At 68.7% G+C, this 54,111-nt stretch carries 64 protein-coding genes and 1 pseudogene (2 of these 65 only partly in view); 37 read left to right on the top strand and 28 right to left on the bottom strand.

Annotated elements, in window-relative coordinates; translation table 11 throughout:
- The 5 genes from AB0L64_RS31690 to AB0L64_RS31670 all read right to left on the bottom strand — a co-directional run.
- Window positions 1-515 carry the 5' portion of an SDR family oxidoreductase gene (locus tag AB0L64_RS31690; protein ID WP_363716079.1) on the bottom strand. 247 nt of this gene lie to the left of the window's left edge, so only the first 515 of its 762 coding nucleotides appear in the window; it begins with the start codon at window positions 513-515; its stop codon lies off the left edge, out of view.
- A 69-nt stretch (window positions 516-584) separates the two neighbouring features.
- Entirely contained in the window at window positions 585-1,457 is an 873-nt protein-coding gene (locus tag AB0L64_RS31685; protein ID WP_363716458.1) for an AraC family transcriptional regulator, read from the bottom strand.
- Between the two features lie 5 nt (window positions 1,458-1,462).
- The gene (locus tag AB0L64_RS31680) at window positions 1,463-2,254 is read right to left on the bottom strand and encodes an alpha/beta hydrolase (protein ID WP_363716077.1); all 792 of its coding nucleotides are present in this window, start codon (window positions 2,252-2,254) and stop codon (window positions 1,463-1,465) included.
- Window positions 2,251-2,679 (bottom strand): VOC family protein, encoded by a 429-nt coding sequence (locus AB0L64_RS31675; RefSeq protein WP_363716075.1) that lies wholly within the window; start codon window positions 2,677-2,679, stop codon window positions 2,251-2,253. Before AB0L64_RS31675 ends, AB0L64_RS31680 begins: the two co-directional genes overlap by 4 nt.
- Window positions 2,680-2,690: 11 nt before the next feature.
- Window positions 2,691-3,626: a helix-turn-helix domain-containing protein gene (locus AB0L64_RS31670; protein WP_363716073.1), complete on the bottom strand. Its 936-nt coding sequence runs from the start codon at window positions 3,624-3,626 to the stop codon at window positions 2,691-2,693.
- Between the two features lie 72 nt (window positions 3,627-3,698).
- Here AB0L64_RS31670 and AB0L64_RS31665 point away from each other — a divergent pair, with 72 nt between their 5' ends.
- From AB0L64_RS31665 to AB0L64_RS31625, 9 genes are all read left to right on the top strand, one after another.
- Window positions 3,699-4,685 (top strand): saccharopine dehydrogenase NADP-binding domain-containing protein, encoded by a 987-nt coding sequence (locus AB0L64_RS31665; RefSeq protein WP_363716071.1) that lies wholly within the window; start codon window positions 3,699-3,701, stop codon window positions 4,683-4,685.
- A 62-nt stretch (window positions 4,686-4,747) separates the two neighbouring features.
- On the top strand, window positions 4,748-6,319 hold the full coding sequence (locus AB0L64_RS31660) for a hypothetical protein (RefSeq protein ID WP_363716069.1): 1,572 nt from the start codon (window positions 4,748-4,750) through the stop codon (window positions 6,317-6,319).
- Between the two features lie 86 nt (window positions 6,320-6,405).
- Window positions 6,406-7,170 carry a hypothetical protein gene (locus AB0L64_RS31655; protein ID WP_363716067.1) on the top strand — a complete coding sequence of 255 codons (765 nt, stop codon included), beginning with the start codon at window positions 6,406-6,408 and terminating at the stop codon, window positions 7,168-7,170.
- Window positions 7,171-7,202: 32 nt separating this feature from the next.
- Entirely contained in the window at window positions 7,203-7,646 is a 444-nt protein-coding gene (locus AB0L64_RS31650) for an AraC family transcriptional regulator (protein WP_359928145.1), read from the top strand.
- A 9-nt stretch (window positions 7,647-7,655) separates the two neighbouring features.
- Window positions 7,656-8,066 carry a VOC family protein gene (locus tag AB0L64_RS31645; RefSeq protein WP_363716064.1) on the top strand — a complete coding sequence of 137 codons (411 nt, stop codon included), beginning with the start codon at window positions 7,656-7,658 and terminating at the stop codon, window positions 8,064-8,066.
- 28 nt (window positions 8,067-8,094) lie between these two features.
- Window positions 8,095-10,461 carry an excinuclease ABC subunit UvrA gene (locus AB0L64_RS31640; protein WP_363716062.1) on the top strand — a complete coding sequence of 789 codons (2,367 nt, stop codon included), beginning with the start codon at window positions 8,095-8,097 and terminating at the stop codon, window positions 10,459-10,461.
- Between the two features lie 91 nt (window positions 10,462-10,552).
- Window positions 10,553-10,897 (top strand): VOC family protein, encoded by a 345-nt coding sequence (locus AB0L64_RS31635; RefSeq protein WP_363716060.1) that lies wholly within the window; start codon window positions 10,553-10,555, stop codon window positions 10,895-10,897.
- Between the two features lie 2 nt (window positions 10,898-10,899).
- A complete protein-coding gene (locus AB0L64_RS31630) occupies window positions 10,900-11,031 on the top strand; it encodes a hypothetical protein (protein WP_363716058.1) in 132 nt (43 codons plus the stop codon).
- On the top strand, window positions 11,024-11,650 hold the full coding sequence (locus tag AB0L64_RS31625) for an HAD-IA family hydrolase (RefSeq protein WP_363716056.1): 627 nt from the start codon (window positions 11,024-11,026) through the stop codon (window positions 11,648-11,650). The genes AB0L64_RS31630 and AB0L64_RS31625 overlap by 8 nt, the downstream gene beginning before the upstream one ends.
- Window positions 11,651-11,654: 4 nt before the next feature.
- Here AB0L64_RS31625 and AB0L64_RS31620 read toward each other — a convergent pair whose 3' ends face one another.
- Window positions 11,655-12,080, bottom strand: a complete 426-nt coding sequence (locus AB0L64_RS31620) for an Ohr family peroxiredoxin (protein ID WP_363716054.1) — start codon at window positions 12,078-12,080, stop codon at window positions 11,655-11,657.
- 134 nt (window positions 12,081-12,214) lie between these two features.
- On the opposite strand from AB0L64_RS31620, the gene AB0L64_RS31615 reads away from it, so the two are divergent.
- Both AB0L64_RS31615 and AB0L64_RS31610 read left to right on the top strand, forming a co-directional pair.
- Window positions 12,215-13,000, top strand: a complete 786-nt coding sequence (locus AB0L64_RS31615) for a helix-turn-helix domain-containing protein (RefSeq protein WP_363716052.1) — start codon at window positions 12,215-12,217, stop codon at window positions 12,998-13,000.
- A gap of 228 nt (window positions 13,001-13,228) precedes the next feature.
- Complete coding sequence (locus tag AB0L64_RS31610) at window positions 13,229-14,209, top strand: helix-turn-helix domain-containing protein (protein ID WP_363716050.1); 981 nt, start codon at window positions 13,229-13,231, stop codon at window positions 14,207-14,209.
- Here AB0L64_RS31610 and AB0L64_RS31605 read toward each other — a convergent pair.
- Genes AB0L64_RS31605 through AB0L64_RS31595 form a run of 3 tightly spaced genes read right to left on the bottom strand, consistent with a single transcriptional unit; the run spans window position 14,206 to window position 16,695 of the window.
- Window positions 14,206-14,667 carry a GNAT family N-acetyltransferase gene (locus AB0L64_RS31605; RefSeq protein WP_363716048.1) on the bottom strand — a complete coding sequence of 154 codons (462 nt, stop codon included), beginning with the start codon at window positions 14,665-14,667 and terminating at the stop codon, window positions 14,206-14,208. The two genes, AB0L64_RS31610 and AB0L64_RS31605, sit on opposite strands and share 4 nt — an antisense overlap.
- A 20-nt stretch (window positions 14,668-14,687) precedes the next feature.
- Window positions 14,688-16,133: an NAD(P)/FAD-dependent oxidoreductase gene (locus AB0L64_RS31600; RefSeq protein ID WP_363716046.1), complete on the bottom strand. Its 1,446-nt coding sequence runs from the start codon at window positions 16,131-16,133 to the stop codon at window positions 14,688-14,690.
- A 1-nt stretch (window position 16,134) separates the two neighbouring features.
- Window positions 16,135-16,695: a hypothetical protein gene (locus tag AB0L64_RS31595; RefSeq protein ID WP_363716044.1), complete on the bottom strand. Its 561-nt coding sequence runs from the start codon at window positions 16,693-16,695 to the stop codon at window positions 16,135-16,137.
- A gap of 131 nt (window positions 16,696-16,826) precedes the next feature.
- On the opposite strand from AB0L64_RS31595, the gene AB0L64_RS31590 reads away from it, so the two are divergent.
- The 8 genes and pseudogenes from AB0L64_RS31590 to AB0L64_RS31555 all read left to right on the top strand — a co-directional run bounded on the left by AB0L64_RS31590 (window position 16,827) and on the right by AB0L64_RS31555 (window position 23,083).
- The gene (locus AB0L64_RS31590; protein ID WP_363716042.1) at window positions 16,827-17,402 is read left to right on the top strand and encodes a TetR/AcrR family transcriptional regulator; all 576 of its coding nucleotides are present in this window, start codon (window positions 16,827-16,829) and stop codon (window positions 17,400-17,402) included.
- A complete protein-coding gene (locus tag AB0L64_RS31585; protein ID WP_363716040.1) occupies window positions 17,399-18,223 on the top strand; it encodes a phosphotransferase in 825 nt (274 codons plus the stop codon). The genes AB0L64_RS31590 and AB0L64_RS31585 overlap by 4 nt, the downstream gene beginning before the upstream one ends.
- A gap of 44 nt (window positions 18,224-18,267) precedes the next feature.
- Window positions 18,268-18,966 carry a class I SAM-dependent methyltransferase gene (locus AB0L64_RS31580; protein WP_363716038.1) on the top strand — a complete coding sequence of 233 codons (699 nt, stop codon included), beginning with the start codon at window positions 18,268-18,270 and terminating at the stop codon, window positions 18,964-18,966.
- 78 nt (window positions 18,967-19,044) lie between these two features.
- Complete coding sequence (locus tag AB0L64_RS31575; RefSeq protein ID WP_363716036.1) at window positions 19,045-19,626, top strand: nucleotidyltransferase domain-containing protein; 582 nt, start codon at window positions 19,045-19,047, stop codon at window positions 19,624-19,626.
- A 92-nt stretch (window positions 19,627-19,718) separates the two neighbouring features.
- On the top strand, window positions 19,719-20,354 hold the full coding sequence (locus AB0L64_RS31570; RefSeq protein ID WP_363716034.1) for a TRIC cation channel family protein: 636 nt from the start codon (window positions 19,719-19,721) through the stop codon (window positions 20,352-20,354).
- 7 nt (window positions 20,355-20,361) lie between these two features.
- Window positions 20,362-21,639, top strand: a complete 1,278-nt coding sequence (locus AB0L64_RS31565; protein WP_363716032.1) for an amidohydrolase — start codon at window positions 20,362-20,364, stop codon at window positions 21,637-21,639.
- A gap of 430 nt (window positions 21,640-22,069) precedes the next feature.
- On the top strand, window positions 22,070-22,585 hold the full coding sequence (locus AB0L64_RS31560) for a hypothetical protein (RefSeq protein WP_363716030.1): 516 nt from the start codon (window positions 22,070-22,072) through the stop codon (window positions 22,583-22,585).
- Between the two features lie 5 nt (window positions 22,586-22,590).
- Window positions 22,591-23,083 (top strand): annotated as a pseudogene (locus AB0L64_RS31555) (DinB family protein).
- A gap of 434 nt (window positions 23,084-23,517) precedes the next feature.
- On the opposite strand, the gene AB0L64_RS31550 reads toward AB0L64_RS31555, so the two are convergent.
- Together AB0L64_RS31550 and AB0L64_RS31545 are read right to left on the bottom strand one after the other, a co-directional pair.
- A complete protein-coding gene (locus tag AB0L64_RS31550; protein ID WP_363716028.1) occupies window positions 23,518-24,546 on the bottom strand; it encodes a hypothetical protein in 1,029 nt (342 codons plus the stop codon).
- Between the two features lie 466 nt (window positions 24,547-25,012).
- On the bottom strand, window positions 25,013-26,044 hold the full coding sequence (locus tag AB0L64_RS31545; protein ID WP_363716026.1) for an aminoglycoside phosphotransferase family protein: 1,032 nt from the start codon (window positions 26,042-26,044) through the stop codon (window positions 25,013-25,015).
- 376 nt (window positions 26,045-26,420) lie between these two features.
- Here AB0L64_RS31545 and AB0L64_RS31540 point away from each other — a divergent pair, with 376 nt between their 5' ends.
- The 3 genes from AB0L64_RS31540 (at window position 26,421) to AB0L64_RS31530 (ending at window position 28,481) form a co-directional block, all read left to right on the top strand.
- Window positions 26,421-26,945 (top strand): hypothetical protein, encoded by a 525-nt coding sequence (locus AB0L64_RS31540; RefSeq protein WP_363716024.1) that lies wholly within the window; start codon window positions 26,421-26,423, stop codon window positions 26,943-26,945.
- Between the two features lie 357 nt (window positions 26,946-27,302).
- On the top strand, window positions 27,303-27,830 hold the full coding sequence (locus tag AB0L64_RS31535; RefSeq protein ID WP_363716022.1) for a hypothetical protein: 528 nt from the start codon (window positions 27,303-27,305) through the stop codon (window positions 27,828-27,830).
- Between the two features lie 162 nt (window positions 27,831-27,992).
- A complete protein-coding gene (locus AB0L64_RS31530) occupies window positions 27,993-28,481 on the top strand; it encodes a GNAT family N-acetyltransferase (RefSeq protein ID WP_363716020.1) in 489 nt (162 codons plus the stop codon).
- A gap of 29 nt (window positions 28,482-28,510) precedes the next feature.
- Here AB0L64_RS31530 and AB0L64_RS31525 read toward each other — a convergent pair whose 3' ends face one another.
- Complete coding sequence (locus tag AB0L64_RS31525; RefSeq protein ID WP_363716018.1) at window positions 28,511-28,927, bottom strand: hypothetical protein; 417 nt, start codon at window positions 28,925-28,927, stop codon at window positions 28,511-28,513.
- Between AB0L64_RS31525 and AB0L64_RS31520 the strand changes: the two genes are divergently transcribed.
- Window positions 28,904-29,098, top strand: a complete 195-nt coding sequence (locus AB0L64_RS31520; protein ID WP_363716016.1) for a hypothetical protein — start codon at window positions 28,904-28,906, stop codon at window positions 29,096-29,098. The genes AB0L64_RS31525 and AB0L64_RS31520 overlap by 24 nt on opposite strands.
- Before the next feature lie 166 nt (window positions 29,099-29,264).
- Here the strand turns inward: AB0L64_RS31520 and AB0L64_RS31515 are convergent, their stop codons facing one another.
- From AB0L64_RS31515 to AB0L64_RS31505, 3 genes are all read right to left on the bottom strand, one after another.
- Complete coding sequence (locus AB0L64_RS31515; protein WP_363716014.1) at window positions 29,265-29,999, bottom strand: class I SAM-dependent methyltransferase; 735 nt, start codon at window positions 29,997-29,999, stop codon at window positions 29,265-29,267.
- A gap of 40 nt (window positions 30,000-30,039) precedes the next feature.
- The gene (locus tag AB0L64_RS31510) at window positions 30,040-30,813 is read right to left on the bottom strand and encodes a class I SAM-dependent methyltransferase (RefSeq protein ID WP_363716012.1); all 774 of its coding nucleotides are present in this window, start codon (window positions 30,811-30,813) and stop codon (window positions 30,040-30,042) included.
- A gap of 80 nt (window positions 30,814-30,893) precedes the next feature.
- A complete protein-coding gene (locus AB0L64_RS31505; RefSeq protein ID WP_363716010.1) occupies window positions 30,894-31,241 on the bottom strand; it encodes an HIT domain-containing protein in 348 nt (115 codons plus the stop codon).
- A 16-nt stretch (window positions 31,242-31,257) separates the two neighbouring features.
- Between AB0L64_RS31505 and AB0L64_RS31500 the strand changes: the two genes are divergently transcribed.
- The 6 genes from AB0L64_RS31500 (at window position 31,258) to AB0L64_RS31475 (ending at window position 38,777) form a co-directional block, all read left to right on the top strand.
- A complete protein-coding gene (locus tag AB0L64_RS31500; protein WP_363716008.1) occupies window positions 31,258-32,499 on the top strand; it encodes a serine hydrolase domain-containing protein in 1,242 nt (413 codons plus the stop codon).
- 41 nt (window positions 32,500-32,540) lie between these two features.
- Complete coding sequence (locus AB0L64_RS31495; RefSeq protein WP_363716006.1) at window positions 32,541-33,566, top strand: FAD-binding oxidoreductase; 1,026 nt, start codon at window positions 32,541-32,543, stop codon at window positions 33,564-33,566.
- Between the two features lie 74 nt (window positions 33,567-33,640).
- Entirely contained in the window at window positions 33,641-35,392 is a 1,752-nt protein-coding gene (locus AB0L64_RS31490; RefSeq protein ID WP_363716004.1) for an ABC transporter ATP-binding protein, read from the top strand.
- Window positions 35,385-37,145, top strand: coding sequence for an ABC transporter ATP-binding protein (locus AB0L64_RS31485; protein WP_363716002.1), 1,761 nt, complete (start codon window positions 35,385-35,387; stop codon window positions 37,143-37,145). Before AB0L64_RS31490 ends, AB0L64_RS31485 begins: the two co-directional genes overlap by 8 nt.
- Before the next feature lie 85 nt (window positions 37,146-37,230).
- The gene (locus AB0L64_RS31480) at window positions 37,231-37,554 is read left to right on the top strand and encodes a YciI family protein (RefSeq protein WP_363716000.1); all 324 of its coding nucleotides are present in this window, start codon (window positions 37,231-37,233) and stop codon (window positions 37,552-37,554) included.
- Window positions 37,551-38,777 (top strand): DUF6596 domain-containing protein, encoded by a 1,227-nt coding sequence (locus tag AB0L64_RS31475; protein WP_363715998.1) that lies wholly within the window; start codon window positions 37,551-37,553, stop codon window positions 38,775-38,777. Before AB0L64_RS31480 ends, AB0L64_RS31475 begins: the two co-directional genes overlap by 4 nt.
- Here the strand turns inward: AB0L64_RS31475 and AB0L64_RS31470 are convergent.
- From AB0L64_RS31470 to AB0L64_RS31460, 3 genes are read right to left on the bottom strand one after another with little or no spacing between them, the layout of a single operon-like run.
- Window positions 38,762-39,508 carry a DUF3626 domain-containing protein gene (locus tag AB0L64_RS31470; RefSeq protein WP_363715996.1) on the bottom strand — a complete coding sequence of 249 codons (747 nt, stop codon included), beginning with the start codon at window positions 39,506-39,508 and terminating at the stop codon, window positions 38,762-38,764. The two genes, AB0L64_RS31475 and AB0L64_RS31470, sit on opposite strands and share 16 nt — an antisense overlap.
- The gene (locus tag AB0L64_RS31465) at window positions 39,508-39,993 is read right to left on the bottom strand and encodes an NUDIX domain-containing protein (protein ID WP_363715994.1); all 486 of its coding nucleotides are present in this window, start codon (window positions 39,991-39,993) and stop codon (window positions 39,508-39,510) included. Before AB0L64_RS31465 ends, AB0L64_RS31470 begins: the two co-directional genes overlap by 1 nt.
- A gap of 1 nt (window position 39,994) precedes the next feature.
- Window positions 39,995-40,390 (bottom strand): tautomerase family protein, encoded by a 396-nt coding sequence (locus AB0L64_RS31460; RefSeq protein WP_363715992.1) that lies wholly within the window; start codon window positions 40,388-40,390, stop codon window positions 39,995-39,997.
- A 110-nt stretch (window positions 40,391-40,500) separates the two neighbouring features.
- On the opposite strand from AB0L64_RS31460, the gene AB0L64_RS31455 reads away from it, so the two are divergent.
- Window positions 40,501-40,977: an NUDIX domain-containing protein gene (locus tag AB0L64_RS31455; RefSeq protein ID WP_363715990.1), complete on the top strand. Its 477-nt coding sequence runs from the start codon at window positions 40,501-40,503 to the stop codon at window positions 40,975-40,977.
- Here AB0L64_RS31455 and AB0L64_RS31450 read toward each other — a convergent pair.
- The 3 genes from AB0L64_RS31450 to AB0L64_RS31440 form a co-directional block, all read right to left on the bottom strand.
- Complete coding sequence (locus AB0L64_RS31450) at window positions 40,948-41,178, bottom strand: hypothetical protein (RefSeq protein ID WP_363715989.1); 231 nt, start codon at window positions 41,176-41,178, stop codon at window positions 40,948-40,950. The two genes, AB0L64_RS31455 and AB0L64_RS31450, sit on opposite strands and share 30 nt — an antisense overlap.
- Before the next feature lie 113 nt (window positions 41,179-41,291).
- Complete coding sequence (locus AB0L64_RS31445; RefSeq protein ID WP_363715987.1) at window positions 41,292-42,119, bottom strand: aminoglycoside phosphotransferase family protein; 828 nt, start codon at window positions 42,117-42,119, stop codon at window positions 41,292-41,294.
- A gap of 737 nt (window positions 42,120-42,856) precedes the next feature.
- Window positions 42,857-43,495, bottom strand: coding sequence for a potassium channel family protein (locus AB0L64_RS31440; RefSeq protein WP_363715985.1), 639 nt, complete (start codon window positions 43,493-43,495; stop codon window positions 42,857-42,859).
- Between the two features lie 427 nt (window positions 43,496-43,922).
- Here AB0L64_RS31440 and AB0L64_RS31435 point away from each other — a divergent pair, with 427 nt between their 5' ends.
- Window positions 43,923-44,849, top strand: a complete 927-nt coding sequence (locus AB0L64_RS31435; protein WP_363715983.1) for an aldo/keto reductase — start codon at window positions 43,923-43,925, stop codon at window positions 44,847-44,849.
- Window positions 44,850-44,866: 17 nt separating this feature from the next.
- On the opposite strand, the gene AB0L64_RS31430 is transcribed toward AB0L64_RS31435, so the two are convergent.
- A complete protein-coding gene (locus AB0L64_RS31430) occupies window positions 44,867-45,373 on the bottom strand; it encodes a cysteine dioxygenase family protein (RefSeq protein ID WP_363715981.1) in 507 nt (168 codons plus the stop codon).
- A 75-nt stretch (window positions 45,374-45,448) separates the two neighbouring features.
- Between AB0L64_RS31430 and AB0L64_RS31425 the strand changes: the two genes are divergently transcribed.
- Both AB0L64_RS31425 and AB0L64_RS31420 read left to right on the top strand, forming a co-directional pair.
- Window positions 45,449-46,312, top strand: coding sequence for a LysR family transcriptional regulator (locus tag AB0L64_RS31425; protein ID WP_363715980.1), 864 nt, complete (start codon window positions 45,449-45,451; stop codon window positions 46,310-46,312).
- A 38-nt stretch (window positions 46,313-46,350) separates the two neighbouring features.
- Complete coding sequence (locus AB0L64_RS31420) at window positions 46,351-47,022, top strand: HAD family hydrolase (protein WP_363715978.1); 672 nt, start codon at window positions 46,351-46,353, stop codon at window positions 47,020-47,022.
- On the opposite strand, the gene AB0L64_RS31415 is transcribed toward AB0L64_RS31420, so the two are convergent.
- Together AB0L64_RS31415 and AB0L64_RS31410 are read right to left on the bottom strand one after the other, a co-directional pair.
- Complete coding sequence (locus AB0L64_RS31415) at window positions 47,012-47,560, bottom strand: isochorismatase family protein (protein WP_363715976.1); 549 nt, start codon at window positions 47,558-47,560, stop codon at window positions 47,012-47,014. The two genes, AB0L64_RS31420 and AB0L64_RS31415, sit on opposite strands and share 11 nt — an antisense overlap.
- 59 nt (window positions 47,561-47,619) lie before the next feature.
- Window positions 47,620-48,573 carry a WYL domain-containing protein gene (locus AB0L64_RS31410; RefSeq protein WP_363715974.1) on the bottom strand — a complete coding sequence of 318 codons (954 nt, stop codon included), beginning with the start codon at window positions 48,571-48,573 and terminating at the stop codon, window positions 47,620-47,622.
- 92 nt (window positions 48,574-48,665) lie between these two features.
- Here AB0L64_RS31410 and AB0L64_RS31405 point away from each other — a divergent pair, with 92 nt between their 5' ends.
- Both AB0L64_RS31405 and AB0L64_RS31400 read left to right on the top strand, forming a co-directional pair.
- Window positions 48,666-49,625, top strand: coding sequence for a YafY family protein (locus AB0L64_RS31405; RefSeq protein ID WP_363715972.1), 960 nt, complete (start codon window positions 48,666-48,668; stop codon window positions 49,623-49,625).
- A gap of 45 nt (window positions 49,626-49,670) precedes the next feature.
- The gene (locus AB0L64_RS31400; RefSeq protein WP_363715970.1) at window positions 49,671-50,576 is read left to right on the top strand and encodes a toxin-antitoxin system, toxin component; all 906 of its coding nucleotides are present in this window, start codon (window positions 49,671-49,673) and stop codon (window positions 50,574-50,576) included.
- A gap of 32 nt (window positions 50,577-50,608) precedes the next feature.
- Here the strand turns inward: AB0L64_RS31400 and AB0L64_RS31395 are convergent, their stop codons facing one another.
- Window positions 50,609-51,034, bottom strand: coding sequence for a nucleoside deaminase (locus AB0L64_RS31395; RefSeq protein ID WP_363715968.1), 426 nt, complete (start codon window positions 51,032-51,034; stop codon window positions 50,609-50,611).
- Between the two features lie 23 nt (window positions 51,035-51,057).
- Window positions 51,058-51,891: an LLM class flavin-dependent oxidoreductase gene (locus AB0L64_RS31390; protein ID WP_363715966.1), complete on the bottom strand. Its 834-nt coding sequence runs from the start codon at window positions 51,889-51,891 to the stop codon at window positions 51,058-51,060.
- 93 nt (window positions 51,892-51,984) lie between these two features.
- Between AB0L64_RS31390 and AB0L64_RS31385 the strand changes: the two genes are divergently transcribed.
- A complete protein-coding gene (locus AB0L64_RS31385; protein ID WP_363715964.1) occupies window positions 51,985-52,446 on the top strand; it encodes an Lrp/AsnC family transcriptional regulator in 462 nt (153 codons plus the stop codon).
- Between the two features lie 52 nt (window positions 52,447-52,498).
- Window positions 52,499-53,293 carry a sugar nucleotide-binding protein gene (locus AB0L64_RS31380; protein ID WP_363715962.1) on the top strand — a complete coding sequence of 265 codons (795 nt, stop codon included), beginning with the start codon at window positions 52,499-52,501 and terminating at the stop codon, window positions 53,291-53,293.
- Here AB0L64_RS31380 and AB0L64_RS31375 read toward each other — a convergent pair.
- A complete protein-coding gene (locus AB0L64_RS31375; RefSeq protein WP_363715960.1) occupies window positions 53,283-53,690 on the bottom strand; it encodes an OsmC family protein in 408 nt (135 codons plus the stop codon). The two genes, AB0L64_RS31380 and AB0L64_RS31375, sit on opposite strands and share 11 nt — an antisense overlap.
- Before the next feature lie 60 nt (window positions 53,691-53,750).
- On the bottom strand, window positions 53,751-54,111 hold the 3' portion of the coding sequence (locus AB0L64_RS31370) for an SDR family oxidoreductase (RefSeq protein ID WP_363715958.1). It continues 290 nt past the right edge of the window; the window shows 361 of its 651 coding nt (coding positions 291-651); its start codon lies off the right edge, out of view — the gene reads right to left on this strand; it ends in the stop codon at window positions 53,751-53,753.

Raw genomic sequence — 54,111 nt, 5'->3', positions numbered from 1 at the left:
AGGTAGCGGGTCAGGACGATTTGCGCGCCCTTGACGCTGGCGTAGACCGAGTAGCCGGGCGTCGGGCGCGCCGACTCGAGGGCCGACGTACTGGTCGTGAAGACGATCGCGCCGTGGTCGGCGATCAACGGCAACAGCGTCTGGGTGAGGAAGTACGGGCCTTTGAGGTGGACGTTCACCATCTGGTCGAACAGCTCCTCGGTGGTGTCGTCGAACATGACCGGCGGCTGCCCGACACCGGCGTTGCTGACGAGTACGTCGAACGAGGTGCGGTCCCAGCCCCGCAGTACGTCGGTCAGCGCGGCGCGGAACGCGTCGAACGTTTCGGGGCGGGCGACGTCGAGCGGCAGCGCCACCGCCGTACCGCCGTCCTTCTCGATCCGCTCGACCGTCTCCAGGGCGCGTTCGCGGCCGCCGCGGTAGGTGACGACGACGGCCGTGCCGCGCTTCGCGAGCTCGAAGGCCGCGCCCTGGCCGATACCGGAACTTCCGCCGGTGATGACAGCTACATGCATGATCGTGCACAACTCCTAATGGTCAGGATCAGGTACCTGACCAGTACACGCGTCATACAAGGGAAGGTGTTAGACCAATGCTCGCGGCGACTTGCCTGATCCTGCTCGATCGCGACTCGGCGGCATCCCGAACTCCCGCCGGTACTCGCGGCTGAACTGGGACGGGCTGTCGTATCCGACGGCGTACCCGGCGCTGGTCACGTCCTCGCCGAGCCCGACCAGGCGCAGCCGGGCCTCCTGCAGCCGGATCTTCTTCTGGAACTGGATCGGGGTCAGCTCGGTCACGGTCCGGAAGTGCCGGTGGAAGGCCGACGTGCTCAGGCCGGCCATCGCGGCGAGGTCCTCGACGCGGAACGGCTCGGTGTAGTGGTCGCGGATCCACCGGATGACGCGCGCGACGTGCGACAGGCTGCTGTCGGCCAGGCCGATGTCGCGGACGGCGGCTCCCTGCGGGCTGCGGAGCAGGCGCCACAGGATCTCGCGCTGTACGAGCGGTGCGAGGACGGGCGCGTCGTCCGGCTCGTCGACCAGGCGGAGGAGACGAATCATCGCGTCGATCACTTCGGCCGATGCGCGGCTCACGGTCAGACCGCGGACCGGCCCAGGTTTGTCCGCCGCGTCGAGCAGAAGCGCAGCGATCGCCTCGGGTCGAAGCTCGAGCCCGACCCCGAGGCACGGCGCGTCCGGCGACGCCTCGACGAAGTGCCCGGTCACCGGCAGGTCGACGGAGACGACGAGGTAGTCACCGGCGCCGTACTCGAAGACCTGCTCGCCGAGCGCCAACCGCTTCCGTCCCTGCGCCACCAGCGCGAAAGTCGGCGTCGCCAGACTCGCCGCCGGCGGGGTGGTTGCCGTCACCACCGACACCAGCAGCCCTTCGACAACTTGTTCACGCCCAGACGCCCGGACGATCAGCTCACGTAACTCCGCCAGACCTGGCATGGCCGTCACGCATCGAGGAACGTGGTGACCGCGCCGAGGACGAGCGGCGTGCGGGCGAGGCCGGTGAAGTGGGTGGTGCCGGGAAAGATCGCGAGCTGGGAGGCGGGGACGCCGACGAAGTCCCCGTTGACGTCGCCGCCGCGGAGCTGGTGGAAGCGGACGACATGCTCGAGCTTCACCGCATCGGCATCGCCGAAGGTGAGCAACGTCGGGGCCTGGATGCCGCGGATGTCGTCGTCGGACCAGCCGGAGGTGCCGCGGTCGTACGCGCCGAGCTTGTCGAGCAGCGTCTGCAGGTGGTCGTGATCGGGGTGCGGCGACTTCGCCAGGTAGTCGGCCTCCATCGGCGTACCGGCGATCATCTCGACCTTCATCGAGCCGACCGCGGCCGCGTTCTCCTCGCGGTCGCCCGACGGGTTGAAGGAGACCGACGAGATGACGGCCTTGCGCACCAGCTCGGGATACTCGATCGCGAGGTACAGGGCGACCGCGCCGCCGACGCTGAACCCGAACAGGTCGACCCTCGGTACGTCGAGACGTGCCAGCAGCCCCACCACGTCGGACGCCAGTTCCGCCGTACCCAGCGGGCGGTCGATGTCGTTCGTGTACCCGTGCCCCTGGAAGTCGGTCGCGATCACCTGCCGCCGGGCCGACAGCCCGTCGATCAGTTCCCCGAACTGCAGGTCGATGTTGAACAGGCCGCCGTGCAGCAACAGCAGGGGCGTACCGCCTTCGCCGTGCACTTCGTAGTACATGCGCAGGCCGTTCACGTCGGCGTACCCAGTCTGCTTGCTCACGGTTCTCCCACCAGTAGACAGAACGGATGCCCCGCCGGATCGGCCAGGACGTACAGCGGCTCGCCCTCGTCGTCGGACCGGTCATGCAGAACCGTGGCACCGAGCTCTTCGGCCCGCTGCCGATGCCGCTCGAGCTCCGCAGCCGACGGTACTGCGTAGTCGATGTGCAGCTGCATCGGCACCTCGGACGACGGCCAGGTGGACGGCGGCAGCGCGTCGACCTGCTGGATCGCGAGCTGCCGGTTGCCGTCGTCGTCCACCAGCACGAGCCAGTCGGCGTCATCCGGCGTACCGTCGACCGGCGGTTCGTCGCCCGGCCGGTACTGCAGGCCGAGCAGAACCCGGTAGAACTCAGCAAGCCCGCGCGCGTCGGTCGTGTCCAGAGCCGTGTGCATGCGGCGCGGATACAGCTCCTCGAGGCTCATGCCGACCGAGCCTACGCGCTGCGGAAGGAGCGCCGGTATGTGTTCGGGGGTACGCCGACGACGCGCTGGAAGTGTCGGCGCAGGGTGGTTGCCGTGCCGAGGCCGGTGGCGGTGGCGACCTTCTCGATCGGGTCGTCGGTCGACTCGAGGAGTTGCTGGGCGCGGCGGACCCGTTGGGTGAGCAGCCATTGGAGCGGGGTCTGGCCGGTGACGGCACGGAACTGGCGGCCCAGGTGGCGCGGGCTGGTGTTGGCGCGCTTGGCGAGGTCCGTCACGGTCAACGGCTGGTCCAGCCGCTCCTGCACCCAAGCCAGCAACTGCGCGAGCGAGTGGTCACCGCTGACCTGCACGGGCGTCGCCACGAACTGCGCCTGCCCGCCCGCGCGGTGCGGCGGTACGACGAGACGCCGGGCGACGGTGTTCGCGATCGTCGCGCCGTGATCGAGCTGGACGAGGTGCAGGCACAGGTCGACTGCCGCGGCCTTGCCCGCCGCGGTCAGCACCTTCCCGTTGTCCGTGTAGAGCACGTCCGGATCCACCACGACCTCCGGATACCGCGCGCTCAGCACGTCCGTGTGCGCCCAATGCGTGGTCGCCCGCCGCCCGTCGAGAATGCCGGCCGCACCGAGTACGAACGCGCCGGTGCACAGCGACGCGATCCGCGCACCCGCTTCGTACGCCGTGCGCACCGCGTCCACCAGCTCGGCGGGCATCGGCTCGTCGACGTCCGCGAGCGCCGGCACCAGGACCGTGTCGGCCCGCGCGATCGCGTCGAGCGGCTCGGTCGGCTCGACCACGAACGGTCCGACCTGGACCGGCCGCGGCCCGCACAGCCGGACGTCGTACCACTCGTCGGCGCCGACGGGCGGATTGCCGAAGATCTCGTACGCGATCCCGAGCTCGAAGTGGAGCAGGTGCCCGGCCGTGGCCAGCGCGACAGTGTGCATGTCCGAAAGTGTACGGATGGTGTCGTTCCGGACTCTCACGCCATCCGGTGCGAACCGGCCAGACTCGTCCCCATGAACGCAATCGTGGTGTACGGCGCCACCGGTCACACCGGCCGCTTCGTCGTCGAGGAACTCGTCCGGCAGAACCTTCCCGTCGCGGTCGCGGGCCGCAACGAGGCCGCACTCGCGGCACAGTGGGGCGACCTCGACATCCGCGCGGCCGCCGTCGACGACCCGCACGCCCTCGACCAGGCCCTGAAGAGCGCGGCGGCTGTCATCAACTGCGCGGGGCCGTTCGCCACCACCGCCGACCCGATCATCGACGCCGCCGCTCGCGCCCGGATCCCGTACGTCGACGTGGCGGCCGAACTCGAGGCGAACGTCTCGACCTTCGCCCGGCGCAGCGACATCCCGGTCGTGCCGGCGATGGCGTTCTACGGCGGACTCGGCGACCTGCTGACGACGGCAGCCCTCGGGGAGCTGACGACCGCCGACGAGGTGCACGTCGCGTACGGGCTGAGCAGTTGGCACCCCACGCCCGGGACCCGCGCCGCCGGTCAGGTCTCGCACGACCGGCGGGACGGTCGCCGGGTGCGCTTCTCCGGAGGCAGCCTGCAGTACCACCAGGACGAGGTGGTCCAGCAGGACTGGACGTTCCCCGGTCCGCTCGGCCGGCGCCGCGTGATCGCCGAGTTCACGATGGCCGACGTCATCACGATCCCGACCCACGTCGCCGTCCCCGAGGTCCGCACGTACATGACGCTGGAGGCCGCCGGTGACCTGGCGGACACCGAGACCCCGGCGCCGACCGCCGTCGACGAGCAGGGCCGGTCCGACCAGACGTTCGTCGTGGACGTCCGCGTGAAGATCGGCGGCGAGGAGCGGAGGGCGACGGCGACCGGTCAGGACATCTACGCGATCTCGGCGCCGCTGGCCGTGGGCGCGGTCCGCCGGATCCTGGCCGGCGAGACGCGGACGACCGGCGTGGCGTCGGCCGGTGCGATGTTCGACGCCGTCGACTTCCTCAAGGATTTACCGCTCACGCTCGACCTGCCGTAAATCGGTTTCCTGCGGGAGAATGGTGGTCGCCTGCTGGACCGCCTCACAGCTGGAGACCCGCCATGCCCGACCTCCGCCCGTCCCGCCGTACGCTCCTCCAAATCACCGCGGCCGGGGCCGTGGCCGGCACCGTCGGTACGACGCCGGCGTACGCCGACGGGATCGACTACACGACCCGCAAGACGTTCGACGACTGGGACCGACTCTTCCAGGAAGGTGGTCCCGGTCAGCCGGACCAGCCGAACGACAACACCAACCGCGACGGCCGCTCCGGCATGCTCGCCTGGAGTCAGTCGTACGTCCTGCTCGGCCTGGTCCGCATGTACGAGAGGTACCGCGACACGTACTACCTCGACCGGCTGATCGACAACGTCGACCAGGTCCTCGCGGTCCGCGACAGCGCCCGCGGCGTCACGGACTATCGCGGACTGTCGCTCCCGGCGTGGCGGGCCGACCACCCGTACACGACCGGATACGCAACCCTTGCCGACGGCAACGGGCAGCCGCTGCTCGATCTCCGCGAGGCGTTGTCGTACGCCGAGGACACCACGGTCACCGTCACCGCCGGGACCCGGCCGGACACGTTCACCGTTCGGCTCGTGAACACCTTCGTGAACCGCACAGTCACGCTGACCGACCTCTCGCTCGACCCGGCCAGCCCCGACTACGCCGTCAGCCGGATCTACGCGGCCGCGCCCGGACCGCTTCAGCTCACGGCTGCCGATCAGCGGGAGGCGCCGCGGGCCGGCGACGTACCGCGACTCGGGACGTACGAGATGCGCTGCCGGCCGGTGATCTTCGCCGTCCACACCGGGATGATCACGTACCCGATCGCGAGCTTCGTCCGGATCGTCGCCGGCTCACCCGTCCTGCGCCGCCGGTACGGGCGGAAGGCGGCCGAGTACCTGACCGCGTGCCGCGAGGCGGTCGCCGTCCACGACTGGGAGTACCGGGACGGCGGGCATCTGATCTGGCCGAAGGGCCAGCCGCTCGCGTACGACGGGTGCGAGCAGCCGATCAACCAGTCGGTCGGTCTCGGGCAGACGCTCGTCGAGCTCGCGCTCGCGACCGGCGACAGCAGCTACCGGCAGAAGGTCGCCGCGATGGGGCGGATGCTGGCCGGTCAGCTCGCGGTCGATGCCGGTGACGCGTACCAGTGGCATTACTGGCCGGCGGGCGGACGGATCTACGAAGGGTTCACGAAGACCGGTGACCCGGCGACCGACGTCTCGATCTTCACTCCGGCGGGTGGGCCGGCGCGCCAGTTCGAGGACATCAGCCACGGCGCGATCGACGTCGAGTTCGCCGTCCGCGCGTTCCGGGCCCGGCTGGCGTTCACCGGGCAGGACATGGAGCGGATCGCGCGGACCTTCACCCAGAACGTCGCGACCACCGACGCGGACGGGCTCCCCGCCGTACACACGACCGTCGCCGGCGGCGCGACCGGCGCAGCTTCGGTCGCGCACCAGGCCCCGCGCTGGATGCAGGCCGCCCCGTGGGATCCCCGGATCCACGCCCACTGCCTCGCCCTCTACGACCGCTACCAGCCAACGCCGGAACGCGACGGCCAGCAGGCCATCGGCTTCGGCTGGCTACTGGCCAACGTCGCCTACCTGAACTGGGGAGCCCGGTAAGGGATCCTGGTCGGCTGCGCTGCCGCTGACCCCGCGCGTGTGACATCTTGTCGTCGCCGATCCGTGGGAACAACAGAAGGACGCCGATGTCGCAGCCGCACGCCGAGCACCGCAATCCCTCCGACGACGCGTGGTGGCGTCGCGCGCTCGACGCCACCGGAGCCACGATGCAGCTGCGTGGTTACGAACAGACCGGACGGGAGGCGACCTGGTCGGACGCGGTGATGAACGCGAGCGCCGCGGTGAGCATGCCTGGACCCAGGGCTGAACGCTGGACCGGCCTCCCGCAGGGGCCGCTGGGCAACGTCGCCGACGGGTTCGCGCAGCGACTCTCCGAGGAGTACATGTTCGAGAAGGGCCGGATGGGATTCCTGATCGACAACACGGACTTCCTGCCCAACGTCCGCTCGCAGATGGCCCGCGGGGACGTCGACAAGACCCTCGAGACCGCGGCCAAGGCGATCGTCACCTCCGCCGATCCGGGTGAGAACGGCGAGCGCTGGCACCATCCGGACCCGGGCGCGGTCAGCGACGTGCGCAACGCGATGAGCCGGCAACTGCTCGACGGCCGGTACGGGAGCCCGCCGGCGTCCGGGAACGACGCCGTCGCCGATCAGAACTTCGGCTTCCGGCTTGGCTACGCGACAGCCGACGCCGGAGTCAAGGCGATGAACGAGTTCCTGACCGAACGCAACGGCTCCGAGCTCGCTCGGAGCGTGCAGCACACGCTCGGCGCACAGCCGGCGCCACGAGCTGCCGCCGGAGGCGAGCGCACCGACGGCGCGGCTGCCCGCCCGGCGACCGCCGGTGCGGCGGCGGCGAAGGAGAGCGGCACCGGGCCTCGCGGCTGACTTTCTCCGGCTGACATGGCAGGATTCCTACGGTGAGTAGCGGTACGACGGAGGAGCAGCGCCTGCAGGACCTGGCGCGGCTGCGGCGCGTGAAGGACCGGATCGACCGGGAGTACGCGCAGCCGCTGGACGTCGAGGCGCTCGCGCGCGGCGCGCACATGTCGTCGGGACACCTCAGCCGCGAGTTCAAGCGCGCTTACGGAGAGTCGCCGTACGGGTATCTGATGACCCGGCGGATCGAGCGGGCGATGATGCTGCTGCGCCGCGGCGGGATGAGCGTCACCGACGTCTGTTTCGCGGTCGGCTGCCAGTCGCTGGGCACGTTCAGCACCCGGTTCACCGAGCTGGTCGGGATGCCGCCGAGCGTCTACAAGGAGCACGCCGGCGACGCGACGCTCGGGATCCCGTCGTGCGTCGCGAAACAGGTCACGCGACCGATCAGGAATCGAGAAGCAACTCCCACGACCGGCACGTAGCGTACGGTCATGGAGATCAAGATTCACGCCAGCTTCCTGCCGCACACCGACCCCGAGGAGTCGGTGAAGTTCTACCGCGACGTCCTCGGCTTCGAGGTCCGCACCGACGTCGGGTACGAGGGCATGCGCTGGATCACCGTCGGCCCGGCCGGTCAGCCGGACACCGGCATCGTGCTCTACCCGCCGGCCGCCGACCCCGGCGTCACCGACGACGAGCGGCGCACGATCACCGAGATGATGGCGAAGGGCACCTACGCGACCCTGGTGCTGCAGACCGACGACCTGGACGCCCTGTTCGAGCGCCTGCAGGCCACCGACGCCGAGGTCATCCAGGAACCCGTCGACCAGCCGTACGGCATCCGCGACTGCGCGTTCCGTGACCCGGCCGGCAACCATATCCGGATCAACCAGGCATCCTGACAAACAACTCTCTGGGGAGGACGAACGCATGGGCCGCGCGGAGCATGTTGCCGACAGCCACGACCTGATCCGGGTGACCGGCGCTCGGGTGAACAACCTGAAGGACGTCTCCGTCGAGATCCCGAAGCGCCGGCTGACGGCGTTCACCGGGGTGTCCGGCTCGGGCAAGAGCTCGCTGGTGTTCGGCACCATCGCCGCCGAGTCGCAGCGGCTGATCAACGAGACCTACAGCGCGTTCGTCCAGGGCTTCATGCCGAACCTGGCCCGCCCCGAGGTCGACGTCCTCGACGGCCTGACCACCGCGATCATCGTCGACCAGGAGCGGATGGGCGCCAACCCGCGCTCCACGGTCGGCACGGCGACCGACGCGAACGCGATGCTCCGGATCCTGTTCAGCCGGATCGCGACACCGCACGCCGGCCCGCCGACGGCGTACTCGTTCAACGTCCCGAAGCGCACCGCGACCGGCTCGATGACGGCCGACAAGGGCGCCGGCGAGAAGAAGGTCGTCCGCGAGCAGGTGTACGCCGGCGGCATGTGCCCGCGCTGCGAGGGCATGGGCTCGGTCACCGACTTCGACCTGACCGCGCTGTACGACGAGAACAAGTCGCTGAACGAGGGCGCGCTGACGATCCCCGGCTACAGCATGGACGGCTGGTACGGGCGGATCTTCCGCGGCTCCGGCTTCTTCAACCCGGACAAGCCGATCAAGAAGTACACCAAGAAGGAACTGCACGACCTGCTGTACCGGGAGCCGACCAAGATCAAGGTCGAGGGCATCAATCTCACCTACAACGGGATCATCCCGGCCATCCAGCGCTCGTTCCTGTCCAAGGACGTGGACGCGATGCAGCCGCACATCCGCGCGTTCGTCGAGCGGGCCGTGACGTTCACGATCTGCCCGGACTGCGAGGGCACCCGGCTCGGCGCCGAGGCGCGCGCGTCGAAGATCAACGGCAAGAACATCGCGGACCTCTGCGCGATGCAGATCACCGACCTGGCCGCCTGGATCCGGGCCCTGAAGGAGCCGTCGGTCGCGCCGCTGCTGAAGGCGCTCGGCGACACCCTCGACTCGTTCGTCGACATCGGCCTCGGGTACCTGTCCCTGGAGCGCCCGGCCGGCACGCTGTCCGGCGGTGAGGCGCAGCGGACGAAGATGATCCGCCACCTCGGGTCGTCGCTGACCGACGTCACCTACGTGTTCGACGAGCCGACGATCGGTCTGCACCCGCACGACATCCAGCGGATGAACGAGCTGCTGCTGCAACTGCGCAACAAGGGCAACACGGTGCTCGTCGTGGAGCACAAACCGGAGACGATCGCGATCGCCGACCATGTGATCGACCTCGGTCCCGGCGCGGGGTCGGGAGGCGGCGAGGTGGTGTTCGAGGGCACGCTCGCCAAGCTGCGGACCAGCGGGACCCTGACCGGGCGGCACCTGGACGACAAGGCCTCGGTGAAGCCGTCGGTGCGGTCGTCCTCGGACGCGCTGGAGATCCGCGGGGCCTCGACCAACAACCTGCAGGACGTGGATGTCGACGTACCGCTCGGGGTCCTGGTGGTCGTCACCGGCGTCGCCGGATCCGGGAAGAGTTCGCTGATCCACGGCTCGATCGCCGACCGCGACGGCGTCATCGCGATCGACCAGGGCGCGATCCGCGGGTCCCGGCGGAGCAACCCGGCGACGTACACAGGTCTGCTGGACCCGATCCGGAAGGCGTTCGCCAAGGCGAACGGGGTGAAGCCGGCGCTGTTCAGCGCGAACTCCGAGGGCGCCTGCCCGGCGTGCAAGGGCGCGGGCGTGATCTACACCGAGCTCGGCGTGATGGCGACCGTCGAGGCGCCGTGCGAGGAGTGCGAGGGCCGGCGCTTCCAGGCGGCCGTGCTGGAGTACACGTTCGGCGGGAAGAACATCGCCGAGGTGCTCGCGATGCCGGTGTCGGAGGCGCTGACGTACTTCGCCGAGGGCGAGGCGCGGGTACCGGCCGCGGAGAAGATCCTCGAGCGGCTGAACGACGTCGGCCTCGGGTACCTGTCGCTCGGGCAGCCGCTCACGACGCTGTCCGGCGGCGAGCGGCAGCGGTTGAAACTCGCGACGCACATGGGGGAGAAGGGCGGCATCTACGTCCTCGACGAGCCGACCACCGGTCTGCACCTGGCCGACGTCGAGCAACTGCTCGGCCTGTTGGACCGGCTGGTCGACGCCGGCAAGTCGGTGATCGTCATCGAGCACCACCAGGCCGTGATGGCGCACGCCGACTGGATCATCGACCTCGGCCCCGGCGCCGGCCACGACGGCGGCAAGGTCGTGTTCGAAGGCACCCCGGCGGACCTGATCAAGAAGCCGAAGACGCTGACCGGAAAGCACCTCGCGGAGTACGTCGGGCCGAACTGATCAGGAATCGAGAAGCACCGGGAGCGGGTGCGAAATAGCGTTGGAGTCAGTAAACGTCAGGGGCTGCGGCCCACGATTCTGGAGCGACGAAATGACCACCACGCTAGGCGTCAACACGATCCTGCACCCCGTCACCGACCTCGAGAAGGCCAAGCCGGTGTACACCGCGCTGCTCGGTGTCCAGCCGATGGCGGACTCGCCGTACTACGTCGGGTACGAGGCCGAAGGGCAGCAGATCGGCCTGGTCCCGAACAGCGACATGACCTCGCCGATCGCGTACTGGCACGTGACCGACATCGAGGCCAAGATCAAGGAGATCACCGCCGCCGGCGGCACGCTCAAGGACGCCCCGAAGGACGTCGGCCAGGGCCGCCTCGTCGCCACCCTCACCGACCCCGACGGCAACGTCCTCGGCATCCTGCAAGACCCGTCCTGACCATGTGCAACGTCCCGCGGGAGGTCCGCGCGGCCCTGTACGGCGTCCGGCAGGAAGCAGCCGCCGACGTACCGGAGGAGGAGAAATCTGTGGGCGCCGAGGAGCCGGTCCGGCATCCTGTCCTGCATGAATGAGCGCATCCGGCACGTGCTGTTCGACGCGGACGGCGTCCTGCAGGACCTGCCCGGCGGGTGGTACGCGGCCATGGAGCCGTACCTCGGCGACCGGGCGCGGGACTTCCTGCACGAGACCTGGTCCGACGAGCTGCCGATGCTCGCCGGACGCGGCGACTACCTGCCGGTGCTCGAGGCGTCACTGGTGAAGTACGGCGTGCGCACGCCGGTGACCGAGGTGTACGACGCGGTGTGGAAGAACATTGTGCTGATCGAGGAGTCCCTCGACATCGTGCGGGCCCTGAAGCGCAAGGGGTACGGCGTACACCTCGGCACCAACCAGGAGAACTACCGCGGCGCGCACATGCGGGCGGCGCTCGGGTACGACGACCTGTTCGACGTCAGCTGCTACTCGTACGACCTCGGCGTCGCCAAGCCCGACCCGGCGTTCTTCACGCTGGCCGTGGAACGGATCGGGGCGGACGCCGGCGCGATCCTGTTCATCGACGACATGCCCCGCAACATCACCGGCGCCCGCGCCGCCGGTCTGCGCGCCGAACAGTGGGACTTCACCCAGGGGCACGCGGCTCTGCACGAGCTGTTCGCCACTCACGGCGTGGATGCCCGGCTCACCGGTTGAAAGCTCACTCGGCGATGACGTCCACGGAGATGTTGCCGTGGGTGGCGCGGGAGTACGGGCAGGTCGCGTGGGTTGCCTCGAGCAACTTGTCGCCGACCTCGCCGCGCAGGTGGTCGGGCAGTTCGACCCGCAGGACGGCGGCCAGGTCGAGCCTCCCGCCGGCTGGGACGAGGCTGACCTCGGCGGTCACCGCGACGTCCTTCGCGTCGAGGTTCTGACGCTTGGCCAGGATGTCCAGTACGGTCGAGAAGCAGGCCGCCCACCCGGCGGCGAACAGCTGCTCGGGATTGAGCCCGTCGCCGGTGCCGCCCATCTCCTTCGGCATGGCGAGCTGGATGTCCAGCTGCCCGTCGGCGGTGACGGCGCGGGAGTCACGTCCGGACGCGGTGGCGACGGCGGTGTACGTGGGGTTCATGGTGGTTGGGTTCATGGTGGTTGCCTCCAGGTCGTTGTGCGAACACCGGCAACGATCCCGGGCGGCAGGGGAGCGGCTCAATTACCTCCTTGGTGCAGTTACCTCGCGGGTAATGGCTGCGCGGCGCGCGGCCGCCGTACGCTGAGCTCGTGACCGTGCTGGAGGAGCCACAGACCGTCGGGGAGCTGTTGCGCTTCTGGCGGACGCACCGGCGGATGAGCCAGCTGGACCTGGCGATCGACGCCGAGGTGTCGACCAAACATCTGAGCTTCGTCGAGACCGGCCGTGCGCAACCGAGCCGGCAGTTGCTGGTCCACCTCGCGAACCATCTCGACCTGCCGCTGGCCGAACAGAACCGGCTGCTGCTCGCGGGCGGGTACGCGCCGCGCTACCTGGACCAGCCGTACGACTCCGCCGCGATGCTCCCGCTCCGCGAACCGTTGCGCGAATTGATCGACGCGCACATGCCCAACCCGGCACTGATCGTCGACGGCCTCTGGAACCTCGTCGACGCGAACCACGCCGCGGCGTTGCTCTGGGAAGGCGTCGACCCCGAACTCCTGAAAGCCCCGATGAACATGCTCCGCCTGTCCGTCCACCCCGGCGGTCTCCCCAGCATCTCGTCGATGACCGCCGCGTGCAGCCTCGGCCTGATCCACCAACTCAAACGCAAGAGCCGGGACACCGCCGACGTAGCCCTCGCCAACCTCCTCGCCGAGGTCGAGAGCTACCTGCCGGACAAGCTCCCGACGGCACCCGCCCAGCAACCCATGGTCACCCTCGACCTCAACACCCGCCTGGGCCCGGTCCGCCTCTTCACCCTCATCGCCACCATCGGCGCCCCCTTGGAAGTCACCGCCGCCAGCCTGGCCATCGAAACCTTCCTCCCCGCGAACCCGGACAGCGCCACCCGCCTCCAGCAACTCGCCGGCTGACCACGGCTCCCGCCGCGTTGCTGTGACGTGCCTTCCTCTCCCGCATAACGCGCCGCGCCCAGCTTTCGGCGTCGTCACCGAGGAGTTGGCCGGTGATCAGACCCATCGCGAGGAGAACGACGACGGAGCCGACTGACAGGAGAACCGCGAGAAACATGTGCTCCATCGTCGAAGCGATCACCGCCCGACGACAGTGGCAAGAATGCCGTCGTCCGATAGATTATCGCCATGCACCGGATCGCAGTCCTCGTCGTGGACGGGATCCACAGTTTCGACCTGTCGATGCCGCTCCAGGTGTTCAGTACGGCGCATTCGCTGGAGAAGAAGCCGGGCGAGCTGTTCGGGCCGCGGCTCTACGACCTGCGGGTGTGCGGCGAGGCCCGCCAGGTGGTGGTGGCCGGCGTCGGCGGCGTCGAGATGTTCGGGTGCACGCCGCCGTACACGCTCGCCGATGCGCTCGACTCGGACACCATCGTGGTCATCGGCGCCACGTCGGGGCGGGCGTCGTCGGCCCAGATGCTCGGTCTGCTGCGTGAGGCGCATCGGCGTGGCGTCAGGATCGCCTCCATCAGCGCGGGAGGTGCACGGGTGATGGCCGAATCCGGCTTGCTGGACGGCCGCCGGATCGCGACGCACTGGTCACGTGCGCGCGACCTCGCCGAGCGGTACCCGCAGGTGCAGGTCGACACCGACGTGCTGTTCATCGACCACGGCGACGTCCTCACCTCGGCCGGTGCGGCGAGCGGGATCGACATGTGCCTGCACATGATCCGTCAGGACTTCGGCTCCGCGGTCGCCGCCGACGTCGCCCGGCACATGGTCGTACCGCTGCAGCGCGACGGCGGCCAGGCGCCGTACGTCGCACATCCCGAGCCTGGCGACGACCACGGTTCCCTGGAGCCGGCGATGCGGTGGCTGCGGCAACGACTGGGCGAACCGGTCACGTTGGCGGACATCGCGGCGTACGTCGGGACCAGCCCGCGCACCGTCAACCGCAAATTCCGGGAACAGACCGGCACGACGCCGCTGCAATGGCTGCTGCGGCAGCGTGTACATCATGCTCAGGAGCTGCTGGAGACCACCGACCTGTCCGTCGAGGAGATCTCCCGGCACTGCGGCTTCGGCACCTCGGTCGCGATGCGCCAGCACTTCGCCAAGCACATCAGGACTTCACCGATGGCGTACCGACGCAGCTTCCGGGCCCGCTAAACGTGGCTGTCCGGGTACCGCTGCAGGAGCTGACGCGACGACTCGAACCCCAGCCGCTCGTACACCGGCACAGCCTTGCTCCCCGAGTGAACCGTCACGTGCAGAGACCCGAGCCGTACGGCGTGGTCCGCGGCGGCTTGCACCAGCGCCGACCCGATCCCGCGGCCGCGCTGCTCGGGCAGCACGAAGACGCTCTGAATATCGGCCGACATCCGGCTCAGCATCCCAGGACGCGGTACGCGCGGGACCATCGCGACCCATGCCATACCGACGATCCCGGCCGCGTCCTCGCGGGCGACGTACGCGACATGCGAGCCGTCGCGTGCGTCCCACCATTGCCCGAGCTTCGCCGCGAATGCATCGACTGCCTGCTGCTCCGGCTCCTTGTCACAGCCATTCAGCCACAACAACCGCGCGAGCCCCGGTACGTCGTCCGCCTTCGCCTCACTGATCCGCACGACGCCGAGTTTTTCACGAGCTAACGATCGCGCCCATCGGTTTCCAGCAGGCGCAGCCAGATCTCGCTGATCGTCGGGTACGCCGGCACCGCGTGCCAGAGCCGGTCCAGCGGCACCTCGCCGACGATCGCGATCGTGGCGGCGTGCAGAAGCTCGGCGACATCGGGCCCGACCGCGGTGAAGCCGATCAGGACGTTGCGGTCGTCGTCGACGACCATGCGCGCCTGTCCGCGATAGTCGTCGGCGTGCAGTGCGGCCCCGGAGACCGCGCCGAGGTCGTAGTCGACAACCCGGATCTTCCGGCCGGCTGCCGCCGCGGCCTCCGCGGAGAGCCCGACGGCGGCGACCTCGGGATCGGTGAAGATCACCTGGGTCGCGGCGTGCACGTCGGCGGTCACCGCATGGCGTCCCCACCTGCCCAGGCCCAGCTGATCGCCGCGGGCACGTGCGGCGATCGCGTCGCCGAGCGCACGAGCCTGGTATTTGCCGTGATGGGTCAGCAGGACCCGCTGGTTGACGTCGCCCGCGGCGTACAGCCAGCCGTCGCCGACAGGTTCGCCGGTGTCATCCAGGACGGCGAGCGCGTCGTCGACCTGCAACCAGTCGCCTGGCGTGAGCCCGATGCTGTCCAGGCCGACATCCTTCGTGTTGGGCGTCCGCCCGGTGGCGACGAGAACCTCGTCGGCTTCGACGGACGTGCCGTCGGAGAGCGTGAGGTGCACTACTCCAGCGGTGTCCCGGCGTACCTCGGTGGAGTCGACCTCCAGGTGCAGTGTCGCTCCGGCCGAGCGCAGAGCGGCGGCCACTTGCTCGCCGGCGAACCGCTCGACACCCGGCAGGAGCCGGCTCTGCGACACGAGCGTCACCTGGGCGCCGAGCGCGATGAACGCGGTCGCCATCTCGGAGGCCACGACGCCCCCGCCGATGATCGCCAACCGCTCCGGGACTGACCGTACGCCGGCCGCGTCGCGGCTCGTCCACGGCTTGACGTCCGCCAATCCCTGGATCGGCGGCAGGAACGCGCTGCTTCCGGTGGCAATCACAACCGCCTGGTTCGCGTGCAGCGTTGTCGTCGTACCGTCTGAGTGGGTAACGGCGACGATACGAGGTCCGGTGACACGCCCGTGGCCGCGGACCAGCGTGATGCCTGCCTGGTTCAGCCACTCGACCTGGCCGGCGTCGCTCCAGTTCGACGTGAACCGGTCGCGCCTGGCGAGCACAAGGGCCGGGTCCAGATCACCCTTGACCGTCTGGCCCGCGGCCGGGAGTGCCCGAGCGGCACGCAGCGCGGCGGCGTCGCGGAGCAGGGCTTTGGTGGGCATGCAGGCCCAGTACGAGCATTCGCCGCCGACGAGTTCGTGCTCCACGATCGCGGCGGTGAGGCCGCCCTGGACGACGCGGTCGGCCACGTTCTCGCCGACGGGTCCGGCGCCGATGACGACCACGTCCACAGTGCTGTCCGTCATGTCAGTTCGCCTTCGAGGTGAGGCGGTGCAGGCGGACCGCGGAGATCAGGAAGAACACGCCGCCCAGGATCGCATAGCCCGCGACGGAGGTGAGGGAGGCTTTCGGCCCGCCGGCCATCACGACGAAACTGCCGCCGGCGAGCACCGAGATACCGCCGCTGAGGATCATCGCCCACTGACCGCCGAGCCGGTACCGCAGGATCGCGACGATCAGTTGCACGACACCCGCGGTGATCGCCCACGCGCCCCACACCCGCAGTACGGCGGGGATGCCGGACGCGGACGCGATGCCCAACCCGACGGCGGTGAGCAGGCTCAGGGCCATGTTGGCGTAGAGCGGCGTCTTCGGGCGGGCGGCACCCGACGTACGGAAGTCGACCACGGCCGCGGCGACGTCGAACAGGGGATAGGCCAGCAGAAGAACGACGGTTCCCGGGTTGATCGTCTTGCCGATCCCCATCATCAGGACCGCCCAGACGACGGCGAAGCCGAAGCGGACGAAGTACAGCGTACGGAGCGCCTTGAGACCGGCGTCGGGCTTGGTGACATAGGAGGTGGACACGGAATCCTCGCTGTTGGGGTAGATAGAACGATCGGTCTACTAGAGGTTGTCCGATGACGCACGGTATTGTCAAGACCGATCGTTCTGTCTGCTAATCTCGGCAGCACTTGCGAGAGATCGAAGGGGAGCGGATGTCAGAAGCGCGGGCGCGGCTGCTCGGCACGGCCGGCGAGCTGTTCTATGCCGACGGCATCCACGCCGTGGGGATCGACCGGGTCGTCGCCGAGGCGAAGGTGACGCGGGCGACGTTGTACCGGCATTTCCCGAGCAAGGACGACCTGATCGTCGCGTACCTGACCCGGGCCGACGCGGCGATCCGTGAACGGGTCGAGATCGCACGGGCCGAGAGCGCCGGCCCCGAGGACGTCATCCGGGCCGTCAGCCGGTTCATCGCCGAGGACATCCAGCGCGACGGGTTCCGCGGGTGCGCGTTCCTGAACGCCGCCGCGGAGTATCCCGACCCCGAGTTCGGAGTCCACCAGGCCGTGCTGAGTCACCGGCAGTGGTTCCTGGACACGATGACCGAGCTGTTCACCGACCTCGGAAAGATCGACGCGGAACCCGCTGCCCGGCATTTCGTCATGCTCCGCGACGGCGCCATGGCCGCCGGCTGCCTGACCGACCCCAAACCCGTCTGCGACACCTTCCTCCGCGGCGTGGAAGGCCTCCTGACCTACCGCAGCCGCGAACACCCGTCGCCGGCATGACCCAAGAGGACGGAACCTCCGCGCGCACTCGGGCAGCCGACACGAATGCGGAGTTTCGGGCGGTGAGGATTGCTGACGGGATCGTGACTCGTCCCGCGTCCGCGCAGACGGCGACGGTGCACGCGTTCCTCGAGCACCTGCGCGCCCAGGGACTGGAGGACGCGGTTCCCGAGCCGTTGTCGAACGACGGTACGACGGAGATGCTGCGCCTGCTCGAAGGGGACGCGGGCGGTGACGCGTGGCAACATCAGCACGACGTCGAGGGACTTGAATCGGCGGCGCGACTGTTGCGCCGGATTCACGACGCGTCGCGTACCTGGGTGCCGCCAGCCGACGCAGTGTTCGGACACCCAGTGCTCGCCGCACCGCCACAACCCGGCCAAGTCTTCTGTCACGGCGACCCCGGCCCGTGGAACTTCGTGTGGAGAGATGGACAGGCGAGGGGAGTGTTCGACTGGGATTACCTGCATCCTGGCGATCCCGTCGACGACATCGCGTACGCCCTGTTCTGGTTCGCGCCGACGCGAGCCGACGAACACTGCCTGGGATGGCACCACTTCCCGGCCGTCCCGAATCGTCGCGACCGCATCCGGCGCTTCCTGACGGCGTACGGCCCGACGCCGCGGTTCGACGTGGTCGACGCCATCGTCCGGCGTGGTCAGGCAACGATCGACCTCGTCCTGTCCCTGGCTGCACAAGGCATCGAGCCGCAACGCAGCTGGGTTGCCGACGGGATGATCGACGAAGAAGCGGCCGAGCTGCGATGGGTCGCGGACAACAGGGCCTTGCTGACGCCTTCCTCGACAGCGCCCGGCGGTTGATGTTGGATCGGGTGTTCGACCAGCTGTGTACCAAGGAGCGCCAGGTGCCGACGACCGATTTCGACGAGTTTGCTGCGGCGTACTCCGCGGACAACGAACTCAATCTGCTCAACGGCCACTACGAGCGGCCGGCCATGCTGAACCTTGCTGGTGACGTCGCAGGCCGTCGGATCCTCGACGTCGGCTGCGGTTCAGGACCGCTGTCCGCGGCGCTTCGCGATCGGGGCGCGATCATGTCCGGCTTCGACGTGAGCGCACAAATGCTCGATCTGGCCCGCGAGAGGCTGGGGGAGGACGCTGACCTGACGGTCGCCGATCTGGCGAAGCCGCTCCCGTACGCCGATGCGCAATTCGACGACGTCATGGCGTCGCTCGTGCTGCACTACCTGGAGGACTGGACCGGGCCGCTGGCCGAGCTCCGCCGGGTGCTGAAGCCTGGTGGGCGCCTCATCCTGTCGGTGAACCACCCAATCGTGTACACGGCGTTGAACCCCGATGCCAACTACTTCGACATCGCCGAGTTCTCGTACGACGCCGAGCACGCCGGCCGCACGGTCACCTACAGAAACTGGCACCGCCCGCTCCACGCGATGAACGACGCCTTCACCGCGGCCGACTTCCGCATCTCCGTCATCAGCGAACCTCCGATCTCCCCGGACACACCGCCCGAACTCCGCCCGCCGCACCAGAACCACCCCGCGCGCTTCATCTGCTTCATCTTCTTCGTCCTCGAAGCCTGCTGACGTCCCGTGACGCCGGACGAGGCACGGAGCCTGCTGGCGGCGCTGGCTCACGGGCGAGCCCGGTGGCTGGCAGAGACCGTGCCGCGCCTACGGGCCGAGGCAGTCTGGCTGACTGGTTCACTCGGGGCCGGAACAGCTGACGAGTGGAGCGACGTCGACATCATCGTCGTCGGCGGAGAGCGCGTCCTCGACCAGCCGCTGCTCAGCTACGCGATGCCGGGCAACGGACCTGCCGGCGGTGGGTACGTCGGAGCGATGTACGACGCCGGGCCGCTGCCGCTGTGGGTCGACTGGTACTGGTGGCCGACAGGTGCGCCAATACCCCGAGGATCTCGGCTGGTGGCGGGGACCGGCAGGGCTGGGAATCTCGATCTGTCGGGCACGCTCGACCTGGTGGGCCGAGGCACGCCAGGGCCTGCACCGGATCCCGATGTGTTCGCCTTGGCCATGCTGCCTTTGGCGGCGAAACACATCGCGCGTGGCGACCTGGACAAAGCTGCGGCGATGGCGTCGATGCTGAACGCGCCCTCCGCCGCCGGGGTCGGCGCCCAGCTGTCCGTCGTACTCTCGCGCGTTGAAGGAAACGCCACAGCATCCGCCGCGGTCCACCGTTACCTCGACGTCGTCAGGGCAATCACTGCACCGGAGCTTTGGGAGTAACCGAGCGGCGCGTTTGGCAAGGTGCTCACTCACGCCAGGTCCGGGCGTCCACCAGGCTGGTTCGTCGCGCGTGTCTCCGGTAGACAGGGTTGGTGAGCACTGCGTCGTCGACCTTTCTGATCGTGGACCTGACCGGCACGTTCGCCTTCGCCCTCAACGGCGCCCTGACCGCGCTCCGGGTCGTCCGCGTGGACATCGTCGGTGTGGTCACGCTCGGCATGTGCACCGCGCTGGGCGGCGGCATCATCCGCGACATCCTGCTCGACGCGCTGCCGCCTGCCACCTTCAGCGACTGGCGGTACCTGACGGTGGCAGCTGTTGGCGGCCTCGTGGCGTTCGTCTTCGGCCGCCACCTCGACCGGGTCGCCAAACCGATCCTGATCCTCGACGCTGCCGGTCTGAGCCTGTTCGCGGTCAGCGGCGCTCTCAAAGGACTCGAGTTCGGCGTCGGCTTCAGCCAGGCGGTCATCCTCGGCACGATCACCGCGGTGGGAGGCGGGACGCTACGTGACGTCCTCATCCGCGAGATCCCGTCGGTCCTGACCAGCGGCCTCTACGCGATCCCGGCGCTTCTGGGCGCGCTCGTCGTCGTCGCCGCGGACCGATTGGGGGCAACGGGCCTCCCCGCAGCGGTCGTCGCCGCGGGCGTGTGCTTCCTCATCCGCATGCTCGGCGTCCGCTACGACCTCAACGCACCGGTGCCGCCGGGCACCAAGCGCGGAGCATGATGGACACATGGACGGTGATACCGCGACCGCAGTCCTGAACGCCCTCGACTCGGTCCGGCCCTGGCAAGAGGACTTCTACCGCGACCTGCACGCTCATCCCGAGCTGTCGCACCAGGAGCGACGAACAGCGGCCAACGTGGCCGCGCGCTTGCGGGAGACGGGCTGCGAGGTGCACGAGAGCGTCGGCGGCACCGGGGTCGTCGGAATCCTGCGCCACGGCGAAGGGCCCACAGTGATGCTCCGCGCCGACATGGACGCGCTTCCGGTCCGCGAACAAACCGGTTTGCCCTACGCCAGTACACAGACCGCGGAAGACGGCACCGCGGTGATGCACGCGTGCGGGCACGACGTACACGTCACCTGCCTGCTCGGCGCCATGACCCTGATGGCGCAGGCGCCCGAGACCTGGTCGGGCACGCTCGTCGCGGTGTTCCAGCCGGCTGAGGAAACCGCCGACGGAGCCAGAGGCATGCTCGAGGACCGGTTGGCGGCACTCGTCGGCACGGCCGACGTGGCGATGGCCCAGCATGTGCTGCCGTTCACCGCCGGCGCCGTCATGACCCGCTCCGGGCCGACGCTGTCCGCCGCTGACAGTATGAAGATCACCGTGCACGGCCGCGGCGCCCATGGCTCCATGCCCCAGTCCGCCGTCGACCCGGTCGTCCTCGCTGCGATGATCGTCGTCCGGCTGCAGACCGTCGTCGCCCGCGAAGTCGCGCCAGGTGACACCGCGGTCCTGACCGTGGGCAGCATCCAGGCCGGTACGAAGAGCAACGTCATCCCCGACCATGCGGTCCTCCGACTCAACGTCCGCACGTACGACGAGAACACCCGGACGACCGTGCTCGGCGCGATCGAGCGGATCGTCCGCGCCGAGTGCACGGCATCCGGTTCGCCGCGGGATCCCGAGTTCGAGCTCTTCGACCGCTACCCCCTGACCGACAACGACGCCGGCGTCACAGACTGCGTCGCCGCCGCGTTCGCGAACTTCTTCGGTGACCGCGCCGGCCATCTTCCGCAGCAGAGCGCGAGCGAGGACTTCAGCGATATCCCGGCTGCATTCGGCACGCCGTACACCTATTGGGGAATCGGCGGCATCGACCCCGACACCTACCGGGCCGCCGAACAGGCCGGCCGGGTCGCACAGGACATCCCGGTCAACCACTCCGCGAACTTCGCCCCGGTCCTCCAGCCCACCCTCGACACCGGCACCCAAGCCCTCGTCATCGCCGCCATGGCATGGCTGAACCACGACCTGGCCCCCTCAGCGCCCGAGCATCGCTGACAACTTGTGCACCAGCGCCTCGGGTGCAGGCTGCCCAGGTGCGGACACACGCGAAGACGTTGAACAAGAGCGCCGCGTCGGTCACCATCCCCGCAGAGGGCGCTGCACACATTCCCAGCCCGATGCCAAAGAGGGTGAATCCGATGAACGCCGGTACGGCGTACAGGCGGATGAGCACGAACGTCATCGACGTGAGGAGGACGCCGACAGCGATCCTGCTGGAGCGGCAGGCGCTGAAGGATCGAGCTTGCCTGGAAGCCCGACGGGCAACTTGGCAGACCATCGCGGATGTGCGCCTGTCCGCCGCTTGGTTGGCGACGCGCCGGGCGGGAACCCGTGCTGCCGTAGGGTTCAGGCCGTGTATGAAACCGACGTGCTCGTACTGCGGCCGGGTGCGGGTCCGCGACGCCAGGTCCTCACGTTCACTGTTGTGATCGCTGTGGTCCTCGTCATCGCCGGCGTCCTGGCCGGAGGCCTGCCCGCCTTGATCACCGGTATCAGCCTCGCGCTGCTGCTAGCCATCACCCTGGCGATTTACCTGTCACGCTCCCGCATCGTCGTCACACCGGCCGAGATTTCGGCTCGCGGCCTGACCTTCCACCGCCGTCGCGACCGCACCCTCGCCGCATCGGTGCTGCGGGCAACGGTGGTCCAGCCCGGGGCCGTCTCCGAGACCATCGTCGTACTCGACGCCGGCCAGCAAGCCCTGCTGACCATCAACGGCGCTCTCTACGCGCCCTCCGATCTCGACCGGCTGGTCAACCACCTCGGCCTGCCCACCGGCGGATCGGACAAGCCGATCACCATGGTGCAACTGGCCCGCCAGCAACCCGGCACGGTGAGCTGGGCCGGCCGTCACCCAATCGCCTTCCCGCTGCTCTGCGCCCTGGGCTTCGCCGTCATCGCAGTAGTCCTCGGAACGATCGTCGCGGCTCTGACAAACTGACCCGCGTGGAGCGCGTCTTCCCTGACGGCACCGCCGACGAGCGAGCGGTGCTGACCGGATTCCTCGACTGGCAACGAGCAACCGTGCATCGAAAGGTGGACGGCCTGCCGACTGAACTCGCCGACCGCGCCCTGCTGGACACGTCCCCACGCATGACCGTCGCCGGCGTCGTCTCGCATCTCCGGCAGACCGAGCACGACTGGTTCGCCGGAAGCTTTCCGTCACTTGCCGACGAGCCCTTCGAGCGCGACCAGCACGGAGGCTGGCCCACCGACGGTCGCGCTATCACCGACCTGTTGCGCGGCTACGCCACCGAGTGCGCGCAGTCGAGCCGCATCGTCGCAACTGACTCTCGACACGATGCAGCACTTCACACCACCACAGTTCACCCCGGTATCGCTGCGCTGGATCCTCACCCACATGATCGAAGAAACAGCCCGGCACCTAGGCCACCTAGACATCCTGCGCGAACAACTAGACGGCACCCGAGGCTACTGAACCGCTCGGCCGTTCAACAGCCGCGGCTCAGCGGTCGCGTGGTTCCGTCGTACGCCGACGACCTCGCCGGTCACCTCGGCCAGCGTCTCGGTCTCCCGGGCCGGGTCGGTTCACATCCCGCCGGCGGCGCTGCCTGGCAATAGCCGGAAAGGTCGGCAACCGCAGCCGATCAGCAGTTCGACGGAGGCAACACCCAGGATGCTGTCCGGATTGTCCAGCTTCGGCTTGTGCGCGACAGTCCGCCGACACTCGCCAATGTCTCGACACCTGGCGGGCGCCATCCGGGCGGCCAGGTGGTTGTGAACCAGGGCCTGAGGGATGCCGGGGGAGGGCTGGGCGCGGGTCGTCGAAGATCTCCCTACCTGAAGCCTCCGGCACGTGCGACAGTCCACCAGCGGTCGCCAATGTTTCGACAGCTGGCGGGGCGCCGTTAGTCAGCCGGTTGTGAGCCAGGGGCCGATGGGATGCCGGGGGAGAGCTGAGCGTGGGTCGTCGAGGATCGCTCGGGTTTGCGCCGCGTACTCGCGGCTTGCGCGCCAACATCCCTCCGGCGGCTGCAGGCCGTCCGCGAGCCGGGGCGTCATCGCCTCGAGGGTGCCGCGCAGGGATTCGATCACCGCCGCACCATGCCGGGCACGCCAGCTCCGTTCAACCTGGGTCACCCGCTGCGCATAGGCGTCCCGCTCCCGCAGCCCTGCCGGGGTCAGCGCGACGACCTTGCCGCGGCCCGTCTCGGCCGGACTGACAGCGATCATTCCCGCCCGCTCCAGCGCCCCGAGCGCCGGGACCACCGGCCGGCCAGTCACCCCAGTCCGCCCGGGCAACCCCCGAACCCGGATCGGGTCGGCACTGAGCGCAGGCAGGAAGTTCGCGGCGACCGCCATCGGCACCGGCGAACTTGCCTCAACCTCGCGTGCAAAGGCCTCCAACGCAGCTGCAAGCGAATCAGCGATCGACCCTTCCGCGTCCATGCCCGTGATTGCCGCCAGCGAGCTCCGCAGCTCACCCATCACGACCCGACCGAAGCGTTCCGTCCACCGATCATCCGTCGCCGCGATGATCGGCGGCCAGAATTCCTTGGCACTACGACAGACAGCCCTCGGGATGACCACCGACGTACCGCGCAGCCGGCGACTGCTCCCGTATCCGTCCCTCGACGGTCGCCGGACCGGCCCGCCGGCCTCGAGCCGCACCTCGACGTACCCCCACCGCTCCACACCGCCGATCATCGGGAAGAGCTCTTTCGCGCTCCAGCCCGTCCGCTCGAGCAGCGCAACGACCGGCGTACCCGAGTCGTCGACGTGACGCAGCAACGACCAGAACACGACTGGCAACTTGAACCCCGGGAACCCCGCCCGCGCCAGCCGTGCCTCGAACTCGTTGTCCACCTCGATCCGGAACGCCATCAACGCCTGAGCCAGCAAGGTAGACAGAGCCGGCTCCAACACCCTGTCGTTGCTCATGCGGCGATGCTAGGAGCAGCCACCGACAGCCGAACTGCCTCCGATCTGCGACACCCGTTCCTCGGGTACGGGGGAGAGCCGAGTAGGTCGATGCCTGTCGAGGACCGTGGACTTCCGGGCGTACGAGTTCGCCGCCGAGTCGGTTGACTCTTCGATGAATCGGAGCACGTCGACAGCGAGCGCTCCGCACGGGGCTGCCACCGTGTGAGGACGCTTGTGCTTGCCCCAGGACCTAGTGAAGCCGTCAGACCCGCACTCTGCGACCTCGACAGCGAAGCTTCCACCAGCTGAAAAGAACCGAAAGCTGAGCAAGCAGACCTGAGCGTCGGAGCGGCGACGCAGGTGCGGCAGAGGTCAGTGAGGAAGGCAACCGCCCTCCGTCAGTGTCCTTGTGCGACGTAGGCAGTAGTCACCACCTCGCAAGGCTGTCTGCTTAGCGCTCAGTAAACTCCGTCGTACGACAATGTCAGGTCAGCAGACGGGCCCAGTCGTCCAGTTCCCGCAGGATCCGTGGCAGATGTTCGCCGGCGTCGAGGAGCGAGCGGGTGCAGAACTCGACTTGTGCGGCGCTCTCCTCACGGTGCCCCAGCGACACCCACAGGCACCAGGCCGTGAAGCTGAGGTGCCCGACGAGCAGCCCGGCGAAGGCTGTCGCGTCGGCGGGCCCGGCGGGGCCGCCCTGATCCCGGTAGGACCCGATCAGCGATCGTACGATCCGCGGGTCTCCGCCCGCGATGCTCCGCTCGTCGGGAGCGGCGAGGCGGACGGCGTTCGACGCCGCGTCCCACCACGGGACGTCGGCGGTCGCCGACTCCCAGTCGATCAGCACCAGTCCGGTCGGCGTGGCGACGATGTTGGCGCGGGCTGCGTCACCATGGGTCATCGTCAGGGGCGGGCGGTGCCGCAGCGCGTCGGCGATCAGGTCGGCCGAGTCCTCGACCACCGTGAGGACGGCGCGGGCCGCCCGGCCCAACTCCAGGCCAGTCGTGCCCTCCGTTTCCCGGACCCAGCTCCGCCACTCGTCCAGCGAATGGACCGGCGACGCATCGGCGCCTTGGTCGACCGCCACGTCCAGTTGGGCGATCCGGGCCAGCACGCCACCGAGCCAGGAGGCCAATTCCCCATCGGGGACGCGGCCGTCTCGCAGATCGCGGCCCTCTACCCAGGTGGTCACCCGAACAAGCTCGCCGCCGGCGTCAGACGGCGCGTACCAGAAGCCCACGCTCGGCTCGGGCGGCTGGACGGGGCGCGGCATCGGGATACCGGCCTCCGCAGCGGCGCTCTCCAAACGGTGCACGGTCCAGGCCTTCGTGCGCTGCCACTCGGCGAGGTCAGGGCGGTCGGAGGAGCCGAGGCGGTCGTACTTGACCACCCAGCGTCCATTCGTCGTCGACACGATCCGGGTGACGGCGGGGCGATCCCCATTGGCCAACGGGCGGTCGTCCAGAACGAGCCCGAGCCCGAACGCGTCGGCGACCTGCTCGGCGTTGATCGGCATCCGGGGAGTCTGACACGGGCCGTTCGGTGGTGCGACGAAATTTCGTCGCACCACCGAGAGGAGCGTCCTTCGCTCAAACAACTCCCGTGGAACAACCCGGTAGGGACGCGAGTTGGTTCGCCGGGAGTTCCACGGAGCGGAGTGCCTCGATCGCCGGAGATCAGTAGGGGAGTGTCATGGTCGTGCAGGTACTGCTGGCTAATGTCTTCATGGGTTAGGGTCGCGGATGCGTAAGTTCCTGGCTCTGGTTTTTGCGGCGGGGCTGGTGAGTGGTTGCTCCACCGCTCCCGGCGGCTCGGCACCCACCCCATTGCCTGCGACTGAGGGCGCGCTCGCTCCGAGTCCGACGACTCCGGCTGTGTCGTCAGGGACGAAGGTGCCGGTGCAGCGCGTCGCTCTTGGGTCGTTGCGGCTGCAGGCGCGCTGGTGGGAGTGGGCGTCGGTTGCGGAGAAGGTCAATCCCGTGCTGGACGAGACCGGCGTGCACTGTGGGAACAACCAGCCCGAGGATGTCTGGCTGGTCGCCGGCACGTTCGGCGGCCAGGTTTCTCGCGCGTGCGGCTGGCCTGCTGAACGTCCGTTGGCCGGTCCGGTGGTCAACCTGGTCGACGACGAAGCGGGATGCCAGGCGTTCCTGGCCGACGCGACGGGCAACGTGACGTTCGACGGGCGGCCGGTCCCGATCCAGCGGCTCGGAGCCGAAGACATCCGGTTCACCGCCCAGGCAGGCAATCCCAGTGGGTTCGAAGCGGGGCTGCTCAAGGGCGTCGCCTGCGGGCTCTGGTTCGCGGTGCCCCCGGCGGCACCGGGCCTGCATGTGCTGGTGATCCGCGGGTCGAGCGGCGACTTTGCGACGACGGCGACGTACAACCTGACCGTGCGCGGGACGACGGCGTACTGACATCTGTTCGTCCACGGGCCGCCAGGCTAGACATGTTGCGCGATCAGGCTCTGGCTCAAGTGTGTTGTAGGTCCAACGCCCTTTGCATTGCCTGGCTAGAGGATCCAGCCAGTCGGGTTCACCCATGCGACGTCGAGCAGGCTGTGTGGTGCCAGGCGCCGCAGAGCGCGAGAAGTGTCGTGTTCGCTGATGCCGGCGGCCTGGCGATCGCCCCAGCCGGGCCGGTCGACGTCACGCTAACCGCCAACTGGGCGGACACCCCGGAGGCAGGGGTCCAACCGAGCTCGGGCCGTTCACACCACCCGGTCCTGTGTGCTTCACTGTCGCACGATCACGCCTCGACGAGGAGGTTCGAGAATGTTGCGCAAGGGCATAGGTCGCGCTGCTGCCATCGCGGTGGCAAGTGTTTTATTCGGGTTCGGGCAAATCGTCGTTCCTGGGGCAGCGCAGCTTCCCGTTGCGCACGCTGATGCGGGCAGCTACTTCGATGATTGCCCATTCGACTGGCTTCACTGTGGAACCGGTGAACAGGTCGACCTCACTGCTGACCAAGTTCGCGCACGCACTGACTTTTGTCTGTGGGACAACAACGACGGCAGTCATCCGAACGCTGCAGTGTGCATCAAGCGGGACGGCGACGTGGTCTTCGTGCGGGACACCGACAGCGACGGCAGATCAGCACTCGGGCAGATCGGCTTCACTGTCGACAACATCTATGTCTGCAGGAACGGGCACGGTTCCGGGACATGGGCGCGATGTGACTTCCAGTGGCCGGAGAGCAATGCTCGCCTTCGCACGATGGACTGCGATTTCGACAATGCGCCGATCAGCTTCGGGTCGACCGAATGCACCAGGTCGGAGCGCTACGTCGACTTCCTGGGGTGACCCGGGCCGGGTGCAGACGACCCCTGGCATAGACCGACGCGCCGACTGGTACCGACGGATGTTGGAGTAACGGGAGTCGTTGGCCGTAGGCAACTGTCAGGGTGACTGCGATCCGCACAAAATCGTTGGCGCTCGCCGCTGCCAACCTGGCAGGGTGCCGATATGGCCGAGGTCGTAGTACCACTTGCCGTTCGTGATCTAACCGAAGCGGACCTGCCCGCGCTTGGTTGGTACGGGACAGCGACGGGTCTGGCGGGCGTAGCCGAGGCGATCCAACGTGCCCGCCGCGGCGAGGTCGACTACCTGGCGGTGTGTCCGCCTTCCGGTCTGCCAGTTGCGGTGGGTGGGGTCGACTACACCAAACCGCCTGACGCCGCGACGATCTGGCAACTGTCGGTCCAGGCTGAGCTGCGCTCATGCGGGATCGGCACCGTCCTGATCGAGGCGTTAGAGCAGCGAGCTCGAGGGCGCGGGCTCCGCTTGGTCGAGTTGGGTGTGGACGACAACCGGTCGCGGCCGCGCGCGTTGTACGAGCGGCTGGGTTATGTGGTGAGCGGCAGCGAGCACGGCTCGTGGGACGAGGAAGCCCCGGACGGAACCGTTGCACGCTACGAGACGCGGATCACTCTGTTGCGTAAGCAACTGACCTAGGACGCTCAGGGGGTCGGGCTGCCGGGGGTTCAACGGTGGGTGGCGACGTACTCGGCGTAGGTGGTGGCAGCGCCTCGGGCGTGACGTTCGATGGTCTGGGTGGTGTAGCCGAGGGCCTCGGCGATGATCGCGATCGGGGCGAGCTTGGTGAGTTCGTGCAGGGTCTCTAGGCGGGCGGCTCGGGGGCTGAAGAGCCGGTGAAGGCGTTCTCTGAGCGAGGCGGCGTTGATGTGCCGGCCAGGGCCGAATCCGGGGAACACCCAGTTGCTGTTCGGCTGGGCGGCGGTGTTGCTGGGAGTCGTAGCGGCCAGTTCGCGGAACGGATCGTCAAGGGGTGGCGGGACCTCGATCACGGTCTTGCCCAGTGTGATGGTCACCTTGGCTGGCCCGACGTCGACCTGGTCCCAGGTGAGCGAGACAACGTGCTCGATCTGCTGGGCGAACACCACGACGAGGATCGCGGCGGCACGCCCACCTGGTCACTTGCCCAGAGCAACGACACGCATGACATCGCGCGAACTGCCGACGACCTGGCTCTGACCTGCACCAATGCCGAAATCTCGCAGAGACGGGAGTTCCTGCATCAGACGCAACTCCCGACAGTTGAGCGCCGATAACGGACATTATGTCAACTAAAGCCCACTGTGTTGCATCTGGTGCGGTAACTCATCGCTCCCCTGTGGCGACTTCACAGCGCGGCGCGTATCCCCGCCGTATAGACGGTTTGCGCGGTCGCGGCGAGCCGTCGGCTGGGTATGGTACGACAAGGTCGGCGATTGGCGCTCACCTGTCGCGTTCGGCGCTGACGATCAGGAAGTTCGGTAGTGCGACGTAGGACTCGATCGCCTCGATTCCGCTGTCCTGTGCGACCTGTGGATCAAGTCTCGGTTCGCACAGTTCAATCACGCGACACCCGAGACCGATGACCTCGTTGATGTAGGCCGACAGCGGGCGGTGGAAGTCGGGTGCATAGCCTTCTGGCATCTCATACTCATCCAGGTACCGATCAAGTTGGTAATGACCGTGATCCCGCCACGTTGGGTAGAGATTCTCAAACGCCGGGTGAGTGATCGAGAACACGAACCGGCCGCCCGGCCTCAGTGCGCCGACGCACGCCGCCATCGCCGACTGCCAGGCGGGTATGGCGAGCAGCACCATGCTGCAGACCACCGCATCGAACGGCTGACCAACCTCCGGCAACGTCGAGAGATCACCCTGCACGAACCTGATGCCCTGACGCCGCTCCTGCTCGATCCTCTGAGCACGCGCCAGCAGCGCGGAAGCCGGCTCCACACCAACAACCTCAGCTCCGCCTTCGGCCAATAGCCGACTCAAATAGCCCTCGCCACTGCCTGCATCGAGGACTCTCCGACCATCGACGGACCCCAGCATTCGAAGCAGGTTCCCATTCATCAAGTGGCGTTTGGGAAAGTCGCCCTGATCGTCGTACGCCTCAATCGCGTCAGTCGGCATCGCCGACCACGCTGCGATCGCTTCTGAGTTACTGATCGTGGACATGCGGTCACACCTCTCCGACGACAGATGGGCAAGCCGGTGTTTATGCCTTGCTCGCGACCACCAAGTAGTTCTCGGCCTCAGGATCGAACGTGCTCACTTCCGTCCGGAGTCCGACGCGGTGCAGTTCGACTTCGAGTTCCTCGTACCGGTAGGGCCAGCAGGACAGCAGTTCTGAGCGGACATGTATCAACCCAGTCGCGTCGAGTTGCGCGATCGCAATTTCGATGTGGTGCTCGTCCTCCCACTGCGGCGCAATCTCCCAGCGGTAGATCACGACGGCATCGCGGCCGTTCCGGCGGACGAGTCGGTCTCTGATGTCGAGCCGGGAACCTCTGGCCCTCACGAGTTCCCAAGTGCGGGATGTGAGTACCAAGCGCCCACCAGGACGCAGAAGGCGTGACATCGACTCCAGAGCAGCACCCCTGCCTGTCGCGCCCGCGGCATGGTGAAGCGAGTTGCCAACGCAGAACACCATGTCGAACGTGTCGTCCTCGAAATGGTGTGGCAACTCTTCCCAGCTCGCCCGCACAGCCCGGACGGATGCCCCGAACTCCTCAGACAACTCTGCAGTCCGTCGAACCATCGCTTCGCTGGCGTCAGTTGCGACGACCTGTAGGCCACGGCCGGCGAGGCCAACCGCCAACTGTCCGGTTCCGCACGAACAGTCGAGGACGTGGGCGTTCGACGGCAGGAGACTGAGGACGTCGTCGAACGACGCAGCGAACTCGGCTGGAGGCAACTTCGCATCCGAGATGAGCCATTCGTACACCTCGGCAAGCACGTCATAATCCGTCACAACCACTACCTCCGTCACGCAGCAGGCTCCCGGCGGGACGTCAGTCCATCAGCGGGGCAAGCCGAGCACCAATGGTTTTCGCCCGGTCCCCTGGGTTGTCATAGTTGGGGGCCGCTGTGGATGTGGATGTGTAGGTGTTTCGAGTCCTGGTAGGTGCCGAGGTTGGTGAGGACTGCGGCTGCGCCTGTGGTTCGGACTGTGTGGGCGGCGATTGACTGGACGACTTCGAGTAGCCGGCGGGCTGAGGGTTCGTCGGACGGTGTCAGTGTGATCAGCGACGCGATGTGTTTCTTGGGTACAGCGACGATGTGGTTCGTCCAGAATGGCCGGGTGTGGTGGAACGCCAGGACCAGGTCGTCCTCGTGTACGACGTTGAGGCGGCTGGGATCTGGGATCGCTACGTCGCAGTAGAAGTCGTCGCCGTTGTACCGCGGGGCTGATTCCATCGTTGGAGGATATCGAGTGTTGACCGAGCGGATGGCTGGCGAGCTTCGGCGGCGGGTGGCCGGACTGGTCGATGAGCACGAGGTGCCTGGGCTTGCGGTCGGTGTCTGTGACGCGGATTCGATGCTGTGGTCCGCCGGGTTCGGGAGTACCCGACGCGGCGGCGACTTGCCGGTTGACAGCGAGACGATGTTCGGTGTGCTGTCGTGCTCGAAGATGTACACCGCCACGGCCGTTCTGCTGGCGGTACAGGAAGGGCTGGTCGAACTTGATGTGCCTCTCCCCCGGTATTTGCCGGAATTTCGCGTCAACAGTTCGTTCGAGCCGGATCCTGAGCGTCGTATCACGCTGCGGCACCTACTCGGCCACACCGCCGGATTCACCTATGAAGCACCGGTCGGATCGAATTATCTGGTCGGCAGAGAATCGTTCGAGGAGCATTGTCGCAGCATTTATGACACCTGGCTGCGGTTTCCTGTGGGTGCACGGTATCAGTATTCGAATCTTGGTATAGATCTCGCCGGATACGTCCTGCAGCGAGTGACTGGATTACCTTTCCATGAGTTCGTACGACGGGCATTGTTCGACCCGCTCGCGCTGCGGCGGACAACCTTCGACTCGAAGGTGATCGGGAGTGCCGAGCGCCGGGCGATCGGGCATTCCAAAGGGTATACACGCTTGCCGGTTCGTGTTCCGATGATGGCGGCAGGTGGTCTCTACACGACGGTCGCCGACGCCTGCCGGTATCTCCAGTTCCACCTCCGCGGTGGTGAGTCGCTCCTCTCCCCCGACCTTCTGCAGGAAATGTATACCGGTCATGAATATGGTCTGGGAACGGCTCTGATGCAAGCGAACGGCATTCCTGTGCGCGGCCACGGCGGTGGAGGTTTCGGATTCCTGTCCGATATGTACTGGGCACCGGAAGAGAAATTGGGTGTCGTCGTCCTGACAAATTCAACCGATCATCCACTTCAATGGAAGTTGACCGCCGAGATCTTCACCGGAATTCTCGCGACGGGCGAGGTCGACGGCCCCTGGAACCGTGCCTACGCCATCCATGTGGGCGGAGTCCGTGACGGAACAGCCAGGTTGCGGAAGGTGAACGGCGGACTCTTCTTCGACCACTGGGCCGGCGTGACCGTCGGGCTGCAGGAGCACCAACCGGGCCTGTACATCTCCACGACCGGTGAGGTCCTGGACCTCACCCGCACGCCTGCGACGTACGCGAACGTCCGTCTCCACGCGCTCAAAGATCGATAACTCGGTGTCGTAAAGATCGCGGTCCTGCTAGAAACGCAGCCATGGCTGATCGCGGCATCGTGGTAGTTGGGGCCGGCATCGTCGGCGCGTCGCTGGCGTACCACCTGGCCGGTCAGGGGCGACAGGTGACGTTGATCGACGCGGGTCTGCCCGGATCCGGCGCCACCCGCGCGTCGTTCGCCTGGATCGGACGGCCGGTCAGCAGCGACCTGCCCTCGGCGCCACTGCGGTATCTCGCGCTGGACGAATATCACCGGCTCGAGGCAGAACTCCCCCAGTTGGCGATCCGCTGGACAGGCTCGCTCAGCTGGGACGGCTTCGACGAGGCCCCGGGCCCGAGCACCGACGACGCCGCGGCGCTCGAACCGAACCTCGTCACTCCCCCGGCCGAGGCCGTCCATCACCCGGAGGACGGCGCGCTCGACCCCGTCGCGGCGATCGATCTCCTGATCGCAGCCGCGCGCGACCGAGGCGCCCGGCTCCTGCCCGGCACACCAGCGACCGCCCTTGTCCAAGAAGACGGCATCGTGAGCGGCGTCCAAACAACCGCAGGTCTCATCGAGGCGGACACGGTCATCCTCTCCGCCGGCACAGGAGCGGTCGCACTGTGCTCCGGCATCGGCGTCACCTTGCCGGTCGAACCGTCGGCCGCCATCCTGGTCCGGTTGCGCGCCAACCCTGGCATCGTCCGAGCGATCGTCGCGACACCGGACATGGAGGCCCGCCAGCTCGACGACGGGACGATCCTGGCCCCCACGGCGTACAGGGGCGAGGCGGATAAGGCCGCGCTGCACGCGACCGCCCAGCGCGTCCGCGACCGGTTCGCGTCGTCGTTCGCGGGGGCCGACGACACGGAGGTCGTCTCCGTCGAGGTCGGCTGGCGCCCGATGCCCGTCGACGGTGAACCGATCATCGGCCGCCCGGCCGGGACGCAGGGGTTGTACGTCGCGGTGATGCACTCGGCGATCACGCTGGCCGCCGCCGTCGGCCGCCTTGCCGCGGACGAGATCCTCACTGGGACACCGGCGCCCGAGCTCGCAGGCTGCCGGCCCGACAGGTTCCGCTGACCGCACGCAACGACTTTGTGAATCCGATCGCAAATGGGTATCCGCGGATGCCCTGGTGCTGAAAGGATCGCCGCATGGCGGCCGTTCGCGAGTGGTTGGACAGGACACCCGAGACGTGGAGCCCGCCGGCGCCCGCCGACCTGACGAGCCCGTACCGCTTCCTCTTCTGGCTGACTCGCTCGCAAGCGCGCCGCATCGCGGTAGGTGCCGCCCTCGGCACCCTCTGGACGGTCGGCCTGGCCGTCCCCCCGTGGGTCTTGTCGCGTGTCGTCGACCAAGGACTCGTCGCCCGCGACACAGAAGCGCTCGTCGGTTGGTCGATGATCCTCCTGGCCGTAGCCGTCCTGAACGCGCTCCTGGGCATCGCTCGGCACCGGACCATGACCAAGGTCCGCATGGACGCGTCGTTTCGCTCGGTCCGGGCGACGGTGTGGCACACGTCCCGCCTGGGCGCGTCGCTGGCGCGGCACGTGAGCGCAGGCGAGGTGGTGACGGTCGGCATCGCGGACGTGTACGTCGTTGCGCAGGCGTTGACCGTGACCGGCCCGGGCGTCGGCGCGGTCGTCGCGTACGCCGTCGTGGCCGTCGTACTGTTCACCATCTCCCCGCTGCTCGCCGTGGTCGTTCTCGCCGGAGTCCCGCTGCTCGCGGTCGCGGTCGGCCCGCTCCTGCACCGCATCGAACGCACAGGCGGCGAGTACCGCAGCCATCAAGGCCGGCTCACGACCCGGCTGGTCGACGCGTTGGCGGGACTGCGCGTCCTCAACGGCCTCGGCGGGAAGACGTTCGTCGCTGAGCGCTACCAAGAACAGTCACAGCGCCTGGTACGGCGTGGCTACCGCGTCGCCGGACCCTTGAGCTGGGTAGGAGCACTGTCGACGGGCTTGCCCGCGTTGTTCCTGGCCACCGTGGTGTGGTTGTCGGCGCGGCTGGCGGCCACCGGGGCCATCACGATCGGCGACGTGGTCGCCGTCTACGGGTACGTCGCCGTGCTGGTCGTTCCGGTGGGCTTCTTCATCGAAGGTAGCAGCGATATCACTCGCGCCCGAGTTGCGGGTCAGCGCATCATCGACCTGCTCAACCTCCCAGTTGCTCACGACAACGACCGCACCCCGGAGGCCATCCCGGCCGAACCGGGCCCGTTGGTCGACCCCGACTCCGGGGTGGTCATCCGCCCGGGGCTGTTGACGGCGCTGGTCGCGGCACGGCCCGCCGAGACGCGCGCCGTGATCGAGCGGCTTGGGCAGATCGGCATGCGCCCGCCAGGTACGACGTGGGCGGGTGTGCGGCTCGCGGACGTCGCCCGGGAGGAGCTCAGGCACCGGCTGGTTCTCGCGGACAACGACGCGGAGGTCTTCGCCGGCACAGTTCGTGACATCGTCTCGGGACGACTGGAACCCGATGACGACTGCATCCGTACGGCGCTCCACACAGCCGTCGCCGAGGACGCCGTGGAGGCGTTGCCCGGTGGTCTGGACGCGGAGATCGCCGCCGGCGGCAGTGACCTGTCCGGCGGGCAACGGCAGCGCATCCGGCTCGCCCGCGCCGTCTACGCCCGCCCTGACGTCCTGCTCGCCGTCGAGCCGACCTCAGCGGTCGACGCCAACACCGAAGCGGCCATGATCGACCGGCTCCGTCACGCCAGACAGGACAGAACCACGGTCATCACGACATCGTCGCCGCTCGTGCTCGACCGTGCTGACGAGGTCGTCGTCCTGGTCGACGGCAAGGTGTCGTCTGTCGGCACACACACGGAGCTGCTACGTACCGATCTCTGCTATCGCGACCTGGTGTCCCGCGCCCAGAACGGGGCTGCCGATGAGTAAGCAGATGCCGATCGCGACGCCACGCGAAGTACGTGCGGCGGCGCGGCGTGACCTGGGCGCGGACCGCAAGGCCGTCGCCGGAGTCGTCCTCGTCAACGCGCTCGCCTCGGCAGCGGGTCTGGTCGGTCCGTGGCTGCTCGGCCGGATCATCGACACGATCCAGGCCGGATCCGGTGACGTGCTCGACACGGTCGACCGGCTCGCGTTGGGCGCGCTGCTGTTCACCGTCGTACAGACAGTCCTGGGGTGGTGGGCTCTCAAGCTCGGCTACCGGTACGGCGAACGCACCGCGGCCCGCGTACGCGAACGGTTCCTGAAGCGGACGCTGGCGCTGCCGCCACGCGCGGCGGATCATCTCCCGGCCGGAGACCTGATCGCGCGCGGAAGCACCGACGCGTCCCTGGTCGCGATGACGTTGCGCTCGGCGGTCCCCGAGGTGCTCGTGGCCATCGTCCATGCCCTGTTCCTCGTCGTCGCGGTCCTCGTGCTGGACCTGTGGCTCGGGCTGTGCGGGCTCGTGTGCCTGGTTGGCGTAGGAGCAGCCGTGCGGTGGTACCTGCGTCGTGCCAGGCCGGCCTACCTTGCCGTTGCGAGTACGGGAGCGGAGATGGCCGACGTGATCGCCGGCACCGCGAAGGGCGCCCGTACGGTCGAGCTGCTCGGCTTGGAACATCGGCGAACCGAGGCGACGGAAGGTGTCATCGCCGAAGCACGGACCGCGCGTCTGTGGGCGCTCTGGCTGCGAACAGTGCTGTTCTCGTGGGCCGAAATCTCGCTCGCGCTACCGGTCGTCGGAGTCCTGCTGGTCGGCGGCGCGCTCTCCATGAACGACCTGGTCAGCCTGGGAGTCGTCGTCACCGCGACGGTGTATCTTCGGCAACTCGTCGGCCCGCTCGACACCTTGATGCTCTGGATCGAGCAGCTCCAGGGCGCCGCGGCCTCGTACGCCCGCGTCGAAGGCCTGGCCGACATTCCCGAGGAGTCCGACTCCGCCACGCAGAGCGGGAGCAGCGGCGACCGGATCCAGGTCAGCGACGTGCACTACAGCTACACCGGAGCGCGCGACGTACTGCACGGCATCGAACTCGCGGTGGAACCCGGCGAGCGCCTCGCTGTCGTCGGCACGTCCGGAGCGGGAAAGTCGACGCTCGCCCGTCTTCTCGCCGGCCTCGATCGCCCGCACACGGGTTCCGTCACGATCGGCGGCGTGCCGGTAGCCGACCTGCCGCCCGATCAGCTCCGCGAGCACGTCGTACTGATCACCCAGGACCACCACGTCTTCCACGACACCGTGCGTGACAACCTGCTGATCGCCAAGCCGGACGCGACCGACGACGAGCTGTACGCCGCGCTGGACGCGGTCGGAGCCACGTGGTCGAAGGAGCTGCCGGACGGGCTGGACACCGAAGTCGGCCAGGACTTCACGCTCGACGACGCCGGCGCCCAGCAGCTCTCGCTCGCACGCGTCGTCCTCGCCGATCCGCACACCCTGATCCTCGACGAGGCCACCGCGCTCCTCGATCCCAGGACCGCGCGCCGGACCGAGCAGTCGCTGGCCGCCGTGCTCCGCGGCCGCACCGTGATCGCGATCGCCCACCGCCTGCAGACCGCGCACGACGCGGACCGGATCGCTGTCATGGAGGCCGGTGAGCTCGTCGAGCTGGGCACCCACGACGAACTGGTCAGCGCGGACCGCGTCTATGGCAGGCTCTGGCGGACCTGGCGCACCGACGGTCCCGGCGGGTCGGCGTAGGGAAATCGGCGGGTTGTGTCGGAATGGCCTCGTGCGGTTCGTTGGGTGGGTGTAAGCAGCTCGGCAGACTGAACTGGAGATCGTGATGCGGTACTTGGTTTCTGTGATCGACGACAAGGACAACCCCGGCAGCACCGACCGGCAGCCCGCGATCAGCGTGTTCAACGACCGGCTGATCGCCGAGGGCTACTGGGTGTTCGCGGGCGGACTCGCCGACACCACCGCGGCCACGGTCATCGACAACCGGGGCGAGCAGCCGGTGTTCACCGACGGGCCGTTCGTGGAGTCGAAGGAGTACCTGGCCGGCGTCTGGGTCTGGGAGGCCCCGGATCTCGACGTGGCCCTCAAGCTCGCCGCCGAGGCGTCGAAGGTCTGCGACCGGAAGATCGAGGTGCGGCCATTCCAGTGACCGACGTCGAAGCGGCGATCACCCGCGCGCACCACCAGGAATGGGCGCGGGTGGTTGCCTCGCTGACCAAGCGGTTCGGGGACCTCGACATCGCCGAGGAAGCCGCGGCCGAGGCGTTCGCGACCGCCGTCGAGCGGTGGCCCGCGGACGGCGTACCGCCCAACCCCGGCGCCTGGCTGACCACGACCGCCAACCGCAAGGCGATCGACCGCATCCGGCGCGAGAGCAAACGTGACGACAAGCAGAAGGAGGCTCAGATGTCGTACGACGACCAGCCCGAGCCTCTCGGTGCGATCGACGACGAGCGGCTCCGGCTGATCTTCACCTGCTGCCACCCAGCGCTGGCGATGGAGACCCGCGTGGCGCTGACGCTGCGGATGGTGGGCGGGCTGACCGTGCCCGAGATCGCCCGCGCGTTCCTGGTGCAGGAGACCGCGATGGGTCAGCGGATCACCCGTGCGAAGGCGAAGATCAAGGCGGCGCGGATCCCGTACCGGGTGCCGGCCGCGGAGGATCTCCCGGGCCGCGTGTCCGGCGTACTCGCCGTGCTCTTCCTGGTCTTCAACGAGGGCTACCTGGCGACCGGCCCGGACACGGATCCCGTCCGCCACGAGCTGACCGCGGAGGCCATCCGTCTCACCCGCCTGATCCGAGCTCTGCTGCCGGACGACGGCGAGGTGGCCGGCCTGCTCGCGCTGATGCTCCTCACCGAGGCTCGCCGTACCGCCCGGGTCTCGGGCTCCGGTGAACTGATCCCGCTCGACGAGCAGGACCGCGGCGCCTGGGACACGACACTCGTTGCCGAGGGCCACCACCTGGTGCGCGAACGTCTCGCCACCGGACTGCCGCCGGGCCGCTACCAGATCCTCGCGGCGGTGAACGCCGTCCACACCTCGGCCCGCGACGCCCGCGACACCGACTGGTCGCAGATCGTCGCGCTGTACGACCAGCTCGTCCGGATCGATCACTCGCCGATCGTCGCGCTGAACCGCGCGATCGCGGTGGCCGAGCTCGACGGTCCGGAGGTCGCGCTGGCGGTGGTCGATCGGCTCGGGGACAAGCTGCCCGCGTACCACCTGTACCACGCGACGCGCGCCGAGCTGCTCCGCCGGATGGGCCGCAGCAAGGAGTCCCGGGCGGCGTACGACGAGGCGATCACGCTCGCCGCCAACACCGCCGAAGTCGCCTACCTGACCCGCCGCCGCGATCAGCTCGCCGGCTGACGCCCGAACCGAGCCAGACAGTGCCAGACGTACTTGACCGACTGCGCGGGATGGACACCTGACCGCGCCGCGGCGCCGAGCAGGTCAGGCGTCAGTTCGGGGCCGAGCGAGCAGGCGAGCTCCACGATCTCCGGTCCGCGGTACGCCGGGTCGAAGGCGCTCGGCGCAGCGCGGAAGCCCGGGTGGTACTCGATCGGGCAGCCGAGCCCGCGGGCGGCGTCCTCGACGGGTGTGCCGCTGAATGACGGGTCCAGGACGACGGCGTCGACGTCGCTCGCGAGCAGCACCGGTTCGTGGATCTGGGCCTCCACGTAGTCGTTCAGGTCGTCGCTGCAGGCGTCGTCGGCGAGCCGGCACAGGCGCGGCAGCGTGTGGCGGTCGCCGAAGTCGGCCGGGTTGCGGGCGGAGTCCGGGAAGCAGAATGTTGCGCGCTCGATCGCCTCGGCTTTGAGCCGGAGGTACGACGAGCCGAAGCGAACTGCTCCGCCGTAGACGTCGGCGCGGCGGTTCCAGACGCCGTACACCGGGCGGTCGGTCGCCGGGCCTTCGTCGTACCGGCCGGAGAACAAGCGGCTCTCCCATCGCCACCGGTCTCCCCCGCGGAACGCCGTCAGTCCTCCGCTCGAGATTCCGGTCGTGAACTGCGACCGGTAGATCCCGTCCGCGGCCATCGACTCGATCACCGTTCGCGCGCCGTGCGGCCAGTTCGGGTGGAAGTGGATGGTCAGCATCAGGTCGGGCCCGTCTCGTCGCCGGTGGCGTTGACGGTGATGAAGCGGAGCGCGGTGTCGTGGCGGCCGGTGGTCAGCCAGTGAGCGAAGGCGATCCGGGCTGTCGGTGGCATGTCGAGCGCGGTCGGGTCCGTCGTCAGCTCGAACCATCGGAGATCGCCTTCGGTGCACTCGGTCGGCACCGGCGCCGTGGGGCGCAGGTCGGCGGTGAAGTAGTAGGTCGTACGCACCTCGTCGCCGGTGTCGCGGACGGCGACGTACCGCAGCGCAAGGCCGGTGAGGTGGTCGGCCGTGACGCCGATCTCCTCCTCGAGTTCCCGGAGCGCGGCCGCGGTCGGGTTCGTGAGTTCGCCGGCTTCGAGGTGGCCGCCGATGCCGACCCAGGAGTCGGCGATCGCGCGGGAGCCGCGGCGGTAGAGGAGCAGCACGCTCCTCTCCCGCACGAGGTACACCGACGTCAGGTGCCGGGCCGAACGGAGCGCCACGTCAGACGTTGACGTCGAAGCCCAGGTCCACGTCGGACGCGGCCTGCCCGCCGCGGATGCCCCAGTTGGAGGTCGGGTGGTCGCGGACGAGGATCGTGACGTGGTCGGCCGGGATGCCGAACGGCTTCAGGTTGCCGATGATCTCGGTGTACAGCGTGCGCTTCGCGTCGAGCGAGCGGCCGGCGAAGCAGTCGACGGTGACGAGCGTGAAGAACTCGGGCTCGGTCAGCCGCGGGGAGCAGGCGAAGCGGTGCGGCGCGTGGACGAGCAGGCGGACGTCCTTGTCCTGTGGCGGGATCCGGAACGCGGTGACGATCGCGGCGTGCACCGCCTCGATCAGGCCGGCCTCGTCGGCTGCGGAGTACTCACGGCGGACTTCGATCTGCGCGCTCGGCATGGGCAGGCATCCTTCCAGAAGGGTCGACTCCCCAGACCTCACCACGAAGCACCGACTCCGGCGAGCGGTTTTGTCGGTTTTGTCGGTGCCGGCGGCCACACTCGCACCCCATGAGCACAAGAGTGCCGCGCGGGGCCGCGGTTGTCGTCCTGGCTGGCAAGGTGCTGGTGGTGAAGCGCTACCTGCGGTTCGAGACGTCGGCCGAGTGCGTGATGTGTGAGTACGCCGACGCTCCGGGACCTCAGTGCGACGGTCATCGGTACGCCGTCCTGCCCGGCGGGCACGTGGAGCCGGGCGAGTCGGCCGCGGTCGCTGCGCTGCGCGAGCTCGAGGAGGAGACGACGCTGACCGGCACGGTCGACCGGTTGTTGTGGACCGGCTCCCACAACGGGCGGCCCGCGTACTACTTCCTGGTGACCGGCGTGAGCGGCGTACCGGAATTGTTGGGTGACGAGGCCGTCGAGCATTGCGCGACGAACCACTTCGCCCTGAAATGGGTCGACGCGACAGATCTGGAAGACATCTATCCCGCCGAGTTGTATCAGCAGTTGACACGGCTACTTCAGGTGAGCGACGACGCGGGTTAGGCCGACGAGGCTCCACCCGGGCGGACGAACTCGGACAGGTACGCGAGGGTGCACCCGTCCGGCGAGTCCCGCGTCGTCAACGCGTCGCCAGTTCTCGGTCGGGTCGACCCAGAGGTCCGCGGCCCACACGTCGACGTCGTACTCGCGGGCCAGGAAGATCGACGACAGCGCCGTACCGCAGCCGAGGTCGAGCACCCGCATCCCGGGGCAGCGGCATCACCTGCAGCAGACTCTCGCTGCACCACGTCAAGGGTGAGCGCTTCGCGCAGGAGTTCGCTGGACATGCGGTGACGATGCCAGCGTGCTCCGCCGGCTCACAACGGGATTTCGGCGATCATCCGATGACCCTGCGCCTCGAAGGCTTCGTCGCCGACCTGGTGTGCCCAGACCGCGGTACTGACCGCCTCGCGCAGCCGTGTCCGCTGCCAGGCCTCCGGGTCGCGCGGATCGGATCCGTAGCCGGCGAGGAACGCCGCCTCCAGCGACGGGTCGGAGCGGAACTGCTGCGCGGCCAGCCGGGCGAAGTCGGTGTACGCCGGGCGCAGGTCCGCGCGGCCGAAGTCGATGACGCGGACAGTACCGTCGTCGACGAGCCAGTTGCGCGGCTGCCAGTCGCCGTGGGTCGGCACCAGTGTCGCCGGCGGGGTGGGCCAGGCCCGGATCGTGGAGCGGATGCGGTCGGCGAGGTCCGGTGCGATGCGGTGCGGCTTGCCGAGATCCCGTAGCGTCCGCCCGTTCTCACGAGCCTCGTAGGCGGCATCCGGTACGCCGCACTGCCGGTGAAATGCGGCCAGCAATTCACCGGCCTGCCGATAGATAGCAGGTGACCATTCGAACGGTGTGCCTTCGACGAGTTCGCCGGGCAGGAATCGGGTCACGAGGAGCTTGGCGGACTCGTCCGCGTGGACCAGCTCGGCCGCTCTCCCCCGGGTGGTCCACGGCCGCAACCAGTTGCGGTGGGCGCGGAGTTCGCGGGCGAGGTGGTGGTCGGCGTCGTCGCCGGCTTTCGCGATGTAGCGCTCCCCGCCGTCTTCCAACTCCAGGACGAGCGTGCCGATGACACCCCAGCTGTGGTCGCGCACAACCGTGGCGGAAGGCATCCAACTGTCGAGCAGTCGCCGCTGTCGCCCATTGAGCCCCACGTGCCGAGCCTAATGCGTCGGCAGACCCCGCCTGGCCCACCAGCCCGAACCCGAGCCGCCCATCTGATGGGCTAGCCGCCGAGCTTGCGGGTTGGCCCGTCGAATGCGGGCCGCCAACCAACCAGCTGGAGGGTCAACCCACGCCGTCCAGCGATGCGAACCCGCCTCTCACCACTGCAGGGTGGGTGGACACAGGCTCCGGTGGGCCAAGACAGGAAACCGTGGCTGGAGACACTCGTCGGCGGGCGGGGACCTGCTATTGCAGGTCTCTGGACACCGTTGCTTATCTCAGGTGCCGGTCTCGGGCGTTTCCGTCGCGCCGGCTCGCGGTGCGCGCGCAGATTTGTTGCAGGCGGTCGGATCCGTGGCGGGTCGCTTGTACTGGGCTGCGGGGCCTCGGCTGTGTACGGACGGCGGGGCGAGCTTGCACTGGCGACCGGTGCGGGGCCGCTATCGGCAGAAGGCCGCGGCGATGGGACGGATGCTCGCCGGTCAACTCGTGGTCGACGCCTAGTACGACAGCCGGAGTTCGTGATCTTGACTTGGGCCGCGATTTTCGCGGTCTGGGTCGCCGCGGTTAAGTCGCCGTTGATAGTGGCAGCGCCTGGCGGACCTGGTGTTGTCGTCGCCAGGCTGAGTGGCGGAGCCGGTGGGTGATGGCGTGGATCGGGGCGATGATCAGTGTGGTGATCAGGGTGGTGAACAAGTGCCGGATCTCGTTGCAGGGCCAGGACGCCTCAGCTCGATCTGTCGCGGTCTCGCTGAACCTGCGACACCATCCACGTCGCGATCGACGCTGTGACCGCACCCACCGTTGCGATGCCCACAATCATCAGCACGACACCAATCATTCGGCCCGTGGGTGTCGTCGGGTAGCGGTCCCCATAGCCAACCGTCGTGACGGTTGCCGCCGCCCACCACAGCGCATCACCAAAGGTCTGGATGTTCGCCCCTTCGGCGTCCTTTTCGGCGTCCAGCATGGCGAGCGCCCCGAGTACGGAAGCCATCACGCTCGCGCCGAACACGTACGTGCCGACGCGCCCGACGAGTGAGCTTGTCACCGACCGGTTGAGAATCCGCGCCAGCGCCAGCAGCCGCAGCAGGCGCAGCGGCCGGAGCATGGGCAGCGCGATCAGCGCCACGTCGTACCAGTGGCTGCGTGCGTAGGGCCATCGGTCGTCGGCGAGGATCATCCGCACCGCGAAGTCGATCGCGAATGCTAGCCAGACCGTCCAGCTCGCGACGTTGAGGGTGGTCACGAGGTCGGGATCCAACTGCGGATCGAGAACCGGCCAGGCATAGGCGACGAGGAAGGCCACGGCCAACAGCAGCAGCGGAATCTCGGACTTGCGTTCCCAACGCTCGACACGGGTCATACATAGTGCATCGACGCTGCGTCAACGATCGTTACCGATTAGTGATTGAGGCGAGCGGCAGGAGTCTGACGGCGCTGCCATTCTGTCCGCTTCGTGGGGGTGCGACTGGGTGGGGTTTTTAGTCGCGGTCGTGTTGAGTGGATGTGCTGCGAGTCCTTCGGTGTCGGCTCCGGCCGGGGCGACTGCCACTGTGACAGGGTGCTCGAAGGCGCCGTCCAGGGCAAGGTCATCTGTCACCGGCTCAGCCTGGCGCGCTGACGCGCCCGTCACCCTCATCGCACCGGGCATCACCAACTCCGGCGGTAGTACTAGTCGTGCCGAGCGGCGCTTAGGACGCGCGCTTCAAGGATCGGCGGGGCCGTGGAACTGGTGCAGAAAATGCCCGGAAAAGCTGGACGAATATCCCCGAAGGATTTATCCTGGCCGAATGCAGAATTCACAGGAAAATGCACCTTCGCCAATTAACTTATCATCAGGAATTGCGGAAAGCAAGTCCGGCGAATTCTGGACGTTCGGGGACCTGGCGGTCCGGCGGATCGGGTTCGGTGCCAAGCGGCTGGCGGGGGCCGGCGGCGCCGACGTGCAGGACCGCGCGGTCGCGCTGCTGCAGCGGGTCGTCGAGCTCGGGGTGAACCACATCGACACCGCGGCGTTCTATCCGAGTCACGGGCAGGCCGGCCAGACGCGGTTCGAGAGTCTGGGCTGGGCGAACGAGGTGATCCGCCGCGCGCTCGCGCCGTACCGGGAGGACCTGCTGATCGCCACCAAGGTCGGGCCGACGAAGCACGGGCTGGCGCGGCCGGACGAGTTGCGGGAGCTCGTGGAGGCGGATCTGCGGACCCTCGGCGTGGATTCGCTGGACCTGGTCTACCTGCGGCAGCTGGGGCTGGATTCGATCGCGGAGCATTTCGGGGCCCTGGCCGAGCTGCAGGCGAAAGGCATGATCCGGCACCTCGGCGTGTCGAACGTGCGGGTCGCGCATTTGCACGAGGCGCGGGAGATCGCGCCGGTGGTCGCGGTGCAGAACAGGTACAGCGTCGGGTTCGGGCGGGTGAACGACGAGATCCTCGAGCTGTGCGGTGAGCTCGGGATCGCGTTCGTGCCGTTCTTCGCGGTCACCGCGGAGTCCCGGGAGGCCGGCGGGGTCGCCGGGTCCGACGCGGTGCAGGAGATCGCGGACCGCCACGGGTCGACCGTCGCGCAGGTGCGCCTGGCGTGGACGCTGAGCCGCGGCGACCACGTACTCGCGATCCCAGGGACGTCCAGCCCGCGTCACCTGGAGGAGAACCTGCGAGCCGCGGACCTCACCCTCTCCCCCGAGGATCTCGCGGTCCTGGACTCGGTCGTCGACTGACACCGCCGGCTCGGGCGTCAGTCGTAGTAGCGGCGGACGCTCGAGCCGATCCGGGTCACGTCGGTGCCGTAGATGTGCAGGGAGATCGCCGTCTCGGCGAACGTGTTGTGCACCCGGTGGATGTCGCCCGGCGGCGCGAACGCGCTCACCTCGCCGACGTGGTTGTCGCTCGCGCCGATCAGCCGCAGGTCCGCGTCGAACAGTTCCTCGTGCTCGACGCCTTGGAGCACGCCGACCACGCACCAGGTGACGTGGTCGTGGATTCGGGTCAGCTGACCGGGCCGCCACACCACGGCGATGACGGAGAACGAGCCGTCGGGTTCGACGTGGAGGGTGTGGCTCTGGTGGCCGTCGGGTGATCCGAGGCGCTGTTCGGCGGTCAGGATGTCCGGGCCCGGAAAGTGGTGCCGGAGCGCGACGCCGACGTCCTGGGCAGTCCGGTTCCAGTCGGAGTGCCGGCCGAGGGCGTTTCGCACGCCGCTGAGGAGGTCTGTGAGTTCGGAGGTGGTGGCTGTTGTCGTCATGTCTTGAGCCTGCGCCGGGTCAACCCATAACGTCTAATGCCAACCTTCGTGCTCACTGATAGATGGAATTGATACATGCTCGATGTCACGAGGCTGCGGGTGATCGACGCGGTCGCACGTCACGGCTCGGTGACCGCGGCCGCGCGCGAGCTGCACTACTCCCAGCCGTCCGTCACGCACCACCTCGCGCGTCTGGAGGCCGAGACCGGCGCGCAGCTGCTGCAACGCGTCGGCCGCGGAATCCGACTGACCGAGGCCGGCCGGCTCCTCGCCGACCGGGCCGCGGAGATCATCGGCCGGATCGACGCCGTCGACGCGGAGCTGTCGGCGCACGTGGGCCTGAGCGCCGGCCGGATCCGGCTCGCCGGGTTCTCGTCGGCGATCGGCGCGCTCGTCCCGGCAGCCGTCGCCGGGCTGGCCGCGAAGCATCCCGGGCTGGAGGTGAACCTCGTCGACACGCATCCACCGGAGGCGTTCGAGCTGCTCCGCACCGGGAAGGTCGACGCGGCCATCGTGTTCCGGTACGACGAGACCGCACCCGAGCCGCGCGGCGTACGGCTGCATCACCTGGTCGACGACCCGCTGTACGTGCTCGCGAACGGGCCGGCGACGATCGCCGAACTGCGCGACAGCACCTGGATCGCCGGCTGCGACCGGTGCCGCAGACACCTGATCGCGCTGTGCGCCGCGGAAGGCTACGAGCCGCGGATCGGATACACGTCGGACGACATGGTCGTGATGCAGGCGCTCGTCGCGGCCGGACTCGGGGTGACGACGATGCCGGGACTCGCGCTGCGCACCCACCGGTCCGCCGGCATCACAGCCACCGAACTGCAGGGCTCCCGCCGCCAGGTGTACGTCGCGACCTACGGCGAACCGCCCGATCCGCCGCCTGTCGCCGCCCTCGTCGGTGCTCTCCAAGAGTCGGCCCGGCGGTGACGTACGATCGCGCGATCCGGACGAAAGGACCGACGCGGATGCTGAAGACCGTGTTGTTCGACCTCGACGGGACCTTGGTCGAGGAGCGGGCGGCGGCTGCCGCGGCGGTGGTGGAGTGGGCCGCGGAGTACGGCGTGACGGGTCCCGACGTCGTGACGCGGTGGACGGCGGTGTCGGAGAAGCACTACCGACGGTTCCAGCGCCGCGAACTCACCTTTCCCGAGCAGCGGCGGCGCCGGGTGCGGGAGTTCCTCGCGGTCGACGTGAGTGACTCCAAAGCGGACGCGATGTTCGAGGGCTACGTCTGGCGCTACGAGGCGGGATGGACGGTGTACGCCGACGCCGTGCCGGGACTGCGCGCGGTCCGGGCCGACGGGCTGCGCGCGGTGGTGCTGACGAACGGCAACGGGGATCACCAGCGGATGAAGCTCGACCGGCTGGGGCTGACCGACGAGATCGACGAGCTGATCTCGGGTGACACGCTGCCGGTGGGCAAGCCCGACCCGCGGGCGTTCGCGCACGCGCTGGAGCGGCTCGCAGCAGAACCGCATGACGTGGTGATGGTCGGCGACTCGCTCGAGAACGACATCCGGGGCGCACAGTCCGTCGGGATCTCGGCTGTGCTCGTCGACCGGCACGACGCGCAGCCGGGCGCCGACGTACCGCGGGTGCGGGAGCTGACTCAGGTCCTCGACGTCGTCAGAAGGTGACCTCGTCGGTCTTCTGGACGGCGGCGGTGCGGCCCGGGGCCCGGTGCTCCTGCCAGTAGAGGTTGGTGTGGGCGATGACCTTGTCCGGCGTGGGCGCGCCGTACTCGCTGAGGTCCTCGGTGGTGTGGGCGTCGCCGACCAGCGTCACGTCGTACCCACGGACCATCGCGCCGTGGATCGTGGAGCGGATGCACTCGTCGGTCTGCGCGCCGCTGACGACCAGGTGCCCGATGCCGGCGCGGGCCAGGACGTCCTCCAGGTCGGTGGCCTCGAAGCTGTCGGCATACCTCTTGTGGACGAGCGGCTCCGAGCCGTCGCGGGACAGCTCGGGGACGAGCTGCCACTCGTCGCTGTCCTTGGCCAGGTTGTCGCTGGAGTGCTGGACCCAGACGACCGGGACGCCCCCGGCGCGCGCCTTGCCGACGAGCGTGCTGATGTTGGTGACGACCCGGTCGCGCTCGTGCGCCTCCGCGACGACACCGTTCTGGACGTCGACCACCAGCAAGGCCGTGTGCGGCCGGTCGGACAGCGTGGACATCTCGGCTCCTCCCTGCGGATCATGTACGGCGAACGCTAGACCCGCCCGCCGACAGTCGTTCATCGTGTCGCCGGTTCGCTCGCGGTGTGCAGGCGGTCGGCGAGCGCGCGGCAGGCGGCCTGGAGCTCCGGGCCGCCGATGATGCGGAACGGGGCGTGGATCGCGGACAGCTGCGCGGCGTACCAGTCGGGTTCGTCGGTGCTGGCGAGCAGCCGCGTGCGGTTCTCGTCGATCGCTTCCAGGCGGCCCATGCTGCGCCGGATCCACTCGGCGGCCTGGTCGAGCGGCGCGTCGATCTCGACCTCGATCGCGTAGCGCCACCCCATCGCCAGGTGTTCCTCGACGGCGGCGAGCGGGTCGAGGCCGGCGGGTGCGACGAACTCGGCCGGCTGTGGCTCGACCTTGGTGATCTTGTCGACGCGGAGCACGCGCTGGGCCTCCTTGCCGTGCGACCAGCACAGCAGGTACCAACGGCCGCGGCGTACGACGACCGCCCACGGGTCGACGTCCATCGGCCACTCGTCCTCGTGGCGGCGGTAATGGATCGTCACGCGCCGCGAGTCCGCGCTGTGTGAGACGAGCGCGGCGGTGATCTCCGGATCGGGCGTGCGTGCACCGGGATCCGGTCCGCGGGCGCTGACCCGGCGGATCGCGTCGGTCGACCGCGCGACGGCCTCGGGCAGCACCCGGACGATCTTCCCGAGCGCGTCCTCGACCGGATCCGCCGCGCCGCGCGGCCCTTCGAGCACCGCCATCACCAGGCCGAGCGCCTCTGTGGGCGTGAACATCAGCGGCGGCAGCCGCAACCCGCGTCCGACCCGGTAGCCGCCGTACGGTCCGCGGACCGACTCGATCGGGATGTCGGCCTCGCGCAGGATCGCGACGTACCGGCGGGCCGCGCGCTCCGAGACCCCGAGCTTGTCCCCCAGCTGCTCGGCGGTGATGCCGGGACTGTTCTGGATCAGCTCGAGGACCATCAGGGTCCGCGCCGTCGGGCTCACGTCGTACGCCATCAGTCACCATTCCGGAAGAAGGCCGTCCGGATCTGAGCGTAACCCGTTTTAACTGCTCAGACGGTGAGCGGTTTTTCTGCGACGATCGGGGCATGCGGGCGGATCGGTTGGTGGCGGTGCTGTTGCTGATGCAGGCCCGGGGCCGGGTGACCGCGGCCGACGTGGCGGCGGAGCTGGAGATTTCGGTCGCGACGGCCCGGCGTGATCTCGAGGCGCTCTCGACGGCCGGCATCCCGGTCTATCCACAGCCGGGACGCAACGGCGGCTGGCAGCTGATCGGCGGTGCGCGCACCGATCTGAGCGGGCTGACGGCGACCGAGGCGCAGGCTTTGTTCCTGCTGGTCGGCCCCGCGGCGTCGATCGCCCCCGACGCGAAGGCGGCGCTGCGCAAGCTCGTTCGCGCGCTGCCGGACACGTTCCGCGAGCACGCGCAGGCGGCGGCCGAGGCAGTGGTGATCGACCCGGCACGTTGGGGCGAGCACGTGAAGGAGCGGCCCGAGCTGGTACGCCGCCTGCAGGACGCCGTCGTACGCCGGGAACGCGTCCGGCTGCTCTACTCGGGTCGCGGCCGCGAGACGTCGGAGCGGGTGGTGGATCCGCTCGGGCTCGTCGACAAGGACGACGTCTGGTACCTGATCGCGTGGACGGAGAAAGGTCAGCGGACGTTCCGCATCGACCGGGTGGCGGCGGCCGAGCCGACCGGTGCTTCCTTCGAGCGGCCGCCCGGCTTCGACCTGTCGACGGCGTGGGCGGAGATCGTCGAGCGGATGGAGGAACGACGGTCGGGGCTGACGGCAACGGTTCTGATGGACGAGCGGTTCGTGTGGGTGATGCAGGACCGGCTCGGCCGCAACTGCGAGGTCGACGGGACCGACGGCGATCGCGTGCGGGTCAGGGTCACCGCGCCGACGCCGCTGATGATCGCGCAGCACCTGGCCGGCTGGGGCGGTTCGATCGAGGTGGTGGGCCCGCCGTCGGTGCAGGCGGAGCTCGCGCGACTTGGCCGGGAATTGACGCAGCGCTATGCCGCGGTGGACCAGGTGCATGAGTAAGGTGCGATGGTTCAAAGTGTCCCGATCAAGCCTCAGGAAATATCCGTGACCACATCCCCTCCCCAGCCGCCGCAGAACCCTTACGCAGGTCAGCCGGCCGGCTACGGTCCGCCACCCCAGCAGCAGCAGTTCCCGCAGTACACCGACCCGGGCCAGCAGCCCCAGCAACCCGGTCAGGAACAGTACGGCGGCCAGCAGTACCAGCAGCCGTACGGCGGTGAGCAGTACGCAGGCCAGCAGTACCAGCAGGACGCCGGTCAGCAGTACCCGCCGCAGCAGGGTCAGTACCCGGGCCAGCAGTACCAGCAGGACCAGTCGTTCCCGCAGCAGGGCTACGCGCCGCAGGGCCAGATGACCTGCCGCTTCTGCGGCGGCTACCCGGCGGCCGACGCGACCGTCCGCGGCCACCAGGGCATGATCATCCTGATGCGCTGGCTGAAGCTGACCGGCCCGTTCTGCCGTACCTGCGGGATCGCGTCGGTGCGCGACATGACGTCGAAGAGCCTCTGGCAGGGCTGGTGGGGCATCGGTTCGGCGATCATCAACCCGTTCATCATGCTGATGAACATCGGCCCGATGCAGAAGTTCAAGGGGCTCCCCGAGCCCACGCCGGGCCCGGGCCGTCCGATGGATCCGGGCAAGCCGCTGTTCCAGCGCCCGGCGATCGCCATGCTGATCCTGCCGATCGCGCTGATCGCCGCGATCGTGTTCGCGAACCTGAACTCGACCGAGGCCAAGGCCAAGATCGGCGCCTGTGTGGTGAACAAGGGCACGTCGGTCAACCCGGACGTGAAGGTCGTCGACTGCGCCTCGTCGGAGGCCGAGTACAAGATCGTCGACAAGATCGACGACTCGACCGACGACAGCCAGTGCGGCGAGAACGCCGAGGCGTCGTACCGCTACCAGAACGGTTCCACCAAGTACGTGCTCTGCCTGACGCCGGTCAAGTAGTCGCTGCGGGGTCCCGGCAACGGGACCCCGTGTCAGCTGTAGTAGCCGTCGACCGGTACGCGGGCCTCGTCGTACAAAGCCGGGCCTTCCAACGGGACGGCCGGGAAGCCGCCGGTCGACTTGAGGCCGTCGAGTTGTTCCCCCGACAGCGCGAACACGACCCTGCCGAGGCCGGAGCGTGCAAGAGCGCCCGAGCACATCGGGCAGGGCTGGCAGCTCGTGTACATCGTCGTGCCGGCCGCGACCTCGGGCGTCAGGTGCTGAGCCGCCCAGACTGCCAGCTTCAGCTCCGGATGGAAGCTGATGTTCCCCTCGCTCATCGTGGTGTTGTGGTCCTCGGCGAGGACGGACCCGTCGGGTCCGACCAGCAGCGAGCCGAACGGCGGGTCGCCCGCCTCGCGCGACGCGGCGGCCAGTGCGATCGCGCGGCGCAGGAAGTTCTCTTCTTCAGGGGTCACATCGTCTCCAGTCATAGGGATGGTCACCGGTGGGCCGCGATCGTCGCCAACGCCTGCCAGGCCGCTTCCGGCCGCTCGGTCTCAGTGGGGTCGCCGACGAACGGGTCGAGCACGACGCTCTGCGCGCCGAGCTCCCGCAGGACGGCGAGGTCCTGCACGACCTGGTCGGTCGAGCCTTCGCCGGCCACCCGCTCGTCGTCGCGCAGCGGCTTGTCGGTGAGCCGGAGCAGGATCCGCGGCGCGAACGCCGGCGCCGGCCGGTCGAGCGACGCCGCGGTCGTCCGCAGCCGGTCGAGTCCGTCCCGCAGGTCGCCGATCGTCTGCCGCAACGGATGCCACGCGTCGCCGTACCGGACGGTCCGCCGCAGCGCCGCCGGGCTCGAGCCGCCGACCCAGATCGGGATGGTCCCGTTGCCGTAGTCGGCGGTGTCGGTCCATGCCCGGCGCACCTCGGCGAGGATCTCGTCGGTCCGGCGGCCGCGCCGCGCGTGCTCCGCGCCGAGCGCCTCGAACTCGCCGCGCGCCCAGCCCACCCCGACGCCGAGCACCAGCCGGCCGCCGCTCAACGCGTGCAGGTTCGCCGCCATCCTTGCCACCAGCAACGGGTGTCGGTACGGCGCGATCAGCACCGTCGTCCCCAGCCGGACCCGGGACGTGATCCCGGCCAGCCAGCTGAGCGTGGTGAACGGCTCGTAGAACGGCGCCGGGTACTGCTCCGCGACGTCCGGCGTGATCACCACGTGGTCCGACACCATCAGCAGGTCGTAGCCGAGACCTTCCACGACGCCGGCCCAGTCCCGCAGCCGCGCCGGGTTCGTCCCCGGGCCGAAGTTCGGTACGTTCACTCCAAGTTCCACGCCCTCAGGCTATCCAGGCGAGGGGCCGCCGCTGAAGAGATTCCTCCCGGCGTACGGCACCATCTGCCGGGGAATCGACGGTAGATTGACCGTATGACCGAGACTCTCGATCCGATCGACTGGACGATCCTGAACGAGCTGCAGGACGACGCCCGGCTGTCGCTCACCGAGCTCGGCCGGCGGGTCAACCTGAGCGCGTCGGCCACCACCGAGCGGGTGCGCCGGCTCGAGTCGATCGGTGTCATCACCGGGTATCGCGCGGAGGTCGACCTGACGAAGGTCGGCTACCCGGTGCTGGCCGTCGTACGGCTGAAGTACCCGGGCAACAAGCACGAGCTGCTGCGCCGGCTGCTGGCCGAGCGCCGCGAGATCCTGGAATGCCTGCGGACCACCGGCGACGACTGCTACACGCTGAAGGTCGCGGCCGCGTCGATGCCGCACCTGGAGGAGCTCGTCAACGAGCTGACCGACTTCGGCAGTACGACGACCAACCTGGTCTACTCGCAGACGCAGCGCTACCGCGGACCGCAGAAGCCGGTGACCGACCAGGCGTGAAGCGTGCGACGCGGACTGCCGGTCGGCGGCTCGAACGTTATACAGTCGCCAGGTGAGGTTGCTCGTCACTGGGGCCACCGGGTTCCTGGGGCGTCAACTGCTGCGTGCCGCCGACCACGAGGTCGTGCCGGCGTACCACTCTCAGACCGTGCCGGGCGGGGTGAAGCTCGACGTACGGCGCCGGGACGAGGTGCGGGCGGTGATCCGCGATGTCCGGCCGGACGGGATCATCCACACCGCGTACAAGCAGGACGACTGGGCGACGACGACCGACGGCGCGGTGAACGTCGCGCTGGCAGCGGGCGGTGCGCGGCTCGTGTTCGTGTCGAGCGATACCGTGTTCGGACCGCGGGCCGCCGCCTTCGAGGAGCACGAGCTGCCGTGCCCGACGACGCCGTACGGCGCGGCCAAGGCGGCGGCCGAGACGGCGATCCAGGCGATCCTGCCCAAGGCCGTCATCGCGCGTACTTCGCTCATCATCGGATCCGACGGCCTGTCGGAGGAGGAGCTACGGGTACGCCGGTTGGCGGCCGGCGAACCCGGCGCGTTCTACACCGCCAACATCCGCTGTCCGGTCCACGTCGCGGATCTGGCGGCCGCACTGCTCGAACTGCTCACCTCGGACGTCGCCGGGGTCGCGCACGTCGCGGGCCCGGAGGCGCTGAGCCGGCTCGAGCTCGGGCGCCGGATCGCGATCCGCGACGGCCTGGATCCGGAGGCGCTGCCCTCGGTCCCGGGCGCGCCGTCCGACATCCGGCTCGACAGCCGGCGGACCCAGGAACTGCTGCACACGCGCCTCCGGCCGGCCACCGAGTTCCTGAGTCCGGCGAGCCGTCTCAGTCGTTGACCGTCGTCGTGACAGGGGTGCCGAGCTCGACCGTGCGGCTGACCGTGCACAGCCGGTCGTGGGACATCTTCACCGCGCGCGGCAGGGCCTCGCGGGCCTTGTCGCCGTCCTCACCCTCGGGGAAGTTGATGGTGAACTCGACCGCGAGGTTCTCCATCCGGTTGCCCTCCTCGGGGTCCCGGATCTTGTCACCGCGGACCACCGCGCTGAACTCGGTCGGCTCGGACCGGCGGCTCACCACGATGTCGACGTCGATCGCCGAACAGGTCCCGATCGCAGCCAGCAGCAGCTCGACCGGCGTGAAGTCGGTGTCGGCCCCGCCGGAGCCGACCCGGATGCTCCCGCCGCGGGCGTTCCGCACCTCGTAGCTGCTGTTCACCAGGCGCTCGAAGGTCACCTGCCGGAGTGTGTCTGCCATATGTCGCCGTCCTGTCGCATTCTGTTGCTTGTGGCAACTTCAGAGGTTCTCGAGGGCCTCGCGGACCGGGGTGTCCCCGGCGACGAGCTCGAGCGTCCGGCCGATCGCGGCCGGAGTGTCACAGAGACCGGCCAGCACCAGCGCCACGTCGTCGCGGGTGATCCGGCCGTTGCCGGTCTTGTCGGCGAGGTACACCGTGCCGGTGCCGGGGTCGTCGGTCAGGCCGCCCGGCCGCAGGACCGTCCAGTCCAGGTCGCGCGCCCGGAGGTCCTCCTCGGCGGCCCACTTGGCCTTCAGGTAGATCGTGAACGTCGAGTCGTCGGTGAGTGACTCGGCGCGGTCGGCGCCCATCGAGCCGACCTGGAGGTGCCGCCGGACGCCGGCCCGCTCGGCAGCGTCG

The sequence above is a fragment of the Kribbella sp. NPDC051936 genome (assembly GCF_040680955.1).
Lineage (GTDB): Bacteria > Actinomycetota > Actinomycetes > Propionibacteriales > Kribbellaceae > Kribbella.
This window is presented reverse-complemented; position numbering and strand designations above follow the sequence as displayed.

Bases quoted from the DNA above. Each gene is read 5' to 3' on its own strand.
- AB0L64_RS31530 (WP_363716020.1), top strand. From the start codon at position 27,993: ATGGCCGAGGTCGTAGTACCACTTGCCGTTCGTGATCTAACCGAAGCG.
- AB0L64_RS31660 (WP_363716069.1), top strand. From the start codon at position 4,748: ATGCCCGACCTCCGCCCGTCCCGCCGTACGCTCCTCCAAATCACCGCG.
- AB0L64_RS31565 (WP_363716032.1), top strand. From the start codon at position 20,362: ATGGACGGTGATACCGCGACCGCAGTCCTGAACGCCCTCGACTCGGTC.
- AB0L64_RS31425 (WP_363715980.1), top strand. From the start codon at position 45,449: ATGCTCGATGTCACGAGGCTGCGGGTGATCGACGCGGTCGCACGTCAC.
- AB0L64_RS31485 (WP_363716002.1), top strand. From the start codon at position 35,385: ATGAGTAAGCAGATGCCGATCGCGACGCCACGCGAAGTACGTGCGGCG.
- AB0L64_RS31410 (WP_363715974.1), bottom strand. From the start codon at position 48,573: ATGGCGTACGACGTGAGCCCGACGGCGCGGACCCTGATGGTCCTCGAG.
- AB0L64_RS31550 (WP_363716028.1), bottom strand. From the start codon at position 24,546: ATGAGCAACGACAGGGTGTTGGAGCCGGCTCTGTCTACCTTGCTGGCT.
- AB0L64_RS31385 (WP_363715964.1), top strand. From the start codon at position 51,985: ATGACCGAGACTCTCGATCCGATCGACTGGACGATCCTGAACGAGCTG.
- AB0L64_RS31490 (WP_363716004.1), top strand. From the start codon at position 33,641: ATGGCGGCCGTTCGCGAGTGGTTGGACAGGACACCCGAGACGTGGAGC.
- AB0L64_RS31480 (WP_363716000.1), top strand. From the start codon at position 37,231: ATGCGGTACTTGGTTTCTGTGATCGACGACAAGGACAACCCCGGCAGC.
- AB0L64_RS31440 (WP_363715985.1), bottom strand. From the start codon at position 43,495: ATGACCCGTGTCGAGCGTTGGGAACGCAAGTCCGAGATTCCGCTGCTG.
- AB0L64_RS31630 (WP_363716058.1), top strand. From the start codon at position 10,900: ATGTGCAACGTCCCGCGGGAGGTCCGCGCGGCCCTGTACGGCGTCCGG.
- AB0L64_RS31405 (WP_363715972.1), top strand. From the start codon at position 48,666: ATGCGGGCGGATCGGTTGGTGGCGGTGCTGTTGCTGATGCAGGCCCGG.
- AB0L64_RS31460 (WP_363715992.1), bottom strand. From the start codon at position 40,390: ATGCCGAGCGCGCAGATCGAAGTCCGCCGTGAGTACTCCGCAGCCGAC.
- AB0L64_RS31675 (WP_363716075.1), bottom strand. From the start codon at position 2,679: ATGAGCCTCGAGGAGCTGTATCCGCGCCGCATGCACACGGCTCTGGAC.
- AB0L64_RS31495 (WP_363716006.1), top strand. From the start codon at position 32,541: ATGGCTGATCGCGGCATCGTGGTAGTTGGGGCCGGCATCGTCGGCGCG.
- AB0L64_RS31420 (WP_363715978.1), top strand. From the start codon at position 46,351: ATGCTGAAGACCGTGTTGTTCGACCTCGACGGGACCTTGGTCGAGGAG.
- AB0L64_RS31670 (WP_363716073.1), bottom strand. From the start codon at position 3,626: ATGCACACTGTCGCGCTGGCCACGGCCGGGCACCTGCTCCACTTCGAG.
- AB0L64_RS31685 (WP_363716458.1), bottom strand. From the start codon at position 1,457: ATGCCAGGTCTGGCGGAGTTACGTGAGCTGATCGTCCGGGCGTCTGGG.
- AB0L64_RS31505 (WP_363716010.1), bottom strand. From the start codon at position 31,241: ATGGAATCAGCCCCGCGGTACAACGGCGACGACTTCTACTGCGACGTA.
- AB0L64_RS31515 (WP_363716014.1), bottom strand. From the start codon at position 29,999: ATGTCCACGATCAGTAACTCAGAAGCGATCGCAGCGTGGTCGGCGATG.
- AB0L64_RS31470 (WP_363715996.1), bottom strand. From the start codon at position 39,508: ATGCTGACCATCCACTTCCACCCGAACTGGCCGCACGGCGCGCGAACG.
- AB0L64_RS31545 (WP_363716026.1), bottom strand. From the start codon at position 26,044: ATGCCGATCAACGCCGAGCAGGTCGCCGACGCGTTCGGGCTCGGGCTC.
- AB0L64_RS31620 (WP_363716054.1), bottom strand. From the start codon at position 12,080: ATGAACCCAACCACCATGAACCCCACGTACACCGCCGTCGCCACCGCG.
- AB0L64_RS31435 (WP_363715983.1), top strand. From the start codon at position 43,923: ATGCAGAATTCACAGGAAAATGCACCTTCGCCAATTAACTTATCATCA.
- AB0L64_RS31655 (WP_363716067.1), top strand. From the start codon at position 6,406: ATGTCGCAGCCGCACGCCGAGCACCGCAATCCCTCCGACGACGCGTGG.
- AB0L64_RS31590 (WP_363716042.1), top strand. From the start codon at position 16,827: ATGTCAGAAGCGCGGGCGCGGCTGCTCGGCACGGCCGGCGAGCTGTTC.
- AB0L64_RS31450 (WP_363715989.1), bottom strand. From the start codon at position 41,178: ATGCGGGTGCTCGACCTCGGCTGCGGTACGGCGCTGTCGTCGATCTTC.
- AB0L64_RS31665 (WP_363716071.1), top strand. From the start codon at position 3,699: ATGAACGCAATCGTGGTGTACGGCGCCACCGGTCACACCGGCCGCTTC.
- AB0L64_RS31640 (WP_363716062.1), top strand. From the start codon at position 8,095: ATGGGCCGCGCGGAGCATGTTGCCGACAGCCACGACCTGATCCGGGTG.
- AB0L64_RS31585 (WP_363716040.1), top strand. From the start codon at position 17,399: ATGACCCAAGAGGACGGAACCTCCGCGCGCACTCGGGCAGCCGACACG.
- AB0L64_RS31625 (WP_363716056.1), top strand. From the start codon at position 11,024: ATGAATGAGCGCATCCGGCACGTGCTGTTCGACGCGGACGGCGTCCTG.
- AB0L64_RS31455 (WP_363715990.1), top strand. From the start codon at position 40,501: ATGAGCACAAGAGTGCCGCGCGGGGCCGCGGTTGTCGTCCTGGCTGGC.
- AB0L64_RS31645 (WP_363716064.1), top strand. From the start codon at position 7,656: ATGGAGATCAAGATTCACGCCAGCTTCCTGCCGCACACCGACCCCGAG.
- AB0L64_RS31600 (WP_363716046.1), bottom strand. From the start codon at position 16,133: ATGACGGACAGCACTGTGGACGTGGTCGTCATCGGCGCCGGACCCGTC.
- AB0L64_RS31535 (WP_363716022.1), top strand. From the start codon at position 27,303: ATGTTGCGCAAGGGCATAGGTCGCGCTGCTGCCATCGCGGTGGCAAGT.
- AB0L64_RS31610 (WP_363716050.1), top strand. From the start codon at position 13,229: ATGCACCGGATCGCAGTCCTCGTCGTGGACGGGATCCACAGTTTCGAC.
- AB0L64_RS31635 (WP_363716060.1), top strand. From the start codon at position 10,553: ATGACCACCACGCTAGGCGTCAACACGATCCTGCACCCCGTCACCGAC.
- AB0L64_RS31415 (WP_363715976.1), bottom strand. From the start codon at position 47,560: ATGTCCACGCTGTCCGACCGGCCGCACACGGCCTTGCTGGTGGTCGAC.
- AB0L64_RS31430 (WP_363715981.1), bottom strand. From the start codon at position 45,373: ATGACGACAACAGCCACCACCTCCGAACTCACAGACCTCCTCAGCGGC.